The 55,296-nt window shown below is 65.5% G+C and carries 56 protein-coding genes and 1 riboswitch (2 of these 57 running past the window's edge); of the genes, 39 read left to right on the top strand and 17 right to left on the bottom strand.

The window, feature by feature from the left end:
• Positions 1 to 563, bottom strand: the 5' portion of a protein-coding gene (locus tag H8B03_RS13960) for a cytochrome c biogenesis CcdA family protein (RefSeq protein ID WP_193142487.1). It extends 178 nt beyond the left edge of the window; 563 of the gene's 741 nt are visible here — the first part of the coding sequence; the start codon lies at positions 561 to 563; its stop codon lies off the left edge, out of view.
• A gap of 90 nt (positions 564 to 653) precedes the next feature.
• Here H8B03_RS13960 and H8B03_RS13955 point away from each other — a divergent pair, with 90 nt between their 5' ends.
• Positions 654 to 1,025: a hypothetical protein gene (locus tag H8B03_RS13955; RefSeq protein WP_193142486.1), complete on the top strand. Its 372-nt coding sequence runs from the start codon at positions 654 to 656 to the stop codon at positions 1,023 to 1,025.
• Positions 1,022 to 1,525 (top strand): heme-binding protein, encoded by a 504-nt coding sequence (locus H8B03_RS13950; RefSeq protein WP_193142485.1) that lies wholly within the window; start codon positions 1,022 to 1,024, stop codon positions 1,523 to 1,525. The genes H8B03_RS13955 and H8B03_RS13950 overlap by 4 nt, the downstream gene beginning before the upstream one ends.
• Here H8B03_RS13950 and H8B03_RS13945 read toward each other — a convergent pair.
• From H8B03_RS13945 to H8B03_RS13935, 3 genes are all read right to left on the bottom strand, one after another.
• Entirely contained in the window at positions 1,510 to 2,355 is an 846-nt protein-coding gene (locus tag H8B03_RS13945; RefSeq protein WP_193142484.1) for a phosphatase PAP2 family protein, read from the bottom strand. The two genes, H8B03_RS13950 and H8B03_RS13945, sit on opposite strands and share 16 nt — an antisense overlap.
• Positions 2,355 to 3,386 (bottom strand): M42 family metallopeptidase, encoded by a 1,032-nt coding sequence (locus H8B03_RS13940; RefSeq protein WP_193142483.1) that lies wholly within the window; start codon positions 3,384 to 3,386, stop codon positions 2,355 to 2,357. The genes H8B03_RS13945 and H8B03_RS13940 overlap by 1 nt, the downstream gene beginning before the upstream one ends.
• A gap of 63 nt (positions 3,387 to 3,449) precedes the next feature.
• Positions 3,450 to 4,055: a TetR/AcrR family transcriptional regulator gene (locus H8B03_RS13935; RefSeq protein WP_193142482.1), complete on the bottom strand. Its 606-nt coding sequence runs from the start codon at positions 4,053 to 4,055 to the stop codon at positions 3,450 to 3,452.
• A gap of 143 nt (positions 4,056 to 4,198) precedes the next feature.
• Here H8B03_RS13935 and H8B03_RS13930 point away from each other — a divergent pair, with 143 nt between their 5' ends.
• The 12 genes from H8B03_RS13930 (at position 4,199) to H8B03_RS13875 (ending at position 15,166) form a co-directional block, all read left to right on the top strand.
• On the top strand, positions 4,199 to 4,765 hold the full coding sequence (locus H8B03_RS13930; RefSeq protein WP_193142481.1) for a carboxymuconolactone decarboxylase family protein: 567 nt from the start codon (positions 4,199 to 4,201) through the stop codon (positions 4,763 to 4,765).
• A 132-nt stretch (positions 4,766 to 4,897) separates the two neighbouring features.
• Entirely contained in the window at positions 4,898 to 6,193 is a 1,296-nt protein-coding gene (locus H8B03_RS13925) for an adenylosuccinate synthase (RefSeq protein ID WP_193142480.1), read from the top strand.
• Positions 6,194 to 6,253: 60 nt separating this feature from the next.
• A complete protein-coding gene (locus H8B03_RS13920) occupies positions 6,254 to 6,496 on the top strand; it encodes a DUF2842 domain-containing protein (protein ID WP_193142479.1) in 243 nt (80 codons plus the stop codon).
• The gene (locus H8B03_RS13915) at positions 6,493 to 7,179 is read left to right on the top strand and encodes a thiamine diphosphokinase (RefSeq protein WP_193142478.1); all 687 of its coding nucleotides are present in this window, start codon (positions 6,493 to 6,495) and stop codon (positions 7,177 to 7,179) included. The genes H8B03_RS13920 and H8B03_RS13915 overlap by 4 nt, the downstream gene beginning before the upstream one ends.
• A 73-nt stretch (positions 7,180 to 7,252) precedes the next feature.
• Positions 7,253 to 8,032: a ribose-5-phosphate isomerase RpiA gene (rpiA, locus tag H8B03_RS13910; RefSeq protein ID WP_193142477.1), complete on the top strand. Its 780-nt coding sequence runs from the start codon at positions 7,253 to 7,255 to the stop codon at positions 8,030 to 8,032.
• A gap of 24 nt (positions 8,033 to 8,056) precedes the next feature.
• Positions 8,057 to 9,415: a glutathione-disulfide reductase gene (gor, locus tag H8B03_RS13905; protein ID WP_193142476.1), complete on the top strand. Its 1,359-nt coding sequence runs from the start codon at positions 8,057 to 8,059 to the stop codon at positions 9,413 to 9,415.
• Between the two features lie 66 nt (positions 9,416 to 9,481).
• On the top strand, positions 9,482 to 10,630 hold the full coding sequence (gene hflK / locus H8B03_RS13900; protein WP_193142475.1) for an FtsH protease activity modulator HflK: 1,149 nt from the start codon (positions 9,482 to 9,484) through the stop codon (positions 10,628 to 10,630).
• Between the two features lie 11 nt (positions 10,631 to 10,641).
• Positions 10,642 to 11,523, top strand: a complete 882-nt coding sequence (gene hflC, locus H8B03_RS13895; protein WP_193142474.1) for a protease modulator HflC — start codon at positions 10,642 to 10,644, stop codon at positions 11,521 to 11,523.
• Positions 11,520 to 11,714, top strand: coding sequence for a DUF2065 family protein (locus tag H8B03_RS13890; RefSeq protein WP_193142473.1), 195 nt, complete (start codon positions 11,520 to 11,522; stop codon positions 11,712 to 11,714). The genes hflC and H8B03_RS13890 overlap by 4 nt, the downstream gene beginning before the upstream one ends.
• An 80-nt stretch (positions 11,715 to 11,794) precedes the next feature.
• On the top strand, positions 11,795 to 12,679 hold the full coding sequence (locus H8B03_RS13885) for a hypothetical protein (protein ID WP_193142472.1): 885 nt from the start codon (positions 11,795 to 11,797) through the stop codon (positions 12,677 to 12,679).
• A 100-nt stretch (positions 12,680 to 12,779) separates the two neighbouring features.
• The gene (locus H8B03_RS13880; protein WP_193142471.1) at positions 12,780 to 14,279 is read left to right on the top strand and encodes a DegQ family serine endoprotease; all 1,500 of its coding nucleotides are present in this window, start codon (positions 12,780 to 12,782) and stop codon (positions 14,277 to 14,279) included.
• Between the two features lie 188 nt (positions 14,280 to 14,467).
• On the top strand, positions 14,468 to 15,166 hold the full coding sequence (locus tag H8B03_RS13875) for a DUF2270 domain-containing protein (RefSeq protein WP_226925932.1): 699 nt from the start codon (positions 14,468 to 14,470) through the stop codon (positions 15,164 to 15,166).
• A 22-nt stretch (positions 15,167 to 15,188) separates the two neighbouring features.
• Here H8B03_RS13875 and H8B03_RS13870 read toward each other — a convergent pair whose 3' ends face one another.
• On the bottom strand, positions 15,189 to 15,551 hold the full coding sequence (locus H8B03_RS13870; RefSeq protein WP_193142470.1) for an OB-fold nucleic acid binding domain-containing protein: 363 nt from the start codon (positions 15,549 to 15,551) through the stop codon (positions 15,189 to 15,191).
• Positions 15,552 to 15,677: 126 nt separating this feature from the next.
• Between H8B03_RS13870 and H8B03_RS13865 the strand changes: the two genes are divergently transcribed.
• The 3 genes from H8B03_RS13865 to H8B03_RS13855 all read left to right on the top strand — a co-directional run bounded on the left by H8B03_RS13865 (position 15,678) and on the right by H8B03_RS13855 (position 17,190).
• Positions 15,678 to 16,001, top strand: a complete 324-nt coding sequence (locus H8B03_RS13865) for a 2Fe-2S iron-sulfur cluster-binding protein (RefSeq protein ID WP_193142469.1) — start codon at positions 15,678 to 15,680, stop codon at positions 15,999 to 16,001.
• 3 nt (positions 16,002 to 16,004) lie between these two features.
• Positions 16,005 to 16,724 (top strand): VCBS repeat-containing protein, encoded by a 720-nt coding sequence (locus H8B03_RS13860; protein WP_193142468.1) that lies wholly within the window; start codon positions 16,005 to 16,007, stop codon positions 16,722 to 16,724.
• 91 nt (positions 16,725 to 16,815) lie between these two features.
• Complete coding sequence (locus tag H8B03_RS13855) at positions 16,816 to 17,190, top strand: cupin domain-containing protein (RefSeq protein ID WP_193142467.1); 375 nt, start codon at positions 16,816 to 16,818, stop codon at positions 17,188 to 17,190.
• Positions 17,191 to 17,406: 216 nt separating this feature from the next.
• On the opposite strand, the gene H8B03_RS13850 is transcribed toward H8B03_RS13855, so the two are convergent.
• From H8B03_RS13850 to purD, 3 genes are all read right to left on the bottom strand, one after another.
• Complete coding sequence (locus tag H8B03_RS13850; protein WP_193142466.1) at positions 17,407 to 18,642, bottom strand: HlyD family secretion protein; 1,236 nt, start codon at positions 18,640 to 18,642, stop codon at positions 17,407 to 17,409.
• The gene (locus tag H8B03_RS13845) at positions 18,635 to 19,054 is read right to left on the bottom strand and encodes a hypothetical protein (RefSeq protein ID WP_193142465.1); all 420 of its coding nucleotides are present in this window, start codon (positions 19,052 to 19,054) and stop codon (positions 18,635 to 18,637) included. Before H8B03_RS13845 ends, H8B03_RS13850 begins: the two co-directional genes overlap by 8 nt.
• Positions 19,055 to 19,175: 121 nt before the next feature.
• Positions 19,176 to 20,441 (bottom strand): phosphoribosylamine--glycine ligase, encoded by a 1,266-nt coding sequence (purD, locus tag H8B03_RS13840; RefSeq protein WP_193142464.1) that lies wholly within the window; start codon positions 20,439 to 20,441, stop codon positions 19,176 to 19,178.
• A 73-nt stretch (positions 20,442 to 20,514) separates the two neighbouring features.
• Here purD and xseA point away from each other — a divergent pair, with 73 nt between their 5' ends.
• The 17 genes from xseA (at position 20,515) to glmM (ending at position 42,979) form a co-directional block, all read left to right on the top strand.
• Positions 20,515 to 22,107 carry an exodeoxyribonuclease VII large subunit gene (gene xseA / locus H8B03_RS13835; protein ID WP_193142463.1) on the top strand — a complete coding sequence of 531 codons (1,593 nt, stop codon included), beginning with the start codon at positions 20,515 to 20,517 and terminating at the stop codon, positions 22,105 to 22,107.
• Positions 22,108 to 22,206: 99 nt separating this feature from the next.
• Positions 22,207 to 23,904 (top strand): NAD(P)H-dependent oxidoreductase subunit E, encoded by a 1,698-nt coding sequence (locus tag H8B03_RS13830; protein WP_193142462.1) that lies wholly within the window; start codon positions 22,207 to 22,209, stop codon positions 23,902 to 23,904.
• Between the two features lie 305 nt (positions 23,905 to 24,209).
• A complete protein-coding gene (ftsY, locus tag H8B03_RS13825) occupies positions 24,210 to 25,277 on the top strand; it encodes a signal recognition particle-docking protein FtsY (protein ID WP_193142461.1) in 1,068 nt (355 codons plus the stop codon).
• An 87-nt stretch (positions 25,278 to 25,364) separates the two neighbouring features.
• A complete protein-coding gene (locus H8B03_RS13820) occupies positions 25,365 to 26,267 on the top strand; it encodes a DMT family transporter (protein WP_193142460.1) in 903 nt (300 codons plus the stop codon).
• Between the two features lie 61 nt (positions 26,268 to 26,328).
• Entirely contained in the window at positions 26,329 to 26,940 is a 612-nt protein-coding gene (locus tag H8B03_RS13815; RefSeq protein WP_193142459.1) for an inner membrane-spanning protein YciB, read from the top strand.
• A gap of 39 nt (positions 26,941 to 26,979) precedes the next feature.
• Positions 26,980 to 27,057, top strand: a riboswitch (SAM riboswitch).
• A gap of 36 nt (positions 27,058 to 27,093) precedes the next feature.
• The gene (gene metZ / locus H8B03_RS13810; protein ID WP_193142458.1) at positions 27,094 to 28,287 is read left to right on the top strand and encodes an O-succinylhomoserine sulfhydrylase; all 1,194 of its coding nucleotides are present in this window, start codon (positions 27,094 to 27,096) and stop codon (positions 28,285 to 28,287) included.
• Positions 28,288 to 28,376: 89 nt separating this feature from the next.
• Entirely contained in the window at positions 28,377 to 29,477 is a 1,101-nt protein-coding gene (folE2, locus tag H8B03_RS13805; protein WP_193142457.1) for a GTP cyclohydrolase FolE2, read from the top strand.
• A 327-nt stretch (positions 29,478 to 29,804) separates the two neighbouring features.
• Complete coding sequence (locus H8B03_RS13800; protein ID WP_193142456.1) at positions 29,805 to 31,250, top strand: TrkH family potassium uptake protein; 1,446 nt, start codon at positions 29,805 to 29,807, stop codon at positions 31,248 to 31,250.
• Positions 31,251 to 31,340: 90 nt separating this feature from the next.
• On the top strand, positions 31,341 to 32,279 hold the full coding sequence (locus tag H8B03_RS13795; protein WP_193142455.1) for a glycine--tRNA ligase subunit alpha: 939 nt from the start codon (positions 31,341 to 31,343) through the stop codon (positions 32,277 to 32,279).
• A gap of 64 nt (positions 32,280 to 32,343) precedes the next feature.
• Positions 32,344 to 32,814 (top strand): DUF6446 family protein, encoded by a 471-nt coding sequence (locus tag H8B03_RS13790; protein ID WP_193142454.1) that lies wholly within the window; start codon positions 32,344 to 32,346, stop codon positions 32,812 to 32,814.
• Between the two features lie 6 nt (positions 32,815 to 32,820).
• Positions 32,821 to 34,029 carry a sodium/glutamate symporter gene (gene gltS / locus H8B03_RS13785; RefSeq protein ID WP_193142453.1) on the top strand — a complete coding sequence of 403 codons (1,209 nt, stop codon included), beginning with the start codon at positions 32,821 to 32,823 and terminating at the stop codon, positions 34,027 to 34,029.
• 9 nt (positions 34,030 to 34,038) lie between these two features.
• Positions 34,039 to 36,114 (top strand): glycine--tRNA ligase subunit beta, encoded by a 2,076-nt coding sequence (glyS, locus tag H8B03_RS13780; RefSeq protein ID WP_193142452.1) that lies wholly within the window; start codon positions 34,039 to 34,041, stop codon positions 36,112 to 36,114.
• Positions 36,115 to 36,179: 65 nt separating this feature from the next.
• Positions 36,180 to 38,729, top strand: a complete 2,550-nt coding sequence (locus H8B03_RS13775) for a putative PEP-binding protein (protein WP_193142451.1) — start codon at positions 36,180 to 36,182, stop codon at positions 38,727 to 38,729.
• A gap of 160 nt (positions 38,730 to 38,889) precedes the next feature.
• The gene (locus H8B03_RS13770) at positions 38,890 to 39,594 is read left to right on the top strand and encodes a cell wall hydrolase (RefSeq protein WP_319022487.1); all 705 of its coding nucleotides are present in this window, start codon (positions 38,890 to 38,892) and stop codon (positions 39,592 to 39,594) included.
• A 57-nt stretch (positions 39,595 to 39,651) separates the two neighbouring features.
• Positions 39,652 to 40,584 (top strand): dihydroneopterin aldolase, encoded by a 933-nt coding sequence (locus H8B03_RS13765; protein ID WP_193142450.1) that lies wholly within the window; start codon positions 39,652 to 39,654, stop codon positions 40,582 to 40,584.
• 17 nt (positions 40,585 to 40,601) lie between these two features.
• Entirely contained in the window at positions 40,602 to 41,636 is a 1,035-nt protein-coding gene (gene folP / locus H8B03_RS13760; protein ID WP_193142449.1) for a dihydropteroate synthase, read from the top strand.
• Positions 41,633 to 42,979, top strand: coding sequence for a phosphoglucosamine mutase (gene glmM, locus H8B03_RS13755; RefSeq protein WP_193142448.1), 1,347 nt, complete (start codon positions 41,633 to 41,635; stop codon positions 42,977 to 42,979). Before folP ends, glmM begins: the two co-directional genes overlap by 4 nt.
• Before the next feature lie 10 nt (positions 42,980 to 42,989).
• Here the strand turns inward: glmM and H8B03_RS13750 are convergent, their stop codons facing one another.
• Complete coding sequence (locus H8B03_RS13750; protein ID WP_193142447.1) at positions 42,990 to 43,895, bottom strand: DMT family transporter; 906 nt, start codon at positions 43,893 to 43,895, stop codon at positions 42,990 to 42,992.
• A gap of 75 nt (positions 43,896 to 43,970) precedes the next feature.
• Positions 43,971 to 44,993, bottom strand: a complete 1,023-nt coding sequence (ilvC, locus tag H8B03_RS13745) for a ketol-acid reductoisomerase (protein WP_193142446.1) — start codon at positions 44,991 to 44,993, stop codon at positions 43,971 to 43,973.
• 131 nt (positions 44,994 to 45,124) lie between these two features.
• Between ilvC and H8B03_RS13740 the strand changes: the two genes are divergently transcribed.
• The 3 genes from H8B03_RS13740 (at position 45,125) to H8B03_RS13730 (ending at position 47,248) form a co-directional block, all read left to right on the top strand.
• Positions 45,125 to 45,583 (top strand): Lrp/AsnC family transcriptional regulator, encoded by a 459-nt coding sequence (locus H8B03_RS13740; RefSeq protein WP_193142445.1) that lies wholly within the window; start codon positions 45,125 to 45,127, stop codon positions 45,581 to 45,583.
• Positions 45,580 to 46,059: an Lrp/AsnC family transcriptional regulator gene (locus tag H8B03_RS13735; protein ID WP_193142444.1), complete on the top strand. Its 480-nt coding sequence runs from the start codon at positions 45,580 to 45,582 to the stop codon at positions 46,057 to 46,059. Before H8B03_RS13740 ends, H8B03_RS13735 begins: the two co-directional genes overlap by 4 nt.
• Positions 46,060 to 46,123: 64 nt before the next feature.
• Entirely contained in the window at positions 46,124 to 47,248 is a 1,125-nt protein-coding gene (locus H8B03_RS13730; RefSeq protein WP_193142443.1) for an aminotransferase class V-fold PLP-dependent enzyme, read from the top strand.
• A gap of 69 nt (positions 47,249 to 47,317) precedes the next feature.
• Here H8B03_RS13730 and H8B03_RS13725 read toward each other — a convergent pair whose 3' ends face one another.
• From H8B03_RS13725 to H8B03_RS13715, 3 genes are all read right to left on the bottom strand, one after another.
• Positions 47,318 to 48,526, bottom strand: a complete 1,209-nt coding sequence (locus H8B03_RS13725) for a UbiH/UbiF family hydroxylase (RefSeq protein ID WP_193142442.1) — start codon at positions 48,524 to 48,526, stop codon at positions 47,318 to 47,320.
• 78 nt (positions 48,527 to 48,604) lie between these two features.
• Positions 48,605 to 48,802 carry a hypothetical protein gene (locus H8B03_RS13720; RefSeq protein WP_193142441.1) on the bottom strand — a complete coding sequence of 66 codons (198 nt, stop codon included), beginning with the start codon at positions 48,800 to 48,802 and terminating at the stop codon, positions 48,605 to 48,607.
• An 87-nt stretch (positions 48,803 to 48,889) separates the two neighbouring features.
• On the bottom strand, positions 48,890 to 49,540 hold the full coding sequence (locus H8B03_RS13715) for a pyrimidine 5'-nucleotidase (protein ID WP_193142647.1): 651 nt from the start codon (positions 49,538 to 49,540) through the stop codon (positions 48,890 to 48,892).
• A gap of 93 nt (positions 49,541 to 49,633) precedes the next feature.
• Between H8B03_RS13715 and H8B03_RS13710 the strand changes: the two genes are divergently transcribed.
• A complete protein-coding gene (locus H8B03_RS13710) occupies positions 49,634 to 50,287 on the top strand; it encodes a GntR family transcriptional regulator (RefSeq protein ID WP_193142440.1) in 654 nt (217 codons plus the stop codon).
• Between the two features lie 7 nt (positions 50,288 to 50,294).
• On the opposite strand, the gene H8B03_RS13705 is transcribed toward H8B03_RS13710, so the two are convergent.
• Both H8B03_RS13705 and carA read right to left on the bottom strand, forming a co-directional pair.
• Positions 50,295 to 52,205, bottom strand: a complete 1,911-nt coding sequence (locus tag H8B03_RS13705; RefSeq protein ID WP_193142439.1) for a glycosyltransferase — start codon at positions 52,203 to 52,205, stop codon at positions 50,295 to 50,297.
• Positions 52,206 to 52,289: 84 nt separating this feature from the next.
• Complete coding sequence (gene carA, locus H8B03_RS13700; protein ID WP_193142438.1) at positions 52,290 to 53,432, bottom strand: glutamine-hydrolyzing carbamoyl-phosphate synthase small subunit; 1,143 nt, start codon at positions 53,430 to 53,432, stop codon at positions 52,290 to 52,292.
• A gap of 169 nt (positions 53,433 to 53,601) precedes the next feature.
• Here carA and H8B03_RS13695 point away from each other — a divergent pair, with 169 nt between their 5' ends.
• Complete coding sequence (locus H8B03_RS13695; RefSeq protein WP_193142435.1) at positions 53,602 to 54,069, top strand: GatB/YqeY domain-containing protein; 468 nt, start codon at positions 53,602 to 53,604, stop codon at positions 54,067 to 54,069.
• A gap of 53 nt (positions 54,070 to 54,122) precedes the next feature.
• Here H8B03_RS13695 and H8B03_RS13690 read toward each other — a convergent pair whose 3' ends face one another.
• Together H8B03_RS13690 and ctaD are read right to left on the bottom strand one after the other, a co-directional pair.
• Positions 54,123 to 54,689: a DUF2244 domain-containing protein gene (locus H8B03_RS13690; RefSeq protein WP_193142434.1), complete on the bottom strand. Its 567-nt coding sequence runs from the start codon at positions 54,687 to 54,689 to the stop codon at positions 54,123 to 54,125.
• A protein-coding gene (gene ctaD, locus H8B03_RS13685) for a cytochrome c oxidase subunit I (protein ID WP_193142433.1) crosses the window boundary here: on the bottom strand, positions 54,690 to 55,296 show its 3' end. The gene runs 1,052 nt beyond the window's last position; 607 of the gene's 1,659 nt are visible here — the last part of the coding sequence; its start codon lies beyond the right edge, outside the window — the gene reads right to left on this strand; it ends in the stop codon at positions 54,690 to 54,692. It lies immediately after the preceding gene.

Genomic DNA, 55,296 nt, shown 5'->3' with positions numbered 1-55,296 from the left:
GCCGCGACCACGAAGGGCAGGGTCATGCCCAGCCCGAAGATCAGCAGCAGGAACAGCCCGCGTTGGGCGGTGGCTTCCTGGCTGGCCTGGAACACCACGGCGGTCAGCACGCCGCCCACGCAAGGCGTCCAGCCGGCGGCGAAAGCCAGTCCCACCACGAAGGCGCCCATGATCGACATCTGTTCGGTCTGGCCGCCGCCCATGCTGAAACTGCGGTTCAGAAACCCGATGCGGATCACCCCCAGAAAATGCAGGCCCATCAGCAGCACCACCGCCGCGGCGAACAGGCGAAACTCGGTCTGGTAGCCGCGAAAGGTCTGGCTGAGGCTGAAGGCCGCCGCGCCCAGCAGCACGAAAACGGTGATGATTCCGGCCGAGAACATCACCGAGGCCAGCACCGCGCGCCGCCGCAGGCCCGGCGGCAGGGTGCCATCGGCCTGGATTTCGGCCATGCTCGCCCCGGCCATATAGCTGAGATAAAATGGCACGATGGGCAGGATGCAGGGAGAGAAAAACACCAGCAGCCCACCTGCAAGCGCGCCGATCACCGAAACTTCGAACAAGAACATTCCTCCCAGCCGCTTGATGGAGACATATTCTTATAATACGATTCCAGAAATTCAGCCGTCAATTGTGCAGGAGCGCAGCAGGCCATGAAAATCACGCGAAGGCTTCTGGCCGCGCTGACGGGGATCGTGCTGGCGGTGCAGGCAGCGGCCTTTGAACTGGTGATGGTCGAGCAGGCGGGCTGCCAATACTGTGCGCGATGGAATGTGGCGGTCGGGCCGGTCTATCCGAAAACGCCCGAGGGCGCCTTTGCCCCGCTGCGCCGCGTGGATCTGCACCAACCCTTGCCACCGGACCTGAGCCTGCAAGGCAAGGTCGTCTTCACCCCCACCTTCATTCTGGTCGACGAAGGCCGCGAACTGGCTCGGATCGAGGGCTATCCGGGGGAGGAGATGTTCTGGTGGATGCTTGCCAACTTGTTAACAAATAATACGGATTTTAAGGGAGGACCATCATGACCCGTATCGCCCCCATCGCGCTGGCCGCGACCCTTGTCGCCACCTGTGCCACTGCCCAGGACGACGACGCCTTCGTCACCTTCAAGGTGCTGAAACCCGAAGTGGCCTTGCAGGCCGCGCAGGCCGCGCTGGAGCATTGCCGGGCCGGCGGCTACCAGGTGGGCGTCACCGTGGTGGATCGTTTCGGCGTGCCACAGGTGTTTCTGCGCGACCGGTTCGCCGGGGCGCATGTGCAGGACACCTCGTTCCGCAAGGCGTGGACGTCGGTGTCCTTCCGCGCCGGCACCAGCGAGCTCAACGCGACCACGGCGCCGGGGTCGGAGTCCTATGGCATCCGCTTCCTCGACCTGGCCCTGCCGCTGGGTGGCGGACTGGTGGTGCAGGATGGCGACGGCTCCATCGTCGCGGGGATCGGCGTGTCGGGGGCGCCGGGTCCGAGCCTGGACGATGAATGCGCCGAGGCCGGCATCGCCGCGATCGAGGATCAGATCGCCTTCTGATCGCGGGCCTTCGCGCGGCGCAGGCCGCCGCGCGCCACCTGTCCGACGAACGCCAGCAACGACAGCGCGCCGACCAGCGCCATCGCCCCATGCGCCAGCGGATTGGCCGGGGGATGGCCGGTCAGAAGCAGGCAGGCGGCCAGCAGGCTCAGCCCGGTCAGGCCGCCCACCACCACAAGGGTGGTGCCTTGGGGCAGGCGGCGGGCCATCTCCAGCCCCAGCCAGACGCAGACCAGCCCGCCCGCCGCGCCGACCAGCGTGTCGATGGGCCAGTGCATCCCCACCGGCACCCGGCTGAGCGCAACCGCCAGACCACCCGCAAGGGCCAGCGCCCGCGCCCAGGGGGGCGGGCAACAGACCATGACGAACCCCGCCAGCGTCAGGGCGGTCTGGCTGTGACCGGAAGGAAAGCTCTGGTCCGCAGTCAATGCGCCGACGCTGTGGAACTGGTCGGGCGACAACAAGCCAGATGGCCGAAGAACAGGCCAGAAGCCTTTGAAGACATGTGTGAAAGCGGTTCCAAAGACGCTGGCGATCAGCACCGGCCACGCCAGATACCAGCGCCCCGGCAGCAGCACCAGCAGCAGGCAAAGCGCGACGGCGGTGTCGCCGAACTCGGTCAGCACGGCCCAGACCACGGGCGGCGCCAGTGGCATCAATCCGTTCAGCGTGGCAAACCCGGCGTGATAGCCACCGCCCAGAAACAGCGTCGCCGCCGCAAGCAGCAAGGCCAGCGCGGGCCAGAGCAGCCAGCGGCTGAGCGTTGAGCCGGGCAGAGTGGTCTGGACCTTCCGCGCGGCGGCAAGCCCCGGACGGAAGATCCGGCGCATCACACCGACTTCAGATAGGCGGCCAGCAGGTCACGGGCGGCTTCCAGATCGCTTTTGTGGATCATCTCGGTCACCGTGTGGATATAGCGGGTGCCGACCACGATGCCGATGGCGCGGGCCCCGGCGGCGGCCTGCTGGGCGGCGGCGCCGTCCTGACCGCCCGACCGCAGCATGGTGCGCTGCCAGACGATGTCATTGGCCTCGGCCAGTTGTTCGAAGGTCGTCACCAGCCCGCGATCGGCGATGAAAGAGCCGTCGCGCAGGTGGATGCCCACGCCCTTGCCCTGTACCGTGGTGGCATCCTGTTCCGGCACGCCGGGGGTGTCGCAGGCCAGCGTGGTGTCGACGCCGATGCCGATGTCGGGGCGCACGGCGAAGGCGGCGGTGCGGGCACCGCGCAGGCCAACCTCTTCCTGACAGGTGAAGGCGACGTGGATCTCGGCCTCGGCCGCGTGATCGCCCATGGCGCGCACGGCTTCGATGCCCAGCCAGCAGGCGATGCGGTTGTCCAGCGCCTTGGACACGATCTTGTCGCCCATTTCGACGAAGGGTTCTTCCATCACCACCATGTCGCCGATCCTGACGTGATCCGCGGTGGCCTCGCCCAGGCCCAGGTCGACGAAAAATTCGGCCACTTCGGGCACCTTCTTGCGTTCCTCGGGGGTGGCAATGTGGACCGGGCGACCGCCGGGGTTCATCACGCCGGGCAGATCGCCGCCTTCGGTGCAGACGCGCACGCGGCGCGAGAACAGGTTGCGCGGATCGAAGCCGCCGACGGGCTGCAGGTAGCAAAAGCCCTTGTCGGTGATGTGGCTGACCAGAAAGCCGATCTCGTCCATGTGGCACAGCAGCATGATCTTCTGCGGCGCGTCGCCCTTGCCATTCCGGCGGCACAGCAACGAGCCCATGTTGTCTTCGCGCACCTCATCGAACAGCCCGTCGATTTCAGCGCGGATCAGGTCGCGGACGCGATCCTCCTGTCCGGGCACGCCGGGGGTTTCGCAAAGCCGTTTCAGCAGGTCGATGTTCATGGGGATCCTCGGGATTGTGCGTCGGGCTATCGGTGACCGATAGGCATGCGGCTGTCCAGCCTGTCAGGAGGCCAGAACCCGCATCGCCCGGATTTCGCGTGCCAGATCGGCGGCCATGTCGCGGGCTTGTTCGCGGCGGTCCGGGCGCATGGCATAGACGCCGATGCCGGTCAGCGTGGCTTGCAGGCGCCGGGCTGTCTGGCTGGGGTCGAGCGACGCGGGCAGGGCGCCCTCGGCCTGCGCCTGCCGGTAGATCGCGACAAACGAGGCCTCGCTGCGGTCCAGCAGATCCAGAATCGCGGCGCGCAGAGCCGGTTGGGTCAGGCCCGTGTCCATGCCGGTCTTGGCCAGGAAGCACGCCGGTTGCGGGACATCGTCCCGTACCACCGGGTGCGCCGATTCCACGAAACGCGCCAGTCCTTCCAGAACATCGGGGGCCGCATCCAGAATTTTCTGACGGCTTTCGGCGATTTCCTGAGCATACCGTTCCAACGCCATGCGGAACAGCGTCTCCTTGTTGCCGAAGGCGGCATAGATGCTGCCCGGATGCATGCGCAGGGCCGCTTCGATGTCCTTCAACGAGGTCGCATGGAACCCCTGTTTCCAGAACAGGTCGCGTGCGCGGGACAGCGCCTTGTCGCGGTCGTGGGATTTGGAACGAATGGTCATGGCCCAGATATAGCGCGGCGTTTCACGGATGCACAGGGTGCTGTGATCTCACGCTTGAGTGATCGTTCAAAAAGAGACTTGAGCAACCGCTCCATGGGGCTAGATAGGGCACATCGGCGTGCAACACCAGAAAGGAACCCCTGATGACCGATTTTCCGTCCTACGACCTCGACACAGCCCCCCAGGCCGCCAAACCGTTTCTGGAAAAATCGCAAAAGGCCTTTGGTCGTTTGCCGGGTCTGCACAAGGTGATGGCCGGAGCGCCGGGTCTTCTGGACGTGTACCAGCAGGCGCACGCCGCGTTTCAGAACTCCAGCCTCGACAAGGACGAACTGACGGTTGTCTGGCAGGCGATCAACGTCGAACATGGCTGCCACTACTGCGTGCCTGCCCACACCGGCATTGCCAACATGATGGGCGTCGATCCCGCGCTCAGCGAAGCGCTGCGCAACGAAGCACCGTTGGGAAATGACGCGCTGGAAGCCCTGCGGACCTTCACCCTGGCCATGGTGCGCCAGCGCGGCGAGGTGTCCGAGGCGCAGCTTGCCGCCTTCTATGCCGCCGGTTATGGCCCCCAGCAGGTTCTGGAAGTCATCCTGGGCATCAGCCAGAAGGTGATGTCGAATTACGTCAATCACATCGCCCAGACCCCGGTGGACGAGGTGATGCAGAAGTTCGCATGGGAAAAGAAGTCAGATCAGGCCGCCTGATCCGGTTCCTCCCCTGTGACACCAAGAGGCGGCCGCCCAAGGGTCGCCTCTTGGCATTGGGGCTTTCGTCCGCGCCTTGGGCAAGCTAAGACGGCTCGGGTTTGAAGACCGGCACAGGACGAGGAGTTTCCCATGGCCAATGTGGTCGTCGTAGGCGCCCAGTGGGGCGACGAAGGCAAAGGCAAGATTGTCGACTGGCTCAGCGAGCGGGCGGATGTGATCGCGCGCTTCCAGGGCGGGCACAATGCCGGCCATACGCTTGTCATCGATGGCAAGGTCTACAAACTGCATGCGCTGCCCTCGGGTGTGGTGCGTGGCGGCAAGCTGTCGGTGATCGGCAACGGCGTGGTGCTGGACCCCTGGCATCTGGTCAAGGAGATCGCCACCGTGCAGGCGCAGGGCGTGGAAATCACTCCGGAAACCCTGATGATCGCCGAGAACACGCCGCTGATCCTGCCCATCCATGGCGAGCTGGATCGCGCCCGCGAGGAAGCTGCCTCGAAAGGCACCAAGATCGGCACCACCGGCCGTGGCATCGGTCCGGCCTATGAAGACAAGGTTGGCCGCCGGTCGGTCCGCGTGGCGGATCTGGCCGATGATGCCACGCTCGAGGCCCGCGTGGACCGCGCGTTGCAGCACCACGATCCGCTGCGCAAGGGTCTGGGGATCGAGGCCGTGGATCGCGACGGGCTGGTTGCCCAGCTCAAGGAGATCGCGGCGCAGATCCTGCCCTATGCGGCCCCGGTCTGGAAGGTGCTGAACGAAAAGCGCAAGGCCGGCAAACGGATCCTGTTTGAAGGTGCGCAGGGCGCGTTGCTGGACATTGATTTCGGCACCTATCCCTTCGTCACCTCGTCGAATGTGATCGCCGGGCAGGCGGCCACCGGGGTCGGCATCGGGCCGGGCTCCATCGACTATGTGCTGGGGATCGTGAAAGCCTATACCACCCGCGTCGGCGAAGGGCCGTTCCCGACCGAGCTGGACGACGACGATGGCCAGCGGCTGGGCGAACGCGGTCATGAGTTCGGGACCACCACCGGGCGCAAGCGCCGCTGCGGCTGGTTCGACGCCGCGCTTGTGCGCCAGACCTGTGCCACCTCGGGTGTCACCGGCATCTCGCTGACCAAGCTAGATGTGCTGGACGGGTTCGAAACCCTGAAGATCTGCGTCGGCTACGATCTGGACGGCGCGCGGCTGGACTATCTGCCCACCGCCGCCGACCAGCAGGCCCGCTGCAAACCGATCTATGAAGAAATGCCGGGCTGGTCCGAAAGCACCGAAGGAGCGCGCAGCTGGGCCGATCTTCCGGCCAATGCCATCAAGTACGTGCGCCGGGTCGAAGAGCTGATCGACTGCCCGGTTGCGCTTCTGTCGACCTCGCCGGAACGCGAAGACACCATCCTGGTGACGGATCCTTTCGCGGACTGATCCTTGACTTCCCCGCCCCGGCGCACAGTTGCCGGGGCAAAGGATGCGGAGAAATTGCCCATGGCCCTGTCGTACAAAGCCCGCCGTCGCTGGTCGCTGGTGATCCTGCTGGTGGGGATGCCGGCCTATGTTGTCGCGGTGGTCACCGTGCTGAACCTGCTGGACCGGCCGCCCTTCGTGGTCGAATTGCTGGTCTATGTTCTGCTGGGCCTGCTCTGGGCGATCCCGTTCCGCTTCGTATTCCGCGGCATCGGCAAGCCCGACCCTGACGCCGAAACCGGCGAGGAGGGCAAATCGCCGTGACAGCGCCCGAGCCTCTGGTCACCACGCAGACGCCGGTCACGCTGGTGGGCGGCGGCGGGCTGCGCGACAAGGATCTGCACACCTGCCTTACCCGTGGTCCCGTGCTGGTGGCTGCCGATGGCGGTGCCGATGCAATCCTGGGCCGGGGCTTGCGCCCGGACGCGGTGATCGGCGACATGGATTCGCTGACCGCGGCGGGGCGCGCGGAACTGTCCCCGCAGGTGCAGCACCACATCCCCGATCAGGACAGCACCGATTTCGAGAAATGCCTGACCCGCATCGCAGCACCACTGGTGCTGGGCGTGGGGTTCACCGCCCGGCGTCTTGACCACACGCTGGCGGTCTTCAACACGCTGGTCCGCCATCCGACCCGGCGCTGCGTGCTGATCAACAAGTCCGAGGCCATCACCCTGCTGCCGCCCGAGATCGCGCTGCCGCTGGAACCGGGCTGCCGCGTATCCCTGTTTCCCATGGGGGCTGTGACCGGGCAGAGCAGCGGGCTGGAATGGCCGATCGACGGACAGGGGTTCGCGCCGGATGGCGCCATCGGCACCTCGAACCGCGCCACCGGCCCGGTACATCTGACATTGGATGCGCCACGAATGCTGGTCTTCCTGCCGCGTGGACGACTGAATGTGCTGCTGGAAGCGCTGGAGGCCGCGCCTCGGTGGGCCGAAGGCTGAGCTTTTTGCCCTATTGCCCTCGCAGCCGGGTCAAAGGCTGCGTATAGATATGGCCAGTTGCAGGGAGTCACTGATGTCCGAACCTCTTTCTCAGGCTGATGCCGGAAAATTCGCCGCGGCGCGCGGCGCGGTGGATCTTGTCGAAGACGGTATGAAACTGGGGTTGGGCACCGGCTCGACCGCGAACTGGATGGTGCGGGCACTGGCCGCCCGTGTGGCGCGGGAAGGGCTGTCGCTGACCTGCGTGCCGACTTCGACCCGGACCGGCGATCTGGCGCGGGCGCAGGGTCTGAGGGTGGTCACGCTGGACGAAGCCGGATGGCTGGACCTGACCATCGACGGGGCCGATGAATTCGACCCGGCGCTGAACCTGATCAAGGGCGGCGGCGGCGCGCATCTTCAGGAAAAGATCGTGGCGGCGGCCTCGAACCGGATGGTGGTCATCACCGATCCCAGCAAGGACGTGGCGCAACTGGGCGCTTTCCCCCTGCCGGTCGAGATCACGCCGTTCGGCAAGGGCGTCACAAGCAAGCTGATCGACAAGGTGCTGGAAACCGCTGCCGTGGGCGCACGCAGCAGCCGGCTGCGGATGCAGGGTGATGCGCCCTTCGTCACCGACGAGGGCAACCACATCGTCGACCTGGCGCTGGCGCGGATCGACGCCCCGGCGGATCTGGCCGCAGCACTGCTGCAGATCCCCGGCGTGGTGGAAACCGGACTGTTCCTGGGCCTGTGTGACGCGGTTGTGATTGGCCATCCCGACGGGCGCGTGGAAACCCGTCGTGCGGATGGATCGGCGCCAGTTCTTGCCCGGGTCGACCCGGCCGAGGCAGCGGCCCTTCCGGCAGCATGACGACGCAGTTTCAGGAGACGCGGTATGAGTTTTGATTTCGACCTTTTCGTGATCGGTGGCGGGTCCGGCGGTGTGCGCGCGGCCCGCGTGGCGGCGCAGGGCGGGGCCAGGGTTGGTCTGGCCGAGGAAAGCCGTATGGGCGGCACCTGTGTGATCCGGGGCTGCGTGCCGAAGAAGCTGATGGTGTTTGCGTCCTCCTACCGCGCGGTGTTCGACGATGCGCGCGGCTATGGCTGGGACGTTTCCAACGGCGAGTTGGACTGGCCGGGGTTTCGTGGCAAGCTCGAGGCGGAACTGGACCGGCTGGAAGGGGTCTATCAGGGCATCCTGACCCGCAACGACGTGGACTGGCACAACCAGCGCGCCGTGATCCGCGATCCGCATACGGTGGAACTGGCCGATGGCACAACCTATACCGCCAAGCACATACTGGTCGCCACCGGCGGGCGTCCCTTCGTGCCCGAGATGGACGGTGCCGAACATGTCATCACCTCGAACGACATCTTCCATCTTGAGCAGTTGCCCAAGTCGATTCTGATTGTCGGCGGCGGCTTCATTGCATGTGAGTTCGCGTGCATTCTCAATGGTTTGGGCGTCGAAGTTACACAGTTTTATCGTGGCGCGCAGATCCTGCGCGGCTTCGATGACGAGGCGCGCGGGCTGGTGGCCGAAAAGATGATCGAAGGCGGCGTCACGCTGCACACCGGCACCAATGTGGTCGAGATGGAGGATCGCGGCGCCGAAGGCATCTGGGTCAAGGCCACCGACGGCTCGCACCGCACCTATGAGAAAGTCATGTATGCCACCGGCCGCGTGCCCAATACCGAGGGTCTGGGGCTTGAGGAACTGGGCGTCGAGATCGGCCGCCGCGGCGAAGTGGTCGTGGACCAGTATTCGCAGACCGCGGTGCCGTCGATCTATGCTATTGGGGATGTGACCAACCGGATCAACCTGACCCCGGTCGCGATCCGCGAGGGCATGGCCTTCGTGGAAACCGTGTTCAACGGCAACCCCACGGCACCGGATCACGAACTCGTGGCCTCTGCCGTGTTCACCCAGCCGGAACTGGGCACCGTGGGTCTGACCGAGGAGGCCGCCCGCGAACAGGAGCCGATCGAGGTCTACTGCACCTCGTTCAAGGCGATGCAGTCGGCCTTTGCGGGCCGCGACGACCGGGTGCTGATGAAACTGATTGTCAGTCAGGAAACGCGCCGCGTTCTGGGCTGTCACATTGTGGCACCGCAGGCCGGCGAGATGATCCAACTGGCCGCCATTGCGGTGAAAATGGGGGCCACCAAGGAACAGTTCGACGCCACCGTGGCGGTGCATCCGACCATGGCCGAGGAACTGGTCACCATGAAGGACCCCATGCGCACGGCTTGATATTCCCGCTCGTGCGCTCATCTAGAATTCAAGACGTCTTGAGACGAAACAGGAAGAAGGCTTCACATGGCAGGAAACAGCGGAGGTCCCTGGGGAAGCGGCGGAGGCCGTAATTCAGGTAACGGCGGCGGCGGCGATGGCAGCGGCGGCGACAATCGCGGGGGCGGGCGCCGTCCCGGACAGGGCGATCAGCCCCAGATCCCAGAAATCGACGAGATTGTCCGCAAGGGCCAGGAACAGCTCAAGGTTCTGATGGGCGGCCGCGGCGGCAAGGGCGGCGGCTTTGGCGGCGGTCCGAAGATGTCCAAGGGGGCGCTCGGCCTGGGCGCTATCGTGCTGGTGGGCGTTTGGGTGTTCGCCTCGCTCTACACCGTGAAGCCGGAAGAACAATCGGTGGAACTGTTCCTTGGCAAATACAGCCAGACCGGCAATCCGGGTCTGAACTTCGCGCCCTGGCCCCTCGTGACCTACGAGGTTCTGCCGGTGACGCGCGAACAATCCGAGGACATCGGAGACGGCCGCAACACCGGGGATGATGGCGGGCTGATGCTGACCACCGACGAAAACATCGTCGACATCGACTTCCAGGTGGTCTGGAACATCAACGACCCGGCGAAATTCCTGTTCAACCTGCGCGACCCGGTCCAGACCGTGCGCTCGGTGTCTGAATCGGCGATGCGCGAGATCATCGCGCGTTCGGAACTGGCGCCGATCCTGAACCGCGACCGCGGCATGATCGAAGCCAGCGCACAGGAACTGATCCAGTCGACGCTGGAAAGCTATGACAGCGGCATCAACATCGTCCGGGTCAACCTTGCCAAGGCCGACCCGCCGATCGAGGTGATCGACGCCTTCCGCGAAGTGCAGGCCGCCGAGCAGGAACGGGATCGTCTGGAACGTCAGGCCGACGCCTATGCCAACCGGGTTCTTGCCGGGGCACGGGGTGAAGCCGCACAGCTTCTGGAAGAGGCCGAAGGCTATCGCGCGCAGGTCGTCAACGAAGCTCAGGGTGAGGCCAGCCGTTTCCTCGCCGTTCTGAAAGAATACTCTGCCGCGCCGGAAGTGACCCGCAAGCGTCTGTACCTGGAAACCATGGAAAAGGTTCTGGGTGACGTCGACAAGGTCATCCTGAACGACAATGGCTCGGGCACAGGGCAGGGCGTCGTGCCCTACCTGCCGCTGAATGAGCTGCGTCGCAACAGCGCCCAGCAATAAGGAGAATGAGCATGAAGAAAGCAACATTCCTGCTGCCGGCTGCGGTTGTGGTCGGGGCGCTGGTGCTGTCCTCGCTGTTCATCGTCGATGAACGTCAGAAGGCCCTGGTGCTGCAATTCGGCCAGATCAAGGCCGTGAAGGAAGACCCGGGATTGGCGATGAAGATCCCCTTCATCCAGGAGGTCGTGCGCTATGACGACCGCATCCTGTCGCTGGACACGCCGCCCATCGAAGTCACGCCGTCGGATGACCGGCGCCTGATCGTCGATGCCTTCGCGCGCTACCGGATCGCCGATGTGGTTCAGTTCCGTCAGGCCGTTGGTGTTGGTGGGCTACGCGTCGCCGAGGATCGTCTGGCCGGCATCCTCACCACCCAGACCCGTCAGGTTCTGGGTGCGGATGGGGTCACGTCGAACACCATCCTGTCGGCGGATCGGGCCGAACTGATGACCCGGATCCGCGACCAGTCCGCCGCGCGCGCCTCGGCGCTGGGGCTGGATGTGGTCGACGTGCGGCTCGTGCAGACCAACCTTCCGGATCAGAACCTTGACGCCACCTTTGCCCGGATGCGGGCGGAACGGGAACGCGAAGCCGCCGACGAGATCGCGCGCGGCGAGGAAGCGGCCCAGCGGGTGCGGGCGCAAGCCGACCGGACCGTGGTGGAACTGGTATCAGAATCCACGCGGGACGCCGAGATCACCCGCGGTGAAGCCGATGCTGAACGCAACCGCGTCTTTGCGCAGGCCTATGGTGCCGATCAGGACTTCTTCGAGTTCTACCGGTCGCTGACCGCCTATGAGCGGGCGATCAAGGGCGGCAATTCGTCCATGGTCATCACACCGGACAGCGAGTTCTTCGACTATCTGGATGGCTCCATGGGGCGCGATAATTGATCGTCCTGACGGCCATCGGGTTTGTCCTGGTGGCCGAGGGGCTGGTGCTGGCACTGGCCCCGAAGCGACTTGAAGATCTGGCCGCCTTTCTGGCCACGCTTTCCATCGACACGCGCCGGGCCCTCGGGCTTGGCGCGTTGGCGTTCGGGGTGTTGCTGTTGTGGCTGACCGGCGGCACCGGTGGCGGATAGATCGCTGTAGTCGTGGCTAATGTTGATCCGAACCGGGTTGGCCTGCGTAATCGAGATACCTTGCCTTATTGGAGTTCGCGATGCGTTCCGTTCTGGTCTCTGCCCTAGCCCTGCTTCCCCTGCCAGTCTTGGCGCAGGAACGTCCCGATCTGGCGACTTACGAGATCACCACGGGCGCGCTGTATCAATCGAAGGCCGATATCGACGGTGGCGGCTCGGTCAGCGCCAGCGCCGGGGTGGTGAACTTCGGCGCGTCCTTCCTGTTGACCCGCCGCACCGGCGTCGGCGTCGGCGTCGAGATCGGCCGGGGCCGCTATGACTTCGACGATGTGCCCGCCATCGGCAAGAGTTTCGACTATCGCAGCGACAGCATTTCGTTGTCTTATGACTTCCGCCTTGGCGATACGGGCTTCGGCTTCATCGCCCCGACCGTGCGCTGGAACGGCGAGATCGACGGCGACATGGACAAGGCGATGACCTGGGGCATGTTTGCCGGGGCGGCGTGGCGGGTCTCGCCCAACCTGGTGATCGGCCCGGCGCTGGGGATCTTCTCCAAGCTGGACGACGACGTGCAGGTGTTCCCCTTCCTGCTGGTGGAATGGGACATCACCGAGCGTCTGCAACTGGCCACCGGGGAAGGGCTCGGCGCCACCCAGGGGCCGGGTCTGGCACTGACCTACGCCCTGAACGACGCGTGGAGCGTCGGCATCGCTGGCCGGGTCGAGAACGTGGAATTCCGTCTGGACGACGACGCCAGCGTGCCGGACGGTATCGCCCGCGACCAGAGCTTTCCGCTGGTGGCCAGTGTCGGATGGGAACCCAACGACCAGGTCCGCCTTGCCGCCTTTGCCGGGGTGCAGACCAATGGCCGCTTCACGCTCAGCGACAAGGATGGCCGCAAGCAGGTGCAGCGCGACTATGACAACGCGCCGATCTTCGGGGCGATCCTGAACATCACTTTCTGACGCGGTTCACATCTTTCACGCAGGTGTGACAGCAATTGCAACGGCGAGGGAGTTGGCTTTTTCGTCGCGACACCCCCATATTGCGTATCAAACAGACCGCATGTTTCCGAGCGGCCTGCCTGAACGAACGAAAAAGGAGATCACAGTGCGCTTCAGCGATATTTCCCAACCCTCTCAGGTGCGGGCGGCCATCGTGGCGCTTGGGCTTGGCTTTGCGGTTGCCCTTGGACAGGGCCAGCCCGTCGAAGCCCGGGGTGCGCCTGACAGCTTCGCCGATCTGGCAGAACAGGTCAGCGACGCCGTGGTCAACATCACCACACGTACCACCGTTGCCACGGCCAGTGGTGAGAACATGCCGATCATTCCCGATGGCTCGCCGTTCGAGGACTTCTTCCGAGACTTCATGGATCGCAACGGCCAGGGCGACCAGCAGCGCCAGCGGCGCGGTTCGGCGCTGGGATCGGGCTTCGTGGTGTCGGAAGACGGCTATATCGTCACCAACAACCACGTCATCGAATCCGCCGACGAGATCATGATCGAGTTCTTTGGCGGCACCGAGCTTCCGGCGGAAGTCATCGGCACCGATCCGAAAACCGACATCGCGCTGCTCAAGGTCGACAGCGACACCCCGCTGCCCTTCGTCACTTTCGGCGACAGCGAAGCCGCCCGCGTGGGCGACTGGGTCATGGCCATGGGCAACCCGCTGGGGCAGGGGTTCTCGGTCTCTGCCGGCATCGTCTCGGCGCGCGGCCGGGCGCTGTCGGGCAGCTATGACGACTACATCCAGACCGACGCGGCGATCAACCGGGGCAACTCGGGCGGGCCGCTGTTCAACATGGACGGTCAGGTGATCGGCGTGAACACCGCGATCCTGTCGCCCAACGGCGGTTCCATCGGCATCGGCTTTGCCATGTCGTCCTCGGTGGTGAAGAACGTGGTCGACCAACTCAAGCAGTTCGGCGAAACCCGCCGCGGCTGGCTGGGTGTGCGGATCCAGAACGTGACCGAGGAACTGGCCGATGCGCTGGGACTTGAGACCGCCGAAGGCGCGCTGGTCACCGATGTGCCGGAAGGTCCGGCGCTGGATGCCGGGATGAAGTCGGGCGACGTGATTCTCAGCTTCGACGGCACCGATGTGAGCGACACCCGCGAACTGGTGCGCAAGGTCGGCAACACCTCGGTCGGCAAGGCCGTGCGGGTCACCGTGTTCCGCGATGGCAAGACCGAAACGCTGATGGTCACGCTTGGCCGTCGCGAGACCGCCGAAACCGTGCCGGCCGCCGCCGCCGCCAACGAACCGATCCAGGACACCGTCCTGGGCATGGATGTGACGGTTCTGAACGACGAGTTGCGCAGCCAGCTGGGTCTGGAAGAAGACAGCACCGGCCTGGTGGTCACCGATCTGGATGAAGACAGCGACGCCTTCGAGAAGGGTCTGCGCAGCGGTGACGTGATCGCCGAAGCCGGGCAGGAGAAGGTCAGCTCGGTCACCGACCTTCAGGATCGCATCGCCGATGCCCGCGAGGCTGGCCGCAAGTCGCTGCTGCTGCTGGTGCGCCGGGGCGGGGATCCGCGTTTCGTGGCGCTCTCGGTGGACTGACACCGATCATGTGATCAACGGATGGGGCGCCTTCGGGCGCCCTTTTTCGTGGCGGACGCCCGGAACGGAGCAACACGGATCGCTTGCCATTCATGGTCGCGCGCCAAAAATCCGGGCAGTTGGCGAACTTGTCCTAGGCGGGTCGCGGATGGGGTGCAATAGTCGGGAGGCACCAGACGGAAAGCCATATGACACATCCAAATTTCAAGCCCCAGGTCCAGGATCAGGCCGGAGAGTTCACGGCCGCTGAAATGGGGGCCTTGGCGCATCTCTATCGCGGCGAGGTTTACCGCAGCACGATCTGGCGCACCCGGCTGGACCAGACCACCAACTGGTCGGTGGTGACCACGGGGCTGGCCCTGTCGCTGACCTTTGCCGGACCCGAGGCGACGCCGCTGCCGCTGTTGCTGGTGGGTCTGCTGGTGGGCGTTTTCCTGATGTTCGAAGCGCGCCGCTATCGCTATTTCAACGTCTGGCGGGCGCGCTGCCGATTGATGGAAACCGACATGTACGGCCCGATGCTGCGCGGCGAGGGCGTGCTCATGGATGGCAAGTGGAACACGCTGCTGGCCTCGGACTATATCCATCCGACGTTTCATATCTCGTTCCTGCGGGCGATGGGGCGGCGGTTGCGGCGCAACTATGCCTATATCCTGTCGGTGCAGGCGGTGGCCTATTTCGGAAAGCTGCTGATCCATCCGGTTCCGGCCGCCGATTTCGCCGAGTTCATCCAGCGTGCCGCCATCGGCCCGGTCCATGGCGGCTGGGTCTTCCTGCTGGGGGTGGCTTTCCACGGCAGCTGGATCATCGTCGCGGTCTGGACGCAGATGATCGAAAAGCGGGTGCGGGCCGCGGCGGGGCGCAAGCATCTGATCTCGATCGCCTGACCGGCTGGCGCCGGGGCGCGGGTCACGAGGTCATAAGCGTGTCCAGCAGGGCCGAGATATCTTCGACCTGTTCGGCGACCACATGGGTGACAGAGTTCTCGCGCTGGATGCGCCCGGTCACCCGCAGCAGCCGCCCGGCGATCACGGCGCGGCGGTGCACGTCGAACAGCGATTTCCAGACCACCACGTTGACCACACCGGTCTCATCCTCAAGCGTCAGGAAGATTACCCCCTTGGCGGTGCCGGGCCGCTGGCGCACCAGCACCAGCCCGGCCACGGTTACCCGCGCACCATTGGGCGGGCGATCCAGCCAGGCGGCCGGCAGGGCCAGCGGCGGGCGGGGCCACTGGATGTCAGACGGGGCTGGGGTCAGGCTGCGGGGCATGTGAACAAAGATAGAACAATGCGACGATTTCACAAGGGCGCGTGCGGCTCTGGAAAATCCCGTCGCGCTGGCCTATGTCCCGCCTCAGCGAGAGTTTGCAAGTGAGCCAGGCAGAAGGGGCAGAACATGCCGAAGATCACCTATATCGAGCACAATGGAACCGAGCATGTCGTCGATGTGCCCGTGGGGCTGACCGTGATGGAAGGCGCGCGCGACAACAACGTGCCCGGGATCGAGGCCGATTGCGGCGGCGCCTGCGCCTGTTCCACCTGCCATGTCTACCTGCATCCCGACTGGATCGAGAAGGTGCCCGCCGCCGATCCGATGGAAGAGGACATGCTGGATTTCGCCTATGAGCCCGAGCCGGGGCGGTCGCGCCTGACCTGCCAGATCAAGGTGACCGACGATCTGGACGGGCTGGTTGTACAGATGCCCGAAAAGCAGATCTGAGCCATGTGTATCGGGCGGGCGGCGGTGCCGGGGCTGCTGGCAGGGGTGCTGGCGATGTTTCTGGCGCTGCCGGTCGCGGCCGAGATCACCGGCGCCCGCTACGCCGATCCCACCACCCGCTATCCGCATGCGGTGCTGGGCGATGGCATCGAACATGGCGCGCTGGTGCTGGAACGTGCCGACGCGCCGCCCCTGCGGCTGGTGTTGCCCGACACGCGGGTGTTCGAGGACACAGCGCCACGTCTGGCGGACGTGGATGGCGACGGGCAGGCCGAGGTTGTGGTGGTCGAAAGCGACCAGCGGCGCGGGGCGCGTCTGGCGATCTATGATGCCACCGGCCTGCGCTATGCCACCCCCTTCATCGGCACGCGGTTCCGCTGGCTGGCGCCGGCGGGGATCGCGGATCTGGACGGCGACGGCAGGATCGAGATCGCCTATGTGGACCGCCCGCATCTGGCCAAGACCCTGCGCGTCTGGCGCATCGAGGATGGGGCGCTGGTGCCGGTGGCAGACCTGCCGGGCGTGACCAACCACCGGATCGGAGAGCGTGACATCTCGGGCGGGGTGCGGGACTGCGGGCAGGGCGCCGAACTGGTGCTGGCCACGGGCAACTGGGGCGATCTGGTGGCGGTGCAGTTGCGAGAGGGTCAGTTGAGTGCCCGCCGCCTGGGCAAGCCCACCGATGCGGCGGGCTTTGACGCGGCCCTGGCCTGTGCCGACTGATCGGCTGGCCTGATCTCAGACTCTTCGGGAAACTCCGGTCCCATGCTAGGCTTCGCCCGGTCCGATGATTTTCGGTAAGGGAGGAGCCGCCATGCGTTACACGATACTGGATGAAGATGCCGAAGGGGTTTCCCACTTTCAGGAGGCCGATTTCCTGCTGGAAGAGACCCATTTCGCGCCGCCCGCAGCACCGATGCTGCTGTCCGAGAAGATCCCCGCAAGCGCGCTGGTGGCCCTGACCCTGCCCGCAGGCTGGGTGGGGGTTCCGCACAATTCGCCGCTGGAACAAGTGGCCTTCATCCTGCGCGGCCTGTTCCGGGTCGAGGCCGGGGACGGCGAGGTCCGTGATTTCGGGCCGGGTGACATCTTCTGGATGAAGGATGTGACGGGCGGTGGCCATGCCTCGCGCGCGATGAACGGCGAAGCGGTCGAGATGATGGTGGTGCAGTTCCCGACCGACGGATAGGGGGCGCTCCCGCCCCCGTTGCGACACCGTGCGGTGTCTGACGGGGTTGGGCCGTGCCGCGCCCTGACGGGCGCGGCGGTTGCGCGCACCGGTCCGCTGTGGGCCTGCAAGAATGCCAAGGGATACTGCTGAGAGGCGTTTGAGCGGCAGGTCTGCCCCTCAAGGCGCCGCGTCCATGGTCAGGGCCCGCCGGACCCGGCAAGCGCCCCGGTTGCCCTAGTGGCCGCCCGAGAACACCAGTGTCCGGACCGGCAGCAACAACACCTGTGCCCGCAAGATGATTGCGTGCAGCAGGCCGACCGTGTCCACCCCGTGCATCCCGAGCCGTGTCAAGAATGGCAGATCGGCGCTTTCCAGTTGCGCGTGAAAACTGGTGTAGGCGTTGGCGACACAGGAACTGCCGGGCGGAACCGCATTGGTCTGCCCTTCAAACAACGGTTGCAGGGTGGCGGTCAGCGACCCCGGTGCCGGCGCATTGCCCGGATCGAGCAGCCGGTCCGAGGGCCGGAACTGCCCCGAGGCGATCACCGGCTGCACCGAAGTCACCACCATCGGGATGATCTTGAACGGTTGCGTGGCGCAGGCGATCTCGGCCAGCATGCCGGGCTTGACGACCTGGCCTGTCAACTGTCCGAAACCTGCCAGAAACACACCCCGATCGAACTCATGCGGGATCAGGATGCCGGCCGGGCGCAGGACGGAGGAGATATAGTCGCCGACCTGCAGCCCGAATTGCTCGACCGTGCCGTCGACCCCGGCCACGACCAGAGTCTTGTCCAACTCGGCCTGTGCTTGCGCCAATTGCGCATTGGCGGTAGCCAGTTGCGCCGGGAGCAATTCGTTGATCTGGGTTTCGATGGCCGCCCGCTGGGCTTGCGCGGCGTCCACGGCGCCTAGCCGGGATTCGACCGAGTTCTGCAGCCGGTCGATCTCGCGCCCGGCCACCACATCGGGGTTGCGCGCCTGCAGGTTCAACTGGCGGGCCAGTTCATCTTCGGACTGTTCGAGCGCGCCGATGGCCTGATCGATGGTGCCTTCGGCGGCCGTGAGCTGATTTTGGGCCACCAGCGCGGCGGCCTCGATCTCGGCAATGCGACGGGTGGCGGTGTCCAGGGCGGTCTGCTGCGAGGAATCCTCGATCTTGAAGATCGGATCACCGGTCTTCACCTCCTGTTTCGAGATCACGTAGACAGCTTCGACCCGTCCGGCGATCTGCGGCAGGATGGTGACCGTGCGATAGTAGGACGATACAGCCGTGGTCGACGGGTGGAAGTAGAACACCGTTGTGATCAGGCCGATGGTCAGCATGAAGCACCCGGTCAGCCCCCAGCGCAATTCGTACCAGACTGTGAACAGGTTGATTTCCTGGCCGATCCGCTTGCCCTGTATCAGGCGGCGATACAGGTAGTCCGGCAGGATCGTGAAGAACGAGCAGAACATCAGTTCAAACATGATCGGTCTCCGCCGCCGGTTTGGCCGCATCCTCGCCGGTCACGGTTTCGGGCAGGCCCTGACGGCCGGTTGCCTTTTCCAGAGAGGCCGCGATGCTGCGTAACGGGGTCATGAAATCGGGGATGTCGAGAAAGACCAGCAGCAAGGCGCCCACCCAGAAGATGTTGTTGTGGGTGAACAGCGCCAGCAGGGTCATCACGCCGATCAACTGGAACTGGGCCGAGTTGGAGCTATGCGCCATCCGGTCGGGCAGGGAGTGCAGGTACAGATACAACACCCCCAGCAGCAGGATGGCGACCACCAGGAAGATCCCGACGTTCACCAGCATCTGGTCGGTCTGGCCCGGGGCGGTGATGAAGCGGGGCAGATGCTCTGGTGCGAGGGGGTGGATGGGCAAAGCGGGGTCGGCCATGGCGGGATATCCTTGTAGATGCGAAGGAGCCCGGGGCCGGGCCATTGCCTGGGGTCTACCAACCCGGATGACGCTGGGGCAAGGGTTTTCGCCCCTGGGGGAGCCAGGGGGGAATCGCCCGTCAGTTCAGCGCGCGCCAGCCGATGTCGCGGCGGCAGATGCCCTCGGGCCAGTTGGTGCCATCGACCAGCGCATAGGCGCGGTCGCGGGCCTCGGCCAGGGTTGCGCCGCGCGCCGTGGCATTCAGCACCCTTCCGCCGTTGGCGGTAATCTTGCCGTCGACTTCCTTGGTGCCGGCGTGGAACATCATGTGAAAACTGTCGGCGGGCAGGGCGTCGAGGCCCTTGATCTCGCTGCCCTTGGCATAGCTGCCGGGATAGCCCTGTGCAGCGAGCACCACGGTCATGGCATGATCATCGGCCCAGGTGACCTGGGTGTCGGCCAGACGGCCTTCGGCGCAGGCGTGCAGCAGGTCGAAGGCCTGCGCGCCCAGCCGCAGCATCAGGGCCTGGCATTCCGGATCGCCGAAGCGGACGTTGTATTCCACCAGGCGCGGTGCGCCGTCCTGGATCATCAGCCCGACGTAGAGCACGCCCTGGTAGGGGGTGCCGCGCGCCACCATCTCGCGCAGGGTCGGATAGACGATCTCGGTCATGGTGCGTTCGGCGATCTTGTCAGTCAGCACCGGTGCGGGGGAATAGGCGCCCATGCCGCCAGTGTTGGGGCCGGTGTCGCCTTCGCCGATGCGCTTGTGATCCTGCGCGGTGCCCACGGGCAGGGCGACCTCGCCGTCGCAGAGCACGAAGAACGAGGCTTCCTCGCCCTCCATGAATTCCTCGATCACCACCTCGGTCCCGGCGCCGCCAAAGACGCCGCCGAACATGTCGTCGATGGCGTCCAGGGCTTCGGCTTCGGTCATGGCGACGATTACGCCCTTGCCCGCCGCCAGACCGTCGGCCTTGACCACGATCGGCGCGCCTTGTGCGCGGATATAGTCCTTGGCCGGGGCGGCTTCGGTGAAGCGCGCCCAGGCGGCGGTGGGGGCACCGGCGGCGTCGCAGATTTCCTTGGTGAAGGATTTCGACGCTTCCAGCTTGGCCGCGTCCGCCGATGGGCCGAAACACAGGATGCCGGTGGCGCGCAATTCGTCCGCCACCCCGGCGGCCAGCGGTGCCTCGGGGCCGATGATGACGAAGTCGATGGCGTTCTCGACGCAGAATTGGGCGACCGCCGGGCCATCATTGATGTCGAGGTCGGCCAGTTCGGCGATATCCGCCATTCCGGCGTTGCCGGGGGCCGTGATCAGGCGGTCGCATTTGGGGTTTTGCTGCGCCGCCCATGCCAGCGCATGCTCACGGCCCCCGCCGCCCAGGATCAGAATGTTCATCGCCGCCCTCCTTGGCCTTTTCGGCCTTGGGTTCTAGGGTGCGGGTCCGAGATGCGCAAGCAAAGGCCCGTCAATGTCCGACCTGTTCGAAGATCCAAGCCCCGTACCGGGGGACAATGCCCCCGAATTCACCGTTTCCGAGATTTCCGGCGCGGTGAAAAAGACCATCGAGGGGGGATTCGCCCGCGTCCGGGTGCGCGGCGAGCTGGGCCGTGTGTCGCGCCCGCGCTCGGGCCATGTCTATCTGGACCTGAAGGACGACCGGTCGGTGCTGGCAGGTGTGATCTGGAAAGGCCAGGCGGCCAAGCTGGCAACCCAGCCCGAAGAGGGGCTTGAGGTGATCGCCACCGGGCGGCTGACCACCTTTCCCGGCCAGTCGAAATACCAGATGGTGATCGACAGCATCACACCTGCCGGTGCGGGTGCCCTGATGGCCATGCTGGAAAAGCGCAAGAAGATGCTGGAGGCCGAGGGGCTGTTCGCGCCCGAGCGCAAGCGGCCGCTGCCCTATCTGCCCCAGATCATCGGCGTGGTGACCTCTCCCTCGGGCGCGGTAATCCGCGACATCCTGCACCGGCTGCGCGACCGGTTTCCGTCCAAGGTGCTGATCTGGCCGGTGGCGGTGCAGGGCGAGCGTTGTGCGCCAGAGGTGGCGCGCGCCATCGAGGGCTTCAACCGGATGACCCCCGGCGGTGCGCTGCCCCGGCCCGATGTGCTGATCGTGGCGCGCGGCGGCGGCTCGATCGAGGATCTGTGGGGCTTCAACGAGGAGGTCGTGGCGCGGGCGGCGGCGGCGTCCGAGATCCCGCTGATTTCGGCGGTGGGGCATGAGACCGACACCACGCTGATCGATTTCGTGTCGGACCGGCGCGCTCCGACCCCGACGGCGGCGGCGGAAATCGCGGTGCCGGTGCGGGCCGAGCTTCTGGCCTTTACCGAAGGCATGGGCGCGCGGCTGGCCGGGGCGCACGCGCGCAGCGCCGCACAGCGCGGCCAGCGGTTGCGGGATCTGTCGCGGGCGTTGCCGCGCCCGCAGGATCTGACCCGCCATGCAGAGCAACGGTTCGACGCGGTTTCGCAACGCCTGCCGGTGGCCTTGCGCAGCCGTGTGCATCAGGAACGCGCGCGTCTGAACAGCGCCAAGGGCAGCCTGCATCCGGGCCGCCTGAACGACCGGTTGGAGGCTCAGCGTCAGCGGCTGGCAGTGGCAGGCAAGCGGTTGGACCGGGCGGCCGAGACCTTCCAGTCGCGCCGCAAGCTGGATCTGGCGGGGATCTCGGGCCGGCTCAGCCTGCGCTCGATCCGGCAAAAGCAGGCGGCGGCACCCGGCGATCTGTCACGGTTGCAGGGGCGGCTGCGGCAGGCCTGGAAGGCGCGCATGGGTGAACGGCGGCAGGGGCTTGCGGCGCTGGAACGGTTGCGCGGCTCGCTGGGCTACGAATCCACGCTGGCGCGCGGCTTTGCGGTGGTGCGCGCCGGCGATACGCTGGTGACAAGTGCCGCATCCGGGGCCACCCAGAGCGCCCTGCAGATCCAGTTTCGCGATGGGGTGCTGGAGGCGGTGCCGGCGACCGACGGGGGCGCCGGGCCCGAGGCAAAACCCGCACCCAGTGGCAAACGCCGCAAGATCAAGGATATGCCGCCAGATCAGGGTTCGCTATTCTAGGTGCGAATGGCCCTGGCGGGCCGGAAAGCGTCGCTTCTGAAATGCAGGGAACGGTGCCTGCTGCGTAGCAAGAAACAATGGGTCGGAGGACGGTAGACTATGGCAGGGGACACCACAAAGGCGCTTGGCAAGGGCATCTGGAAATCGGCGCCCGGCAAGGGCCGCACGACGCCCAAGGGGCGGCAACTGAACGATGCCGCCTGGGACGAGGTGCGGGCGCTGCTGGGCGACCGTCCGCGCCGACGGGATCTGCTGATCGAGTTTCTGCACCTGATCCAGGATCGCTATGGCCATCTTGCGGCGGCGCATCTGCGGGGGCTGGCCGAAGAAATGCGCCTGTCACAGGCCGAGGTCTGGGAAGTGGCCAGCTTCTATGCCCATTTCGATCTGGTGAAGGAAGGCGAGACGCCGCCGCCATCCCTGACCATCCGGGTCTGCGATTCCCTGTCATGCGAGATGGCCGGGGCGCAGGCGCTGAAATCGGCGCTGGAGGCCGGCACCGATCCGGCGCAGGTGCGGGTGCTGCGCGCCCCCTGCATGGGCCGGTGCGACACTGCCCCGGTGGTGGAACTGGGCCATTATCACGTCGATCATGCCACGCCTGAAACGGTACTGGCGGCCGTGGCCGAAGGGCGCAGCCACCCGGTGATCCCCGACTACGAAGAACTGGCGGCCTATCGGGCCGAAGGCGGCTATGCGGAACTGGAAGCCCTGCGCGCCGCAGGCGATCCCGAAGAGGTGCAGGACCGCATCCTGCAATCAGGGCTGCGCGGTCTGGGTGGCGCGGGCTTCCCGTCGGGGCGCAAATGGTCCTTCGTGCGGGCCGCGGACGGGCCGCGCTATCTGGCGGTCAATGCCGACGAGGGCGAGCCGGGCACCTTCAAGGATCGCCACTATCTGGAACGCCGGCCGCATCTGTTCCTGGAAGGCATGCTGATCGCCGCCTGGGCGGTCGAGGCCGAGACCTGTTTCATCTATTTGCGCGACGAATACCCCGCCGTGCTGGAGATCCTGCACCGCGAAATCGCCGCCCTGGAATCCGCCGGGCTGATCGCGCCCGGGTTCGTCGATCTGCGGCGCGGCGCGGGCGCCTATATCTGCGGCGAAGAAAGCGCGATGATCGAATCGATCGAGGGCAAGCGCGGCTTGCCCCGGCACCGGCCACCCTATGTGGCGCAGGTCGGGATCTTCGGGCGGCCGACGCTGGTGCACAATGTCGAAAGCCTGTTCTGGGTGGCGCGCATCTGCCGCGAGGGGCCTCAGGTGCTGAATGCCCATGAGAAGAATGGGCGCACCGGGCTGCGCAGCTATTCGGTCTCTGGCCGGGTGGCGCGGTCGGGGGTTTATCTGCTGCCCGCGGGGTCCACCATAACGGATGTGATCGCGGCGGCGGGGGGCATGGCCGAGGGGCATGTCTTCAAGGCCTACCAGCCGGGCGGGCCGTCTTCCGGCATTCTGCCCGCCAGCCTGCATGATGTGCCGCTGGATTTCGACACGCTGCACCGGCACGAGACCTTCATCGGCTCGGCGGCGGTGGTGGTTCTGTCGGACAAGGACCGGGTGCGCGATGCGGCGCTGAACATGCTGCGGTTCTTCGAGGATGAAAGCTGCGGCCAGTGTACGCCCTGTCGGGCAGGCTGCGAGAAAGCCGTGCAATTGATGCAGGCGGAACGATGGGACCGGGGTTTGCTGGAAGACCTGTGTACGGTGATGGCCGATGCCTCGATCTGCGGGCTGGGGCAGGCAGCCCCGAATCCGATCCGACTGACCATGAAGCACTTTCCTGACGAGATCTGATCCTGTTACGCGGCGCGCCCTGACGGGCGCACGACATGCTGGCCGGACCGGAGGTCCGGCGGCTGCCGCCCCGTGCCCGGCGTCGGGAGGGCGGCAGGGGGGAGACTGTGCTGAGAGGCGTCTGAGGGCGCGATGCGCGTCTTCAGAGCGCCCTTTCAAGGATGGAAGCTTGCCGCGCCCGCCTCAAGGGTGCGGGCTGAGCCCCGGCTGCGCCGCCCTTGATCCGGGCGCGGCAAGCGGGCGTGCTCTTCCATCCGGGGACACAGGCGGGTAGGGAAAGGCAGGTGTATTGAAAGGCTGAGCCGATGTCCTTCTTCTCGAAACTCAAGGATCGCATGTTCAAATCCTCCTCCAGGCTGGAGGAAGGGATCGACGCGATCGTGGAGGAGGAGGCGGAGGCAGCACCGCCCGCGCCCGAGGTGGCTCCGGCGGCAGCGGCACCGGCACCCGAGGCCCCGAAACCCGAGGCCAAACCCGCCGCCGCACAGCCGGGTTTGCTGGGGCGGCTGATGGGGCGCGCCGACACGACGGGGGCGCCGCGCCGGGCGCTGGACGATGACATGCTGGAGCAGATCGAGGATCTGCTGATCACCGCCGACATGGGGGTCGAGACCGCCAGCCGGGTGACGGCGGCGCTGGCGCAGGGCCGCATGGGCAGCAAGCTGTCGAGCCGTGAGCTCAAGCAGCTTCTGGCGCAAGAGGTGGCCCGGATCATGGAACCGGTGGCGCGCCCGATGCCGATCTACAACAAGCGCCCGCAGGTGGTGCTGGTGGTGGGCGTCAATGGCGCCGGCAAGACCACCACCATCGGCAAGCTGGCCAGCCAGTTTCGCGCGGCCGGGAAATCGGTGGTGATTGCGGCGGGCGACACCTTTCGGGCCGCAGCGGTCGAGCAGTTGCAGGTCTGGGGCGAGCGCGCGGGCGTGCCGGTGATGACCGCGCCCGAAGGTTCAGATCCCGCCAGCCTGGCCTTCGAGGCGATGACCCGCGCCGAACGCGATGGTGCCGATCTGCTGATGATCGACACCGCCGGGCGTTTGCAGAACCGCGCCGACCTCATGGAAGAACTGGCCAAGATCGTCCGGGTGATCCGCAAGAAGGATCCCGACGCGCCGCACAACACGCTGCTGGTGCTGGATGCCACCACCGGACAGAACGCCCTGAACCAGGTGCAGGAGTTCCAGAAGCTGGCCGATGTGTCGGGTCTGGTGATGACCAAGCTGGACGGCACCGCGCGCGGTGGGGTGCTGGTGGCGCTTGCCGACCGCTTTGGCCTGCCAATCCATGCCATCGGCGTGGGTGAGCAGATCGACGATCTGGCCCCGTTCGACCCGGAAGAATTCGCCGTTGCCCTGACCGGCCTGTCGGAATGATGCGGCCCGCGCACTCCTGCCATGTGGCCGCGCCGCAATGACGCGGGCATGATTGTGCAGCCGCGCCGAAGCAGGTAGCGACGGCGCATGAGCGAATGGCTGATCTCTCTGGAAGGCACCGAGGCCGGGCAGCAGGTGGCGCTGTTGCTGGCGCTGTCGGCGGCACTGTTGCACGCGGTTTTCGGGGCCTTGCAGAAGGGGCGTCACGATCCCTGGCTCAGCCGCGGGGCGATCGATTTCTGCTATGGTGCCATGGCCGCGCCCATCGCCCTGTTCGTGACGCCCTGGCCCGAGCCGCACATGTGGATCATCTTCCTGAGCGTCTTCTTCATCCACGCGGGCTACAAGATGCTGCAGGCGCTGGCCTATGAGCGCGGCGCCTATACGGTGGTCTATCCGGTGGTGCGGGGCACCGGGCCGCTGTTCACCGTGGTGGGGGCCTGGCTGATCTTCAACGAAAGCTACACCCCGATGCAGTGGATGGGGGTGGCTGTGCTGGTCTCGGGGATCTTCGGGTTGGCGATCTACAACCTGATCCACGTACAGCTTGACCGGCACACGCTGGTGCCGGCGTTGTGGCTGGCGGTGGCGACGGGGGGCTTCGTGGCGCTGTATACGACCTATGACGCCTATGGCATCCGGGCGACGGCGAATCCCTTCACCTTCCTGGCGTGGTTTTTCTTCCTCGATGGGCTGCTGATGCCGGTGTTGGCGCTGCGGCGCTGGCGGCGCATGGACGTGCGTCCGGCGCTGAAACCGCTGATGCTGCGCGGGCTGATCGGCGCTTTCATCGCCTATGGCAGCTTCGGCTCGGTCATGCTGGCAACGCGCATCGGCAAGGTCGGGCAGGCGGCGGTGTTGCGGGAAACCTCGCCGGTGTTTGCCGCCCTGATCGGCTGGCTGGTGCTTAAGGAAACCGTGGGGCCGCGCCGCATCGCGCTGATGTCGCTGATCGCCATCGGCGCGGTCATCGTCGAGCTGGGGGCTTGACCCCGGCGCGTGGGCATCCGATGTGACAGGCGACCCCGCGTGATCAGAGCAAGGAAGACCCATGGCCGGCCGCAAGATCAATCCCTACCTGAAACTGGCGCTGGAACTGGGCCCCGTGGTGCTGTTCTTCGTCGGCTACGTGCGGCTGAAGGAGCAGGTCTTTACCTTCGGCGGCACCGAATACTCGGGCTTCATCCTGGTCACCGCGCTGTTCATCCCGATCCTGCTGGCGGCAACCGCCACCCTGTGGGCGCTGACCGGGCATCTGTCGAAGATGCAGGTGGTCACGGCGGTTCTGGTGGTGGTCTTCGGCGGCATGTCCGTGGCCTTCAACGACGAGCGCTTCTTCAAGATGAAGCCCACGCTGATCTATGCGCTGTTCGCGGGCGTGCTGGGCTTCGGCCTGCTGCGCGGCCAGTCCTACCTGCGCTATGTGATGGAGGAACTGGTGCCGCTGGAGCACGACGGCTGGATGCTGCTGACCCGGCGCGTGGCGCTGTTCTTTGCCCTGCTGATGGTCGCCAACGAGGTGATCTGGCGCAGCTTTTCCACCGATGTCTGGGTGAATTTCAAGACCTTCGGCCTGCCGCTGGCCACGATGGCCTTCTTCATGGCGCAGACCCGCCTGTTTGCCACCTATGGCATCGAAGACGACAGCAATCCCGAGGCCTGAAACGCCATCCCCCTTGACGCAAGGCGCGGGGATTTGTATCGCGCCACCTGTGGCGCTTTGTTGCCGGATTGCGGGCCACGTTAAATATACCGCTAAAGAGGTCAGGCTTCGGCCGTCTTTTCTCCCGGTACATTGGTGAAAGGAGTTGGCCCGATGGCCAAGAACACGAATCCGTCCTGGAACACCCGCACCAAGCTGGTGCACAGCGGAACCCGCCGCAGCCAGTACAACGAGGTCTCCGAGTCGATCTTCCTGACCCAAGGCTTCGTCTATGACACTGCCGAACAGGCCGAAGCGCGGTTCATCGAAAGCGGCCCGGACGAGTTTATCTATGCCCGCTATGGCAATCCCACCGTGCGCATGTTCGAAGAACGGATTGCCGCACTGGAAGGGGCCGAGGATGCCTTCGCCACGGCATCGGGCATGGCGGCAGTCAACGGCGCGCTGGCGTCGATGCTGAAGGCCGGGGATCACGTGGTGTCGGCGCGGGCGCTGTTTGGATCGTGCCTGTACATCCTGGAAGAGATCCTGACCCGTTACGGTGTCGAGGTGACTTTCGTCGATGGCACCGATCTGGATGCCTGGAAAGCCGCGATGCGCCCGGACACCAAGGCGGTGTTCCTTGAGGCGATCTCCAACCCGACGCTGGAAGTGGCCGACATTCGCGGGATTTCGGACATCGCCCATGCGGTGGGAGCCCAGGTTCTGGTGGACAATGTGTTCGCCACGCCGGTGTTCCAGCGCTCGCTGGAACTGGGGGCGGACGTGGTGATCTATTCGGCCACCAAGCATATTGACGGGCAGGGCCGGGTGCTGGGCGGGGTGATCCTTGGTACGCAAGAGTTCATCCGCAAGACCGTGGAGCCCTACATGAAGCACACCGGCGGCTCGATGTCGCCGTTCACGGCCTGGGTGCTGCTGAAGGGGCTGGAGACGCTGGACCTGCGTTGTCGGGCACAGGCCGATGCCGCCACGATGCTGGCCAACAGCCTGCATGGACATGCCAAACTGCGCCGGGTGCTTTATCCGACGCTGGCCGATCATCCCCAGAAGGACGTGGCCGCGGCGCAGATGGAAGGCGGCGGCACGGTGTTGTCGATCGACGTTGCAGGCGGTCAGGATGCGGCGTTCAAGCTTCTGAACGCACTGGAGATTTTCACCATCTCGAACAACCTTGGCGATGCCAAGTCGATCGTCACCCATCCCGCCACCACCACCCATCAGCGGCTGCCGGATGACCAGAAGGCCGAACTGGGCATCACGCCGGGGCTGATCCGCATCAGCTGCGGTCTGGAGGATGCGGGCGATCTTCTTCAGGATCTTCTGAACGGACTGGAAGTGATCTGAGTCACGCCTGCTCACGTATGCTTGTGTGAGGCTGATTTTGTCCGGGGGATCGGGCATGATCGGCCAAGCGCCAGCCGAGGAGCCCAAGGATGAATATTCATACGCCGATGCAGGATCGTGAGCCGACAAGGGAAGACGCCGCCGAGGCGCTGGCGCTGTTGCGGCGCTGGGCGCGGCAGAGCGGTGTGCAGGAGGTCGACACCCTGCACCCTGGCATCGGGGCGCTGACCGGGCGCAATGCGGGGGCCTATCCCGATCTGGCCCGCGACTACCCGGCGGATTTTCAGGTGACACCGGCCTACAAGGCGGCTTTGCCGGACCTGCAGAACGGTCCGGCCAGCCTGATCAAGGGCGCGCGGCAGCAGATCCAGCACGTGGGCATTTCCAACTTCCGCCTGCCGATCCGCTTTCACACGCGCGACAACGGCGATCTGACGCTGGAAACCTCGGTCACCGGCACGGTCAGCCTTGAGGCCGAGAAGAAGGGCATCAACATGTCGCGCATCATGCGCACCTTCTATCGCCACGCTGAAGAGACCTTCAGCTTCGAGGTGATCGAGGCAACGCTGGATGCCTACAAGACCGATCTGGACAGTTTCGACGCGCGCATCCAGATGCGGTTTTCGTTCCCGGTGAAGGTCGACAGCCTGCGTTCGGGCCTGTCGGGGTACCAGTATTACGACATCGCGCTGGAACTGGTTGAACAGGCGGGCGTGCGCAAGAAGATCGTGCATCTGGACTTTGTCTATTCCTCGACCTGCCCGTGTTCGCTGGAACTGAGCGAACATGCCCGGCGCGAGCGGGGACAACTGGCGACGCCGCATTCCCAGCGCTCGGTGGCGCGGGTGTCGGTGGAACTGGCCGAGGATGCGCCCTGCCTGTGGTTCGAGGATCTGATCGATCTGTGCCGCCGGGCGGTGCCGACCGAGACACAGGTGATGGTCAAGCGCGAGGATGAACAGGCTTTCGCCGAGCTGAACGCCGCCAACCCGATCTTCGTGGAAGATGCCGCGCGCCTGTTTTGTGCCGAGCTTCTGGGCGATGCCCGCGTGGGCGATTTCCGGGTTGTGGCCAGCCATCAGGAAAGCCTGCACAGCCACGATGCGGTCAGCGTGCTGACCGAGGGCCCGACCTTCGCCGCCGAAAGCCTCGACCCCCGCCTGTTCAATTCCCTGTACCACGTAGGGTGAGCGGCGTCCCGCAAACGGTCCGGGGGACCGTTTGAGCCGCGAACGGGCGGAGCCCCGGAAGAGCGGCGTCCCGCAAACGGTCCGGGGGACCGTTTGAGCCGCGAACGGGCGGAGCCCCGGAAGGGCGGCGTCCCGCATGCACGCGGGGCGCGGCAACGACCGCGGTGTAGGGCCGTGGCCCTCTGCGCCGGTGGTCCCGTAACCCTCAACCCTTGCGCCGAACACGGGGGCTGAAACCGGGGCAGAGGCGGCGCTGGCCCGCGCGCTGTTCGCCAAGGCATTGCGCCACTGCTTGACAGGAACCGGCGCGCGCCGCAGGACTGACGGATGATTGATATTCGCCCTGTTTCCTATGTGGTGGGTTTGCTGGTTGCGGTTCTGGGCGCCACGATGCTGGTGCCCATGGCCTTCGACCTGTCGCGCGGCGACGAGAACTGGCTGCCGATGCTGGTCAGCGCCGTGGCCTCGATGGCGGTGGGGATGTTCGTGGCGATGACCAGCGCCAATGGCGCGGGCGGGCGGCTGAACCTGCAACAGATCTTCCTGCTGACAACCACGGTCTGGCTGATCCTGCCGATTTTCGGCGCCCTGCCGTTCTATCTGGGTGCCCCCGAGGCGCGCTATGTGGATGCGTTCTTCGAGGCGATGTCGGGGCTGACCACCACTGGCGCGACCGTCCTGTCGGGGCTGGATACCATGTCGCAGGGGATTCTGCTGTGGCGCGGATTGCTGCAGTGGTTCGGCGGGGTCGGCATCATCGTCGTGGCCATGGTCTTTCTGCCCGCCCTGGGCGTCGGGGGCATGCAGATCTTCAAATCCGAAGGCTTCGAGACCGATGGCAAGATCCTGCCACGGGCCAGCCAGATCGCCTCGCAGATCTCGGTGATCTACCTTGTTCTGACGGTGTCCTGCGCGCTGTGCTACGCCGGGTTCGGCATGTCCGGGTTCGATGCGGCGGTGCACGCCATGACCACTGTGGCCACCGGCGGATTTGCCAACTACGACAGTTCCTTCGCCGCCTTCGGTCCCGCCGTTCAATATGTGGCCGTGGGGTTCATGATGCTGGCCGCGCTGCCCTTCGTCCGCTACGTGCAATTCGTGGCCGGTGCGCCCGAGCAGTTGTGGCGCGATCGACAGGTGCGCGGGTTCTTCATGGTCGCATGCGTGCTCGTGGTTTGCCTGTCGCTGTGGCAGTGGCAGCGGGCCGGCGTGGGCGAGGCCCCGTTTCGCGAGGCGTTGTTCAACACCGTTTCGATCCTGACCGGCACCGGCTATGCCAGCGCCGATTACATGCTGTGGGGCAGCTTTCCGGTGGTGTTCTTTTTCATCATCGGGCTGATCGGCGGCTGCGCGGGCTCGACCGCCTGTTCGATCAAGATCTTCCGGTTCCAGTTGCTTTTTGCCTCGCTCAACTCGCAGATCCGGCGCATCCATTCGCCCAACGCGCTGGTGATCCCGCGCTATGACGGCAAGCCGGTGAGCGAGGAGGTCCTGTCCTCGGTCATGGTTTTCTTCGCCGCCTTCATCCTGAGCATCGGTTTTCTGTCGGTCGGGCTGGGGATGACCGGGCTGGATCTGATCACGGCGGTGTCGGGCGCGGCCACGGCGGTGGCCAATATCGGCCCCGGTCTGGGGCACACCATCGGACCGGCAGGCAACTTCGCCTCGCTCAACGATCTGGCGAAATGGATGCTGTCGGCGGGGATGCTGCTGGGGCGGCTGGAACTGCTGGCGGTCTTTGCCCTGATGACCCCGCAATTCTGGCGCGCCTGACGGCTTTGCCGGGCACCGGGGGCGGGGCTTGATTGACCCTGTCGGGCCTCTTGCCTATGGAGAGGCGCGACCCGTTGCGAAAGGTGCCCCATGGATCCGAAATCCCGCCCCCGCAGTTTTCAGGACATCATCCTGCGGCTTCAGAATTACTGGGCCGAGAAGGGCTGCGCCATTCTGCAACCCTATGACATGGAAGTGGGCGCGGGCACGTTCCACCCCGCCACCACGCTGCGCTCTCTGGGCTCTCAATCCTGGGCGGCGGCCTATGTGCAGCCGTCGCGGCGGCCTACCGACGGGCGCTATGGCGAAAACCCCAACCGCCTGCAGCATTACTACCAGTACCAGGTGCTGATCAAACCCAGCCCGCCGGACCTTCAGGCGCTGTACCTCGGCTCTCTGGAAGCCATCGGCATCGACATGGAGCTGCACGACATCCGCTTCGTCGAGGATGACTGGGAAAGCCCCACGCTGGGTGCCTGGGGCCTGGGCTGGGAGGTCTGGTGCGACGGCATGGAAGTGTCGCAATTCACCTATTTCCAGCAGGTCGGCGGCCATGACTGCAAGCCGGTCTCGGGCGAGCTGACCTATGGGCTGGAACGTCTGGCGATGTATGTGCTGGGCGTCGATCATGTCATGGACATGCCCTTCAACGATCCCGACGCGCCCATCGCGCTGAAATACGGCGATGTGTTCCGCCAGACCGAGCAGGAATATTCGCGCTGGAACTTCGATCAGGCCAACACCGAGGTGCTTTTGAAGCAGTTCGAAGAGGCCGAGGCCGAATGTCAGGCCATCCTGAGCCAGCCCGCCGAGGATCCCAAGACCGGGCGGCGCATCGTCATGGCGCATCCGGCCTATGACCAATGCATCAAGGCCAGCCACATGTTCAACCTTCTGGATGCGCGCGGGGTGATCTCGGTCACCGAACGGCAGGCCTATATCGGCCGGGTCCGGACGTTGGCGAAGCTGTGCGCCGATGCCTTCGTGCAGACCGAGGCGGGTGGCTTCGTGGCGGGGGACGCGGCGTGACCCCGCAGCCCAATCGTTCCCGGCAGCCGCGCAGTCCGGCGGCGCGCCCGGTCAGAGGTGCCGCATGAATGGCAAGATCGTCGGAGGGGTCATCTTGGCGTTCGCAGTGATCGCGGGGGTGTCGCTCTACTACCTGCAGGTTTATCATTTCTACGACGAAGTCGCGACCGAGACCGTCGAGATCCGCCTGACCCCGATACAGGAAGGCGCGCCCGAGCCGATCCCCGCCGCAGGGATCGAGGCCATCGACGCGACCAGTTCACCGATCCGGTTTCGGGCCTGTTTCACCACGCCGCTCAGTCAGGCATTGTTGACCGAGACCTTCCGGCTTTACGACGGGGCCGAGCCGCTGAACGCACCCGCCTGGTTCGAATGCTTCGACGCCACCGAGATTGGCGCGGCGCTGCAAGAAGGGCGGGCCATCGCCTTTCTGTCCGAAGAAGGCGTCTCGCAGGGCGTGGACCGGGTGGTTGCGGTGTTTGACGATGGCCGCGCCTTTGCGTGGCACCAGCTGAACGCGGAATTCCGGGACTAGGCGCGCATGGACAGCTCCCCCCTGGTCATTCCCGAGTTTGTCGCCACCACGCTTGGCCTGCTGGTGTTCCTTGTGGGCGTGCAGGTCACGCGCAAGGTCCGGTTTTTGCGCGACTTCAACATTCCCGAACCGGTGTCGGGTGGGCTGGTCGCGGCGGCGATCACCTGGGCGATCTTCCTGGTGCTGGATCGCAGCGTCGAGTTCGAACTGGCCTCGCGCAACTATTTCCTCGTGGTGTTCTTCTCGGGCATCGGGCTGAACGCGCGGCTGTCGGATCTTGTGTCGGGCGGCAAGCCTTTGGCGATCCTGCTGGGGCTGACGCTGGTGTTCATCGGCGTGCAGAACGTGGTGGGCATCGGTGCGGCGCTGGCCTTCGGGATGCCCGCGCAACTGGGGGTGCTCATGGGCTCGGCCGCGCTGATCGGGGGCCATGGCACGGCCATCGCCTGGTCGCCCATGGTCGCGGACCAAAGCGGCTTTGCCGGGGCTGCGGAACTGGGCATCGCGGTGGCCACCATCGGGCTGGTGTTGGCGGCGCTGATCGGCGGGCCGATTGCCAAGTTCCTGATCGAACGGGGCAAGCTGACCCCGGACCGCCCGGAACAGAGCCATACCGTCGGCCTGGCCTTCAATGAGGTCGGCGAGGCCCGCATCACCCATGTGGATGTGATGCGCGTGCTGTTCGTGCTGCATCTGACCATCATCCTGGGCTATGTGCTGAGCCAGGCCATTGCCGCCACCGGGCTGAACCTGCCGCTGTTCGTGCCTTGCCTGCTGATGGGGATCGTTGTCGGCAATCTGCTGGGGTTGACCCCCCTCGGGCCACGGGTGTCGCGGACCCCGACCCTGGCGCTGATGTCGGATTTCTCGCTGGGCATCTTCCTGTCGATGTCGCTGATGTCGCTGCAATTGTGGACACTGGCTGGAATGGGCACGCTGATGGCGGTAACCATGGGGCTGCAGACCCTGGTAACAGTCCTGTTTGTCCTGCTGGCGGTGTTCCCGCTGATGGGATCGGGCTATCGCGGCGCGGTGCTGGCCGCCGGGTTTGCCGGGTTCGGGCTGGGCGCCACGCCCACCGCCATTGCCAATATGAACGCCGTGACAAAACGTTATGGCCCGTCGCCCATCGCCTTCGTCATCCTTCCGCTTGTCTCTGCCTTTTTCGTCGATCTGGCGAATGCGGCGGTGATCCAGACCCTTCTGAGTTTCTAGGACCCTTCCATGCCTGACCTTCTGATCGAGCTGTTTTCCGAAGAAATCCCCGCGCGGATGCAGGGCAAGGCCGGGGCGGACCTGAGGCGCATGGTCACCGACGGGCTGGTCGAGGCCGGGCTGACCTATGCCGGGGCGCAGGCCTTCACCACGCCGCGCCGGCTGGCGCTGACCGTGCAGGGGCTGAGCGCCGAAAGCCCCACCACCCGCGAAGAGCGCAAGGGCCCGCGCGTCGGCGCGCCGGACAAGGCCATCGACGGCTTTTGCCGCGGCGCAGGCGTCGCCCGCGAGGATCTTGAGGTGCGCGACGAGAAGAAGGGCCAGGCCTATTTCGCGATGATCGTGAAGGAAGGCCGCCCGGCGGCCGAGATCGTGGCCGAAGTGTTGGAAACGACCGTCCGCAACTTCCCCTGGCCCAAGTCCATGCGCTGGGGCAGTGGAGAGTTGCGCTGGGTCCGCCCGCTGCAGTCTATCCTGTGTCTGCTGAGCGATGAGGCTGGGGCCGAGGTGGTGCCGCTGGAGGTGGATGGGATCGTTTCAGGTGACGTGACCCATGGCCACCGTTTCATGGCACCCGATGCCTTCACTGTGACCTCGTTCGACGATTACGCCGCCAAGCTGAAGCGCGCCCATGTGATACTGGATGCCGAGGAACGCGCGGCGCAGATCTGGCATGATGCCACCAACGCGGCCTTTGCGCGGGGGCTGGAAGTGGTCGAGGACAAGGGCCTGCTGGCCGAGGTCGCCGGGCTGGTCGAATGCCCGGTGGTTCTGCTGGGCGAGATCGACGAAGCCTTCCGGGGCCTGCCCGCCGAGGTGCTGCAAACCTCGATGAAGGAACACCAGAAGTTCTTCTCGGTAGGCAAGGACGGCCAGATCACCCATTTCATCACCGTCGCAAATCGGGTGACGGCGGACGATGGCGCAACCATCCTTGCGGGCAACCAGAAGGTGCTGTTTGCGCGCCTGTCGGATGCCAAGTTTTTCTGGGAAAACGATCTGCGCGAAGCCCGCGCCGGCATGGGCACCTGGCTGGCGGCGCTGGACAATGTGACCTTCCACAACAAGCTGGGCAGCCAGAAGGCCCGCATCGACCGCATCGCCGCGCTGGCCCGCGAGATCGCGCCGCTGGTCGGCGCCGATCCCGAGGCTGCCGAGAAGGCCGCACAGGTGGCCAAGGCCGATCTGTCGTCGGAAATGGTCTATGAATTCCCGGAACTTCAGGGGGTTATGGGGCGATATTACAGCGAAGCCGCGGGCCTGATCGCCGATGTGGCGGCGGTGGCGCAGGAGCACTACGCCCCGCTTGGTCCCTCCGACGATGTGCCCACCGCGCCGATTTCGGTCGGCGTGGCACTGGCCGACAAGATCGACACGCTGACCGGGTTCTGGGCCATCGACGAGAAACCCACCGGGTCGAAAGACCCCTTTGCTCTGCGGCGTGCCGCGCTGGGGATAATCCGGCTGGTGCTGGAAAATGGGGTTCGGACAGGTCTGTCGTCGGTGTTTGCGGCCGGCCTGTCGGCGCAACCGGGCGATGTCGAAACCGATGTGGTTGCGGCGGATCTGCTCTCCTTCACCCACGACCGCCTGAAGGTCTATCTGCGTGACCGGGGCATTCCGCATGACGTGATCGACGCCTGTCTGGCGATGCCGGGCAATGACGATCTGGCGCTGCTGGTCAAGCGGGCCGAGGCGTTGGCGGCGGTGCTGAAGACCGACGATGGCGAGAACCTGATCCAGGGGTTCAAGCGCGCCAACAACATCCTGACCCAGGCAGAAGAGGCCGACGGGGTGGAATATTCCTATGGGGCAGAGGTCAAGCTGGCCGAAACCGAGGAAGAGAAGGCGCTGTTCGCGGCGCTGGAATCGCAGGGGGCTGCGATCTCCTCGGCCATCGAAGCCGAGGATTTCGCCGGCGCCATGGGCGCCATGGGCACCCTGCGCGGGCCGATCGACGCCTTCTTCGAGGCCGTGCAGGTGAATGCCGACAACCAGGTCGTGCGCCGCAACCGTCTGAACCTGTTGCACATGATCCGCCAGACCTGCGGGCAGGTGGCCGATCTGACACGTCTGGCGGGGTAATCCCCGCCGGGCCGCTTCCCATGACGCTGACGGAAGGCTAGGCTCTGCGCCAGGAGTACCCCCCGATGCAGAAGCTTGTCACCTTCAAGGAATTCACCACCATCACCCGCAGCGCGTCCATCGACACGCGCCAGCACGGGTGGCGGGCGGGGCGGTTGCAGACGCTGGTCCAACTGGACCTGCCGGTGCCGCGCACCGTGGCCCTGTCGTTTGAGACGGTGCATGGCATTGCCGCGGGGCGGATGCCGGATGTAGAGCGGATCCTGACCGCCTTTGGCGATGCGCCGCTGGTGTCGGTGCGCCCGTCCTCGCAAGAGGCACGCTGGGGCGGGCCGGGGGCGGTTCTGAACATCGGCATGAACGACGCCCGCTATGAAGACATGGTGAAAACCCTGGGCGAGGCCGCGGCCAGCGCCCTGTACCTGCGGTTCATCCAGACCTACGCGGTGCAAGTCTCGCATCTGGATGACGACCTGTTCGACAGCCCTGACAGCCCGTCGCGCACGGCGGTCGAGACGGCCTTGCGGGAATACGAGATCGAGACCGAGGTCTATTTCCCCCAGGATCCCGCAGAACAACTGATCGGCGTGCTGCGCTCGATGGCGCGGGCCTGGGAAAGCACCTCGGCACGGCTGTTGCGGCAGGCGCGCGGCGCACCCGCCGAGGCGGGGCTGGGCCTTGTGGTGCAGGAAATGGCGCTTGGGGTCGGGGCGGATGAAAGCGGCTCGGGGGTGATGCAATTCATCGACCCGGTCACCGGCCAGTCGCAGATCACCGGCCGCTACCTGAGCCAGAGCCAGGGCCGCGATGCGCTGGTCGATCGGGAACGGGCGCTGTACCTGACCCGCGATCCGCGCGGCCCCTCGCTGGAGGAGCTGTGTCCGGATATCTTTGACCGACTGGTGCTGTACGGCGAACGCTGCCGGACCGCGCTGCGCGACGAGGCGCAGGTGGAATTCACCATCCATGAAGGCGATCTTGCGATCCTGGATGCGATCCCGGTGACCCGCAGCGCCCAGGCGGCGGTGCGCGTGGTGGTCGGTCTGGCCGAAGACAACATCATCTCGCGCCACGAGGCGCTGAGCCGCATTCCACCGCGTACCCTGAACGAGGTTCTGCATCCGCGCATCGACCCCGAAACGCCGCGCACCCGGATCGTGCAGGGCATTGCCGCCAGCCCCGGTGCTGCGGCGGGCAAGCTGGTGTTTTCCTCGACCATGGCGCAAACGATGGCGGCGCAGGACGAAGCCTGCATCCTTGCCAAGCGCGAAACCACGCCCGAAGATGTGCGCGGGATGCACGCCGCGCGCGGTATCCTGACCGAACGCGGCGGCACCACCAGCCATGCCGCGGTGATTGCGCGCGGTCTTGGCGTGCCCTGCGTGGTCGGCGCGTCCAGCGTCACCATCGATCGCCGGGCCCGCACCATGACCACAGCCGATGGCACCGTGTACAAGGAAGGTGAGATCGTCACCCTGGACGGCACTGCCGGCGAGGTGCTGAAAGGCGCTGTTCCGATGGTGGCGGCGGGCCGCGACGATGCCTTCGAGTCCTTCCTTGGTTGGGCCGACGAGGTGCGCGACATCGACGTGCGGGTCAATGCCGACACGCCCGAGGATGCCGCCCTGGCCCGCCGGTTCGGCGCCGATGGCATCGGCCTGTGCCGCACCGAGCATATGTTCTTCGCCGAAGATCGTCTGACCGCCATGCGCGAGATGATTTTTGCCGATCTGCCCGAGGATCGTGCCGACGCGCTGGCGCAACTGCTGCCGATGCAGCGCGCCGATTTCACCCAGATCTTCCGGATCATGGCGGGCAAACCGGTCTGTATCCGCCTGTTCGACCCGCCCCTGCACGAGTTTCTGCCGCACGACCGCCAGGGCATCATCGAACTGGCCGAGGCGCTGAACCGCCCGGTGACCGACGTGCAGCGCCGCATCGACGCGTTGACCGAGTTCAACCCGATGCTGGGCCTGCGCGGGGTGCGCCTTGGCCTGACCCTGCCGGAAATCTACGACATGCAGGCGCGCGCGATCTTCGAGGCGGCGCTGGATGCCTCGGATGACGGCGCGCCGGTGGTGCCGGAAATCATGATCCCGCTTGTTTCGGCCTGCCGCGAGGTGGAAATCGTCAAGGCGCGGGTCGAGGCGATCTCGGCCGCCGTGCAGACCGAACGCCGGGGCAAGCTGACCTATCGGCTGGGCGTCATGGTGGAAACCCCGCGCGCGGCCCTCAGGGCAGGCGATATCGCGGCCCATTGCGAATTCCTCAGCTTCGGCACCAACGATCTGACGCAGATGACCTATGGCCTGTCGCGCGACGACGCGGGGCGTTTCATGGGCGCCTATGTCCGCCAGGGGGTGTTTGCCGAGGACCCGTTCCTCAGCCTCGACACCGATGGCGTCGGCGAATTGTTGCAGATCGGGGCGGCGCGGGGACGGTCGGCGCGCCCGGATCTGACGCTGTCGATCTGCGGTGAACACGGCGGCAACAGCGAATCTATCGCCTTCTGCCGGGGCGAGGGATTCGATTATGTGTCATGTTCGCCATACCGGGTGCCTCTGGCACGGCTTGCGGCGGCCCAGTCTGCGCTAAAATCCGCTTACGCAGCCTAGCGACCTAAGTGCCTGCAAAACCGGCATCTTCGCACCTGCAGCATTTCAAATTGTAGTTCTATGACAACGGCTTTGACCTTCCGCGTGGTCAAGGATTTGCCAACAGGGGGTCAACTTCGGTAGCACCCTCTTGGTTCCAACAAAATTTGGGAAAAAAGCCGTGAATATTCGTGCTGCCGCTGCCTTGTTGTTTTCGATCTGTGTGTCCCCTGCCGCTTACGCGGGTGCAACAGTCAGTACTTCCAACGATCCGTCGGTCAGTGTCAACGGCCAGTTGAGCGCTCTGTTCGGTCAGGAAAAATCTGAGATCTCGCGCCTTGAGGAAGGCGACCTGCTGCGCCTCGTGGTGCCGCAGCCGTCCAACGCGCCGGTGCAAAGCGCGACGCCGTCCAAGCGCGAGAAGGTGCAGGTCAGCTACACCAAGGCGTGGCTGGCGGCCCAGCCTGCGCCGAAAGCCAGCGAAGATCTGCAATGCCTGTCCGAGGCGCTGTACTTCGAAGCGCGCGGCGAAAGCGTGAAGGGCCAGTTCGCGGTGGCCGAAGTCATCATGAACCGTGTTTCCTCGCCCAAGTACCCCAACTCGGTCTGCGGCGTCATCAATCAGGGCACCGGGCGCAAGTACCAGTGCCAGTTCACCTACACCTGCGATGGCCATCCCGAAGTGATCCGCGAGAAACGCGCCTATACCAACGTCAGCAAGGTCGCGGACGCGGTGCTGCGCGGCGTTGTCGAAGATCTGACCCAGGGTGCGACGCATTATCATACCAAGCAGGTGCGCCCGTCCTGGTCGCGCAAGTTCCCGCGTACCGCCACCATCGGCGTGCACCATTTCTATCGTCAGCCCTCGCGGGTGGCGACGCGCTGATTTCTGGTCTAAACCGGCCTTCTCCCGCCGCCGCGCCGTAGCAGAGAAGGACCGACCGTGACCGACCAGCCCACTGGCTTGAACCAGCGCCCCGTTGCGCCCGTGGATGTCCAGATGACCGCGCAAAGCGGGACGGCGGACAAGCTTCTGCTGCACGACCATATCCTTGAGGTCGAGATCGGCGCGTTCCAGCAGGAACGCGGCCACACCCAGCGGGTGCGTTTCAACATCGTGGCTGACCTGAAGCAGACCGCGCCGGGGGCCGCCCATGACGATGTGGACGGCATTCTCAGCTATGACGTGTTGCCCGAAGCGATCGAGGATGAACTGGCTGCTGGCCGGTTGAACCTGATGGAAACCCTGGCCGAAGGCGTCGCCGCGCGGGTTCTGGCGCACAAGCAGGTGGCGCACGTCTGGCTGCGGGTGGAAAAGCTGGATCGTCTCAGCGGTGCCCTGGGGGTCGAGATCGTGCGCGCAGCACCTCTGGCCCCGGTGGCCGAGGCGCATGCCGTCCCCACCATGATTCTTGTGGATGACACGGTTCTGGCCGATCCCCGGCTGGTGGACCGGCTGGCCGAACTGGCCGGCGACGCGCCGACGGTGCTGTGCGTCAATCCGGTTTCCCAGGAACTGCCCGACTTCGACGGTCTGATTGCCCCGGTGGCGCGCCGCATCACGCTGCTGGCCTATGAGCAGGCGGCCTGGCGTTTGGCGTCGCTTGATCCGCGTTTTGTCGTGGTCGATTCGCGGACCGAGATGGACTGGGCGTTGCGCCACGACAACATCTCGGTCTGGGCGCCGTCGAAGATCGTCATTGATGCCCGGGACAACGCGCCGTCGTCGCTGACGATGCCGGTGCTGGCCGCGTGGCTGGCGCGACGGTTGGAGGCTGCGGAGGTTCTTTGGCTGACCACGGACCGCGAAACATCCCTGGACTTGGGGCAGGATCTTCCGCCCTTGCGGCCTGTGCCCCTGTCGTCCGGGACGTGATGGGATAGACTGCGGCCATGACCGCGTATTACCGCCCGCTTGTACAAACCGATGCCGCCCGTCCGCAAGACGCCCTGCCGCTGGCCGGAGGCTGGGGCTGGTTCACCCATGTTGAGGTGCTGCACCGGGACGCCCCGCCGCGCATTGCCAACGCCGATATCTTGCCACCGGATGTCCGGGATCGTCTGTGCACGCCCCGTGCCCCGCTGGCCGGGCTGACTCTGACCGACTCGCCGCGTCTCATGGGCATCGTGAATGTGACGCCCGACAGTTTTTCGGACGGCGGGCAGTTTCTGGCCGCCGAAACCGCCATCGCCCACGGACGCCAGTTGCGGGACCAGGGCGCGGACATCCTGGATATCGGCGGCGAATCGACCCGCCCTGGTGCTGTGGAGGTCTCGGTTGCGGATGAAATCGCCCGCACCGCGCCGGTGGTTTCGGCGCTGGCGGCGGATACATCAGTGCCGGTGTCCATCGACACCCGCAAGGCCGCTGTCGCCGCGCAGGCGCTGGCCGAAGGGGCGGCGCTCATCAACGACGTCTCGGCCATGGGCTTCGATCCCGAAATGGCAGCGACCATGGCCCGGGCCGCCGTGCCGGTCTGCCTGATGCACGCGCAGGGTTTGCCCGACACCATGCAACGCGATCCGCGCTATGGCGATGCGCTGCTGGATGTCTATGACGCGCTGGAGGCCGCCATTTTGCGTGCCGAGGCCGCAGGCATCCCGCGCGCCCGCATCCTCGCCGATCCCGGTATCGGGTTTGGCAAGACCACCGCCCACAACCTGGATCTTCTGCGCGGGCTGTCGCTGTTCCATGGGCTGGGCTGCGCGCTGCTGATCGGCGTGTCGCGCAAACGCTTCATCGGCGAGATCGGCGCGGCGCCCGAGGCGGCCGACCGCGTCCATGGCTCCATTGCCGTGGCCCTTGCCGCCGTGGCACAAGGGGCGCAAATCATCCGGGTCCACGATGTGGCGGCCACCAGACAGGCGCTCAGCCTGCACCGCGCCGTTACCGGCCCCCGCGAGACGAGGCAAGGAGCAATGCCATGAGCCAGCGCAAGCTTTTCGGAACCGACGGCGTGCGGGGGCGGGCCAACAGCCACCCGATGACCGCCGACCTCGTGCTGCGTCTGGGCGCCGCCGTGGGCCGCTATTTCCGTCGCGACGGATCGAACGGACACCGTGTGGTGATCGGCAAGGACACGCGGTTGTCGGGTTACATGCTGGAAACCGCGCTGACGGCGGGGCTGACCTCGACCGGCATGAACGTGCTGCTTCTGGGGCCGGTGCCGACCCCGGCGGTGGGGTTCCTGACGGCTTCGATGCGGGCCGATCTGGGGGTGATGATCTCGGCCAGCCACAACCCGTCCACCGACAATGGCATCAAGTTCTTCGGCCCCGATGGGTTCAAGCTGTCCGATGAGGCCGAGGTCGAGATCGAGGCGCTGGTCGAGGGGGAAATCGAACCCGCCCGTCCCGAGAACATCGGCCGGGCGCGGCGCATCGACGAAGGCCGGATGCGCTATGTCGAATACACCAAGACCACCTTTCCCCGCTCGTTGCGGCTGAACGGGCTGAAGATCGTGGTGGATTGCGCCAATGGCGCCGCCTATCGGGCCGCGCCTGAAATCCTGTGGGAGCTGGGCGCCGAGGTCGAGGCCATCGGCGTCACACCGGACGGGTTCAACATCAACAAGGGCGTCGGTTCTACCGCGCCGCAGGCCGCGGCGGCACGGGTTCTGGAAACCGGGGCCGATCTGGGCATCTGTCTGGATGGCGATGCCGATCGCATCATCCTGATCGACGAAACCGGGCAGATCACTGATGGCGACCAGCTGATGGGGCTTCTGGCCAGCCGCTGGGCCGACGAGGGCCGGCTGGCGGGCAACGCTCTGGTGGCGACGGTGATGTCGAACCTCGGGCTGGAACGGTTCCTGCAGGGCCGGGGGATTGGCCTGCAACGCACCAAGGTCGGCGACCGCTACGTGGTCGAGGAAATGCGCCGGGGCGGCTACAATCTGGGCGGCGAGCAGTCGGGCCATATCGTGATGACCGACTATGCCACCACCGGCGACGGGCTGATGGCCGGGTTGCAGGTCCTGGCGGCGATGGTGCAAAGCGGTCAACCGGCCTCCAGCCTGACCCGCGTTTTCGATCCGTGCCCGCAATTGCTCAAGAACGTCCGCTATGCGACCGGGGCCGATCCGCTGGACAGCGAACAGGTCAAGGCCGCGATCCGCGCGGCTGAAAGCGATCTGGAAGGGCAGGGCCGGCTGCTGATCCGCAAGTCCGGCACCGAACCGCTGATCCGCGTCATGGCCGAAGCCGAGGACGAGGGCCTGATGACCCGCATCGTCGATGGTCTGGTCGGAGAAATTCAGGCTGCGGTCTGATCCGGTCCGATCAGCGGCGTGACCGCACACGGGTCAGGGCAATCCCCGCCAGGATCAGCGCCAGTGCCAGGACCAGGTTCAGCGAGATCGGTTCGTCCAGCAGCAATGCGCCGAAGATCACCGACCAGACCGGCACCTGATAGGCGGTCAGGCTCATGAAGCCGGGCCCGGCGCTGCGCAGGATCAGCACGCGGATCAGGTTGGCGATGCCGGTGGGCAGCACGCCGACCCAAAGCAGCGCCAGCAGGGGCAGGCCGCCGGGAACCGTGGGCCACCCGTCGAAAACCAGGGCCAGAGTCACCAGGACGATGGCGGCAATGCCGGTCATCAGCCGGGCCAGGCGGATCGGGTCGATGGGTGGGCAGCGGCGCGTCAGGATCGAGGCGCCAGCATAGCACAGCGCGGATCCGATGCAGGCGATGCGGCCGCCCATGGCCTCGCCGCCGCCAGCCAGCAAGTTACGCGGCCCGATCAGCAGGACAACACCCAGAAACCCGGCCACAACCCCGAAGGTGCGCCAGCGGGTCATGGTCTCGCCGGGCACGAAGACATGGGCCAGCGGCAGCACGAACAGGGCGACGGCAGCCATGGAAACGCCCGCGAAGGACGAGGGCACGGTTTGCAACCCCCAGGTCAGCAGCGCCATGGGCAATGCCGAACCCAGCATCGCGATGGCCAGGACAAAGCGCCAGGGTAAGGGGGTTGGGGGTCGGTGTTTGCCGGCCGCGGCCATCCCGGCCTCGATTGCCAGCAATGTCGCAGCACCGATCACCAGCCGTCCGGCGGCCAGCCACAGCGGCGACATGCCTTCCAGCGCCACGCTCATGCCCATGAAGGCGGTGCCCCAGATGATCCCGAGGCTGATCGTTCCGGCCCAGTGGATCGGGCGCGGATCGGAAGGGGCGGGGCTGGACATCAGGGTTCCGAAAGGGGGGCGGCGCCTGCCGCGAAAAAGGGCCCGGCGCGCCTGCAAGCGCGCCGGGCGGATCGCTTAGTTCTTTTCCTTGTCGACCATCTTGCCGGCCGAGATCCACGGCATCATGCCGCGCAGCTTGGCGCCGGTTTCCTCGATCAGATGCTCGTCGTTGGCCCGACGCGACGCCTTGATGGTCGGCTGACCGACGGCGTTTTCCAGCATGAAGTCACGCACGAACTTGCCCTGCTGGATGTCGGTCAGAACCGCTTTCATCCGGGCCTTGGTTTCGTCGTAGTTCAGGATGCGCGGGCCGGTGACGTACTGGCCGTACTCGGCGGTGTTCGAAATCGAGTAATCCATGTTGGCGATGCCGCCTTCATAGATCAGGTCAACGATCAGCTTCACTTCGTGCAGGCATTCGAAATAGGCCATTTCCGGCGCATAGCCGGCTTCGACCAGGGTTTCGAAGCCGCAGCGGATCAGTTCGACCAGACCGCCGCACAGAACCGCCTGCTCGCCGAACAGGTCGGTTTCGCATTCTTCGCGGAAGTTGGTCTCGATGATGCCCGAGCGGCCGCCGCCGATGGCCGAGCAATAGGACAGGCCGATCTCCAGCGCCTTGCCGGTGGAATCGGTGTCCACGGCCACAAGGCAGGGCACGCCGCCGCCCTTGACGTATTCGCCGCGCACGGTGTGACCGGGGCCCTTGGGCGCCATCATGATCACATCGATGCCTTCTTTCGGCTCGATCAGGCCGAAGTGCACGTTCAGGCCGTGGGCAAAGGCAATGGCCGCGCCGGGCTTGATGTTGTCGTGGACATATTTCTTGTAGGTCTCGGCCTGCAGTTCGTCGGGCATGGTGAACATGATCACGTCACACCAGGCCGCCGCTTCGGCGATGCCCATCACTTGCAGGCCTTCGGCTTCGGCTTTCTTGGCCGAGGCCGAGCCTTCGCGCAGGGCAACGACAAGGTTCTTGGCGCCGCTGTCGCGCAGGTTCAGCGCGTGGGCATGGCCTTGCGAGCCATAGCCGAGGATGGCGACTTTCTTGTCCTTGATCAGGTTCACATCGCAGTCACGGTCATAGTAGACGCGCATAGGTATCTCCTTCCCGATTGAATATGGGCGCAGCATAGGGGCTGATATCCGCAGGAACAGGAAGGAAAGGTTCGGAATATTGCCCCGCATCGAAATTGATATTCGTCAAAACCGGTGATACGCGGACAATCATGCAAATCGATGACATGGATCGCAGGCTGCTGCGTTATTATCAGGCCGACCCGACATTGTCGGCCGCCGCCCTGGCCGAAACCGCCGGGCTGACCCGCGCGGCCTGCTGGCGGCGGCTGGAAAAACTGCGCGCGGCGGGCGTGATCCGGGGCGTGCGCGCGGTGATCGACTGGGGCAAGCTGGGCTATGCGGTCGAGGTCTCGCTGCGGGTGGCGGTGGACAAGACCCAGCCCGGCGCCTTCGACGCGGTGGTGGCGCGGGCCCGCGAGATCCCCGAAGTGATCGAGATCCAGACCTTTCTGGGCCGGGTGGATATGCGCCTGTCGGTGCGGGCGCGCGACATGGCACACTACCAGCAGATCTACCACGACCGTATCCTGACCCTGCCGCATATCGCCGATATCGAAGGGCTGATGCGGGTGGCCACCATCAAGGATGACGAAAGTCTGCCGCTGTGATCGACCTGGACGATCTGGACCGCGCCCTGCTGCGGGCGTTGGCGGAAGATGCCAGCCAAAGCGCCGGGGCGCTGGGGCGGCACCTCGGCCTGTCCCAACCGGCCACCTGGCGGCGCATCCGGCGGCTGGAACAGGCGGGCATCCTTGCCGGGCGGCGGCTGGATCTGGACAAGACGCGGCTGGGCTTCGGCGTCACGGTGTTCCTGGGCATCAAGCTGGCCGCACGCGGCCGCACCAGCCTTGAGGATTTCGAACGCGCCATCAGCGCCATCCCCGAAGTGCAGGCCGTGCACCATGTGCTGGGCCGCTTCGATTATCGCGTGCGGGTCGTGGCGCGCGATCTGGCGGATTTCGAACGGGTACTGCGGCGGCGGATCATGACCCTGCCGTCGGTGGGCGATATCGAATCCAACGTGGTGCTGAGCGAAGAGATTCGCCCCGGTCCGCTGGAGGCCGCAGCACCGCCCGACGACTGAATCCCCTTTGCACCGGCCCCCCTCCCGCGTTAGCCCTTGAAGCAACACGCAACAGGAGGCTGCCATGGCACTGCTCAACACGATCGATCCCGAGGGTCTGGACGAATTCTCGGTGGTGTTCACCGATCGCTCGCTTAACCACATGTCCGCCACCTTCCAGCAGGTGATGCGCGACATCAGCACGATGCTGAAAGAGGTCTATCATGCCGAGGCCGTTGCGCTGGTGCCCGGCGGCGGCACCTACGGGATGGAGGCGGTCGCCCGCCAATTCGCCCGCGGTGCCCGCACGCTGGTGGTGCGCAACGGCTGGTTTTCCTATCGCTGGAGCCAGATTTTCGAAGCCGGGGCCTTTGCCGCCGACAGCACCGTGTTGAAGGCGCGCCAGACCGGAAACGGACCTGCGGCCCCCTTTGCCCCGGCGCCGATCGAGGACGTGGTGGCCCGCATTCACGCCGAAAAGCCCGATGTGGTGTTTGCCCCGCATGTAGAAACCTCTGCGGGCGTCATCCTGCCTGATACCTATGTGACGCAAATGGCCGCCGCCGCCCATGAAGTGGGCGCGCTGATGGTGCTGGATTGCATCGCGTCGGGCTGTGTCTGGATCGATATGGCCGCCACCGGGGTGGATGTGCTGATATCGGCCCCTCAGAAAGGCTGGTCGGCCTCGCCCTCGGCCGGGCTGGTGATGATGGGACCGCGCGCTTTGGCCCGGTTGGAACAGACCCAGTCGGACAGTTTCACGCTGGACCTGAAGAAGTGGCACCAGATCATGCAGGCCTATGAAAACGGCGGCCATGCCTATCACGCCACCATGCCCACCGATGCCCTGCGCGCCTTCCGCGACACCATGGCTGAAACGCGGGACTATGGGTTCGACCGGCTGCGCACGGCGCAATGGGCGCTTGGCGACGGGGTGCGGACGATTCTGGCGGACAAGGGCGTGACCTCGGTCGCCGCCGAAGGTTTCGGCGCGCCGGGCGTGGTGGTGAGCTATACCAGCGATCCGGCGATCCAGAACGGATCGAAATTCGCCGCCGAAGGTCTGCAGATCGCCGCCGGGGTGCCGCTGGCCTGCGACGAGCCCGAGGGGTTCATGACCTTCCGGCTCGGCCTGTTCGGGCTGGACAAGCTTTATGACGTGGAGGCCACGCTGGGGCGGTTGAAACCGGTTCTCGACAAGGTTCTGTGAGCGCGATCCTGGCCGGGGGCGGGAGCCTCCGGCGGGAGTATCTGCGCCAAGAAAAAGGGCGTCGGCGCGCTATCCCTTGGCGCCGAGGCCCAGTTGCATCAGGCGTTTGCGGACCGGGGCCAGACCGTAAAGCGCGGCCAGACCGCTGCGGCGCAGGTCGCGCAGGGGTTGCGGGCTGAGCATCGAGGCGCGGTTCAGCAGGTCGACGCCGGTGATGCGGGCCAGCACCTCGGGGCGGCGGGCGCGGGCGTATCGGGCGAGGCTGTCGGGGCAGCCCAGCTCCTGCGGGGCGGCGTCGATCAGGTCGAGCAGCGTGGCAAGGTCGGCCAGCGACATGTTCAGCCCCTGCGCACCAATAGGCGGCACCACATGCGCGGCCTCGGCCATCAGCGCGATGCGCGGGGCGTCGAACCGGTCGGCGATCTGGCTGATGATCGGCCAGAGCGTGCGCTGGCTGGTGAGCGTCAGTGGGCCGTAAAGCCCGCCCGAACGCGCGGTGGCGGCGGCGGAAAACGCGTCCTCGTCCAGCGCCAGCAAACGGTGGGCTTCGGGTCCGTGCTCCATCCAGACCACGGCAGAGCAGGGCAGACCCTTGTGATCGGGCAACGGCACCAGGGTGAAGGGCCCGCCCGAGCGGTGGATCTCGGTCGAGACGTTGTCGTGCGGGGCGTCATGGGTGACGGCGAAGGCCAGCGCCTTTTGCGCATAGCGGGTGGTGCGCACGCCGATGCCGGCCTGTTGGCGTACGGTGGAGTTGCGGCCATCGGCGGCCACCACCAGACGGGCGCGGGCGCGGCTGCCGTCGGACAGTTGCACGATGGCCTCGGCGCTGCGGGGCAGCACATCGCGGACCCCGACGCCGGTGCGATGGGTGACGGTGGGCTGATCGGCCACGGCCGCAAGGAACTCGCGCCGCAGAAGCCAGTTCGACAGGTTCCAGCCGAAGGGGCGGCTGCTGATGTCGGCGGCGTCGAAATCGCGGGTCAGGCGCGGTTCGGTGGTCACCCCGCCGGCATCGACGATGCGCATGATCTGCAGGTCGGCGGCATGAGGTGCCAGACGGTCCCAGACACCGATGCGATCAAACAGATCGCGGGACGGTTGCAGGAATGCGGTGCTGCGCAGATCGGCGCCTTGCACGTCGCGCTCGGTCACCGGGACGGCGGGATCGACGCAGAGGGTGCGCAGGCCGAGGTGGCCAAAGGCCGTGGCCGCCGCAAGACCGGCGATGCCGCCGCCGGCGACCACGATGTCAAAGTCCTGGATTGCGCTGCTCATGGTGTTCCCCGCCTGGTTCCGTTGCACAAGATAACGGTTTCTGCGGCGGGGGCGAGAGCGGCGTCTGGCCGCGCAGGCTCAGCCGCGCGAGATCAGCACCAGAACCAGCGCCATGACGCCGACCAGGGTCAGGGCCGGAACGATCAGACCGGCAAAACCAAACAGCGCGATGGACCCGCCCCAGGTGGCAAGGGCCAGAACGGCGACAAGCAGGGCAACGAATTCGGTTCCGGTCCAGCGTTGGCTGTGGATCGGGTGATCGGGTGTGGCGGTCATGGAAGGATCCTCGTGGCAGGGGGCGTGATGCCGCCAGATGCCACAAGAAATGCTGCAGGTGCAAACATGTTCGCCGTCACAGCGACCCTAGTCGCGGATCTGCAACAGGAAGCCCGTCAGATCGTCGGTGTGATAGTGGATGTGATCGGCCTCCGTGGCCTCGTGTTCAGGCGCCACATGCACCGTGCCAAGCCCCAGCCTGTGCGGCACGGCAAGGTTTCGCGGATCGTCTTCGAACATCACTGCCTGCTCCGGCGCAATCCGGGCGCGGGCGAAGACGGTTTCAAAGGCTTCGCGGGCCGGCTTGGGATGATAGGCGGCGTGTTCGATGCCGTAGATGGACTCGAACAGGCCCGACAGGCCACGGGCCGCCAGAACCCGTTCGGCGTAGGGGGCAGAGCCATTGGTATAGACCAGCTTGCGCCCCGGCAGCGCCGCGATGGCAGCGCGCAGGTCAGGGTCGGGCGACAGCGGCGCCATGTCGATGTCATGCACATCCACAAGATACGGCACCGGGTCGAGGTCATGTTCGGCCATCAGCCCGGCAAGGGTGGTGCCATACAGATCCCAGTAGTGCTTGCGCAGGCGGTCGGCTTCGGCGCGGGGCACGTCCAGCGCGGTCATCACGTAGTCGGTCATCCGCACCTCGATCTGATCGAACAGCCGGGCCTGCGGCGGGTAAAGCGTGTTGTCGAGATCGAAGATCCAGACGCGGCGGGTGTTCAGGGCGCGGGGCATGATGCGGGTTTGGCGCAGTTCTGCCGTGGCCGCAAGCATCGGCTTGCCCTTTTGCCGGGGAAAACGGTAGTTTGGGCCGCGAGGAGGACCGCAATGTCCGTCAGCAAACACCCCAACAAGGATGCCTACGAGTTGATCCTGGATGCGATCGACGTGGGCGTCTTCCGGCCCGGCGACCGTCTGGTCGAAAGCGAACTGGCCGAGCGGTTCGGCGTGTCGCGGACCCCCATCCGGGAGGCCCTGCAGCGGCTGGAAACCCAGTCCCTGCTGGCGCGCGACGGGCGCAGCCTGATCGTGGCCTCATTGGATCACAACCAGTTGGCCGAGCTCTATGTGGTGCGGGCCGAACTGGAAGGGCTGGCCGCGCGCCTGGCCGCCCAGCATTCGACGCTGGAGGAGATCCGGGTATTGCGCGACATGGTGGCCAGCGATCTGGAGCTGATCGACGATCCCAGCGCCCTGTCACGGGCCAACAAGCGGTTTCATCGGCAGATTCATCTGGCCTCGCACAACCGCTACCTGGTGCAGCAACTGGACCTCGTGCATCGGACCATGGCGCTTCTGGCCTCGACCTCGCTGGCGGTGGAGGGGCGCGGGGAGACCGCGCTTGCCGAACATGCCGCCATTGTCGATGCGATCGCGGGGCGCGACGGGGACGGGGCCGAGGCGGCCCTGAAGGTTCATATCTCGAAAGCCTTCGAGACCCGGCTGAAGCACGATTCGGCCAATATGGACGCGGTGTCCTGATCCCTCCTCAGGCGGGCAGACCGGTGCCGGGGGCCGGTGTCTCGTCCAGCCCATGTTCGGTCTTGTCCCAGAAGAACGGCCGGTAGGCCATCTCGACCAGCGCCTTCAGAGCGGCCAGAGATTGCAGCATGAAATAGGGGTTCAGCGCCAGTATCCACGGCGTCAGGGCGCGGTGATGGCTGCGACGCAGCGCAAGGACGGCCAGCGCCAGATTTATCCCCTCGCACAAGATCAGCACGGCGGTGATGGCGATCAGCGCCCCGGTCGACAGCAGGTCCTGCAAAGGATGCGGCAGACCCAGGGCGATCAGCCACCAACTCCACAGCGCGGGGGCCAGCAGGGCCTGCACCAGCGCGCTGAGCAGGATCACCTGAACCGCGAAGAAGCCGCGCGGGCCAAGGTCGCGCCAAAGTTGCCGTGGCCGGCGCATATGCGTGGCATAGGTCATGGCATAGCCCTTCATCCAGCGCGAACGCTGGCGGATCCACGGCCAGATGCGGCAGTTGGCCTCTTCCATGGTGGTGCTGACGATCAATTCGGTCCGATAGCCGTGACGATACAGTCGAATGCCCAGATCCGCGTCCTCGGTGACGTTGAACGCATCCCAGGCGCCGATTTTTTCCAGCACCTCGCGGCGGAAGAACAGGGTGGTGCCGCCCAGGGGGATCGGCAGGCCCATGCGTGAAATGCCAGGCAGCACCATGGTGAACCACACCGCGTAGTCGATGGTGAAACAGCGCGACAACCAGTTCTGTCGGGCATTGTAGAACGACAGCCGACCCTGCAGGCAGGCGATGTCGGGCGGGGCCTCGTTGAAACGGGTGACCACATGGGCAATCTGGTCCGGGTCGGGTGCGTCCTCGGCATCATAGACCCCGACAATGCTGCCCCGGCAGTGATCCAGCGCGTGGTTCATGGCCCGAGGCTTGGTCTTCACCATCCCTTCGGGCACGGTCAGCACCCGGATGTGCACCGGCAGAACCGTGCGTTTCAGGCAATCGCGGGTGACGGTATCGTCGGATTCCACGATCAGGCAGATGTCCAGAAGGGCGGCGGGATACTTGATCCGTTGCAGGCGGCGCAGCAAACGCTCGGCAATGCGATCCTCGCGGTAGAGCGGCACCAGAAGCGACACCACCGGCCGCTTCAACCGCGTTGGCGGGTGCAGGCGGATGATCTTGGCGCCCTCGTGTGCGGCTGGTCTGCGAAACGCTGCAACCCCCGCCATGGTCTTGAGCGCGGTCAACGAGATCAACGCCAGCAGGGCCAGACAGGTCAGCAGCCAGAAGGCCAGAACCGGCGCGGCGACAAATCCCGCGACAACGCCAAGGGAAAGGCCGATGGCGGCGAGGCGGAACGGACGGCAGGTCCAGGCGCGGCAGCTGTGCAACGCGGTCAGCCGGGCTTCGTTGCGATGGCGGATTTCCAGTGGCAGGCAGCGGTTGAGACTGCGCCGCAATCCGGTTTCCGAAGTCAGCGCCAGCATGACCGGGCCGAACAGGGCCTCCAGCGCCGGGCGCTCGGCCTCGAACCGTTCGGGATAGACGGCGGCGATGACCGTCGCCGCGCCAATGCGGCGCCAGGGCACCATGCGATGCTGCAGGCAGGCCTCCAGCCCCATCGCCTGGATCAGCGTGGGATCGGGGGCATGGGCTTCCAGATCGATGCGGCGTGCGCCCCATTGGTCTTCCAGCGCCGCAAGCAAATCGTGTTCCGCCAGTCCGTTTTCCACCTGAAGCAGCGCGCCCAGATGCGCGGCCATGGTGCGCTGACGCAGCAACAGGCTGGCCAGTTGCGGTTTGGTGATCAGGTGTTTCGCACACAGGATTTCCCCCAAACGTGTGCGGGGGGGCGACACAGCCGTTGTGGACGGGCGGGTGCCCGTGCCTGCGACAACAGAAAGAAGCTGGCCTTCCATGGCGGGTTCCTTGTGTAGGACCCGCCAAGGGTGTCGCCAGCTTGGTTAAATCGCCCTTAATTCAAAAGCGACTCACCCGTGCGCTCAGGCCATAGCGGCGCGAAACCGCTCAAACAGGTAGAAACTGTCCTGCGGGCCGGGGCTGGCTTCGGGGTGATGCTGCACCGAGAATACCGGGCGATCGGCCATGCGGATGCCGCAGTTTGAGCCATCGAACAGCGAGACATGAGTCTCGATCACGCCTTCGGGCAGAGTTTGGCTGTCGACGGTGAACCCATGGTTCATCGAGGTAATCTCGACCTTGCCGGTGTCCAGATCCTTGACCGGGTGGTTGGCGCCGTGATGGCCGTGGTTCATCTTGACCGTCTGCGCCCCCAGGGCCAGCGCCAGCATCTGGTGGCCAAGGCAAATGCCAAAGACCGGCAGATCGGTGGTGTCCAGGATCTCGCGGATCATCGGCACGGCATAGGTGCCGGTGGCGGCCGGATCGCCGGGGCCGTTCGACAGGAACACGCCTTGCGGGTCGTGGGCCAGAACCTCCTCGGCGGTGGCGGTGGCGGGCAGCACGGTCACATCGCAGCCCGCAGAGGCCAGACAGCGCAGGATGTTGCGCTTGGCACCATAGTCGATGGCCACGACCTTGGGGGCTTCTCCCTCGCGCTTGCCATAGCCATCGGGCCAGGCCCAGCGGGTCTCATCCCAATTGTAAGACTGGGCGCAGGTCACATCCTTGGCCAGATCCTTGCCCACCAGCCCGTCGAAACCGCGCGCGGCAGCCACCAGTGCCTCGATGTCGAAATTTCCGTCGGGATTGTGTTCCAGCGCCACATGGGGCGCGCCCTGCTGGCGGATGGCGCGGGTCAGGCGGCGGGTGTCGACCCCGCCCATGCCGATCCGGCCCTGCTTGGCCAGCCACGGTCCCAGCTCCTGCTGGGTGCGCCAGTTCGAGGCCAGTGTCGGATCCCATTTCACCACCATGCCCTCGGCCACCGGTTGGGCGGTTTCGTCATCCTCGGCGTTGGTGCCGACGTTGCCGATATGCGGGAAGGTGAAGGTCACGATCTGGCCCGCGTAGGAGGGGTCGGTCATGATTTCCTGATAGCCGGTCATTGCCGTGTTGAAGCACAGTTCGGCGGTGGTTCGCCCGGTTGCTCCGAACCCGATTCCGTAGAACAGGGTGCCATCAGCCAGGGCGAGGCAGGCGGTAGGCGCGGGCGTTGCGGACATGGCGCATCTCCGTGGGAAGCAAAGGGAAAAATCGTACGATCCCTAAGGGGGGGCGCAGGGCGGGTCAAGGGTTCGTGAACACGACCACCCGCGCGAGTCATCGAACCCTTGTCACATTCCTGTCACCGACCTACAACGCGGGTTGGAGTTTTATGGGGATGAAGCACCGATGGACCTTAAAACCAAGGTTTCGAGCCAACTCAAACAGGCGATGAAGGACAAGGACACCCGCCGGTTGTCCACCCTGCGCCTGATCAATGCCGCCATCAAGGATCTGGAGATCGCCAAGCGCAATTGCGAAGAGGGCGATGACGCTGCCCTGGGTAATGACGAAGTGCTTGGCATTCTGACCAAGATGGTCAAACAGCGCCGCGAAAGCGAACGCGCCTATGAAGAGGGCGGTCGTCTTGAACTGGCCGAGCAGGAGCGCGAGGAAGCCGAAATCATTTCGGAATTCCTGCCCAAGCCGCTGAGCGACGCGGAAAAGGAGCAGGCCATCCAGGAAGCCATCGCCGACAGCGGCGCGGGTTCGTTGCGCGACATGGGCAAGGTGATGAGCCTGCTGAAACAGCGCCACGCCGGGCGGCTGGATTTTGCCACCGTCGGGCCGGAAGTGCGCGAGCGTCTGGCCTCGTAGCACCCTTGGCACCGTGACGATCTGATGGGAAAGGGCCTTTCGGGGCCCTTTTTCTATGTGCGCGGCCGATGACCCGGCGCAGCGCTGGCCGCAATGCGGGGCAGAAGGTCGGCGAGAATCAGGTAAAGATCCGCGCGTTCGTCGCTGGACAGGAACGCGCCCAGTTCAACCTCGCGCCCGGCCCCTTTCAGGGTCAGGTATTTCTCTACCGGTCCGGTCTTGTCGTGCAGATGCACCGACACCCAATAGGGATTCGCCTGCCAGGATTGATCCGACGCCCGGCGGGCGCGGCGGGTAAGGGTCACGAGATCGGACCACAGGGTCAACTCTTCCAGGATCTCGCCATCGCGATAGTTCTTCTGCAGCAACGCCCACATCAGCCCCAGTGCCAACATCACGAAGGGCAACAGCCCCCACAGCACCGGCGTACCGATCACCGCCAGAAGCGGCAGCAGCACCAGTCCGAAGGTGATGGCGATGAACAGCACGAATCCCTTCTTGGGCAGGGATCGGTGCGGCCACAGGTGCAGCACCGCCAGCGGCGTCTGCCCCCGGTCATGAAAAGAGGCCCCGGAAATCTCCGGGGCCTCCTTCGTCTCATTGACCCATTCGATGGGCATTCAGTGCGCGTGGCCCTTGTCCCAGTCGCTCTGCTTGGGGAGCGTCTCGAACGTGTGCTCCGGCGGCGGCGAGGGCAGGGTCCATTCCAGCGTGTCCGCGTATTCGTTCCAGTAGTTGTTCTCGGTCACCTTCTGGCCGCGCGTCAGCGTGTACCAGACGATGTAGATGAACAGAACGAACGAGGCGAAGGAGATGAACGCGCCGATCGAGGAGACCGTGTTCCAGAAGGCAAAGGCTTCGGGATAGTCGATGTAGCGGCGCGGCATACCCTGACGGCCCAGGAAGTGCTGCGGGAAGAAGGTCAGGTTGGAACCGATGAACATCATCCAGAAGTGGATGCGGCCCAGTCCCTCGGGATACTGCCGTCCCGACATCTTGCCGATGTAGAAGTAGATCCCGGCGAAGATCGCGAAGACCGCCCCCAGCGACATCACATAGTGGAAGTGTGCCACCACATAGTAGGTGTCATGATAGGCCCGGTCCACAGCCGCCTGGCTGAGCACGATGCCGGTCACACCACCCACGGTGAACAGGAACAGGAAGCCGAAGGCCCAGAGCATGGGCACCTTGAATTCCACCGAACCGCCCCACATGGTCGCGATCCAG

Source organism: Meridianimarinicoccus sp. MJW13 (assembly GCF_014901205.1).
Classification (GTDB): domain Bacteria; phylum Pseudomonadota; class Alphaproteobacteria; order Rhodobacterales; family Rhodobacteraceae; genus Meridianimarinicoccus.
Note: the sequence above shows the minus strand (reverse complement) of the source record. Positions and strands in the feature narration are given on the sequence as shown.

Bases quoted from the DNA above. Each gene is read 5' to 3' on its own strand.
- H8B03_RS13775 (WP_193142451.1), top strand. From the start codon at position 36,180: ATGCAGAAGCTTGTCACCTTCAAGGAATTCACCACCATCACCCGCAGC.
- hflK (WP_193142475.1), top strand. From the start codon at position 9,482: ATGGCAGGAAACAGCGGAGGTCCCTGGGGAAGCGGCGGAGGCCGTAAT.
- H8B03_RS13845 (WP_193142465.1), bottom strand. From the start codon at position 19,054: ATGGCCGACCCCGCTTTGCCCATCCACCCCCTCGCACCAGAGCATCTG.
- H8B03_RS13705 (WP_193142439.1), bottom strand. From the start codon at position 52,205: ATGGAAGGCCAGCTTCTTTCTGTTGTCGCAGGCACGGGCACCCGCCCG.
- H8B03_RS13860 (WP_193142468.1), top strand. From the start codon at position 16,005: ATGTGTATCGGGCGGGCGGCGGTGCCGGGGCTGCTGGCAGGGGTGCTG.
- H8B03_RS13865 (WP_193142469.1), top strand. From the start codon at position 15,678: ATGCCGAAGATCACCTATATCGAGCACAATGGAACCGAGCATGTCGTC.
- H8B03_RS13935 (WP_193142482.1), bottom strand. From the start codon at position 4,055: ATGACCATTCGTTCCAAATCCCACGACCGCGACAAGGCGCTGTCCCGC.
- H8B03_RS13945 (WP_193142484.1), bottom strand. From the start codon at position 2,355: ATGCGCCGGATCTTCCGTCCGGGGCTTGCCGCCGCGCGGAAGGTCCAG.
- H8B03_RS13695 (WP_193142435.1), top strand. From the start codon at position 53,602: ATGGACCTTAAAACCAAGGTTTCGAGCCAACTCAAACAGGCGATGAAG.
- gltS (WP_193142453.1), top strand. From the start codon at position 32,821: ATGGACAGCTCCCCCCTGGTCATTCCCGAGTTTGTCGCCACCACGCTT.
- H8B03_RS13790 (WP_193142454.1), top strand. From the start codon at position 32,344: ATGAATGGCAAGATCGTCGGAGGGGTCATCTTGGCGTTCGCAGTGATC.
- H8B03_RS13720 (WP_193142441.1), bottom strand. From the start codon at position 48,802: ATGACCGCCACACCCGATCACCCGATCCACAGCCAACGCTGGACCGGA.
- xseA (WP_193142463.1), top strand. From the start codon at position 20,515: ATGTCCGACCTGTTCGAAGATCCAAGCCCCGTACCGGGGGACAATGCC.
- purD (WP_193142464.1), bottom strand. From the start codon at position 20,441: ATGAACATTCTGATCCTGGGCGGCGGGGGCCGTGAGCATGCGCTGGCA.
- H8B03_RS13925 (WP_193142480.1), top strand. From the start codon at position 4,898: ATGGCCAATGTGGTCGTCGTAGGCGCCCAGTGGGGCGACGAAGGCAAA.
- H8B03_RS13885 (WP_193142472.1), top strand. From the start codon at position 11,795: ATGCGTTCCGTTCTGGTCTCTGCCCTAGCCCTGCTTCCCCTGCCAGTC.
- gor (WP_193142476.1), top strand. From the start codon at position 8,057: ATGAGTTTTGATTTCGACCTTTTCGTGATCGGTGGCGGGTCCGGCGGT.
- H8B03_RS13725 (WP_193142442.1), bottom strand. From the start codon at position 48,526: ATGAGCAGCGCAATCCAGGACTTTGACATCGTGGTCGCCGGCGGCGGC.
- rpiA (WP_193142477.1), top strand. From the start codon at position 7,253: ATGTCCGAACCTCTTTCTCAGGCTGATGCCGGAAAATTCGCCGCGGCG.
- H8B03_RS13920 (WP_193142479.1), top strand. From the start codon at position 6,254: ATGGCCCTGTCGTACAAAGCCCGCCGTCGCTGGTCGCTGGTGATCCTG.
- H8B03_RS13855 (WP_193142467.1), top strand. From the start codon at position 16,816: ATGCGTTACACGATACTGGATGAAGATGCCGAAGGGGTTTCCCACTTT.
- H8B03_RS13940 (WP_193142483.1), bottom strand. From the start codon at position 3,386: ATGAACATCGACCTGCTGAAACGGCTTTGCGAAACCCCCGGCGTGCCC.
- ftsY (WP_193142461.1), top strand. From the start codon at position 24,210: ATGTCCTTCTTCTCGAAACTCAAGGATCGCATGTTCAAATCCTCCTCC.
- glyS (WP_193142452.1), top strand. From the start codon at position 34,039: ATGCCTGACCTTCTGATCGAGCTGTTTTCCGAAGAAATCCCCGCGCGG.
- carA (WP_193142438.1), bottom strand. From the start codon at position 53,432: ATGTCCGCAACGCCCGCGCCTACCGCCTGCCTCGCCCTGGCTGATGGC.
- glmM (WP_193142448.1), top strand. From the start codon at position 41,633: ATGAGCCAGCGCAAGCTTTTCGGAACCGACGGCGTGCGGGGGCGGGCC.
- folP (WP_193142449.1), top strand. From the start codon at position 40,602: ATGACCGCGTATTACCGCCCGCTTGTACAAACCGATGCCGCCCGTCCG.
- H8B03_RS13690 (WP_193142434.1), bottom strand. From the start codon at position 54,689: ATGCCCATCGAATGGGTCAATGAGACGAAGGAGGCCCCGGAGATTTCC.
- H8B03_RS13730 (WP_193142443.1), top strand. From the start codon at position 46,124: ATGGCACTGCTCAACACGATCGATCCCGAGGGTCTGGACGAATTCTCG.
- hflC (WP_193142474.1), top strand. From the start codon at position 10,642: ATGAAGAAAGCAACATTCCTGCTGCCGGCTGCGGTTGTGGTCGGGGCG.
- H8B03_RS13955 (WP_193142486.1), top strand. From the start codon at position 654: ATGAAAATCACGCGAAGGCTTCTGGCCGCGCTGACGGGGATCGTGCTG.
- H8B03_RS13800 (WP_193142456.1), top strand. From the start codon at position 29,805: ATGATTGATATTCGCCCTGTTTCCTATGTGGTGGGTTTGCTGGTTGCG.
- H8B03_RS13710 (WP_193142440.1), top strand. From the start codon at position 49,634: ATGTCCGTCAGCAAACACCCCAACAAGGATGCCTACGAGTTGATCCTG.
- H8B03_RS13950 (WP_193142485.1), top strand. From the start codon at position 1,022: ATGACCCGTATCGCCCCCATCGCGCTGGCCGCGACCCTTGTCGCCACC.
- H8B03_RS13715 (WP_193142647.1), bottom strand. From the start codon at position 49,540: ATGCCCCGCGCCCTGAACACCCGCCGCGTCTGGATCTTCGATCTCGAC.
- H8B03_RS13815 (WP_193142459.1), top strand. From the start codon at position 26,329: ATGGCCGGCCGCAAGATCAATCCCTACCTGAAACTGGCGCTGGAACTG.
- H8B03_RS13850 (WP_193142466.1), bottom strand. From the start codon at position 18,642: ATGTTTGAACTGATGTTCTGCTCGTTCTTCACGATCCTGCCGGACTAC.
- H8B03_RS13880 (WP_193142471.1), top strand. From the start codon at position 12,780: ATGTTTCCGAGCGGCCTGCCTGAACGAACGAAAAAGGAGATCACAGTG.
- H8B03_RS13820 (WP_193142460.1), top strand. From the start codon at position 25,365: ATGAGCGAATGGCTGATCTCTCTGGAAGGCACCGAGGCCGGGCAGCAG.
- folE2 (WP_193142457.1), top strand. From the start codon at position 28,377: ATGAATATTCATACGCCGATGCAGGATCGTGAGCCGACAAGGGAAGAC.
- H8B03_RS13795 (WP_193142455.1), top strand. From the start codon at position 31,341: ATGGATCCGAAATCCCGCCCCCGCAGTTTTCAGGACATCATCCTGCGG.
- H8B03_RS13750 (WP_193142447.1), bottom strand. From the start codon at position 43,895: ATGTCCAGCCCCGCCCCTTCCGATCCGCGCCCGATCCACTGGGCCGGA.
- H8B03_RS13830 (WP_193142462.1), top strand. From the start codon at position 22,207: ATGGCAGGGGACACCACAAAGGCGCTTGGCAAGGGCATCTGGAAATCG.
- metZ (WP_193142458.1), top strand. From the start codon at position 27,094: ATGGCCAAGAACACGAATCCGTCCTGGAACACCCGCACCAAGCTGGTG.
- ilvC (WP_193142446.1), bottom strand. From the start codon at position 44,993: ATGCGCGTCTACTATGACCGTGACTGCGATGTGAACCTGATCAAGGAC.
- H8B03_RS13870 (WP_193142470.1), bottom strand. From the start codon at position 15,551: ATGCCCCGCAGCCTGACCCCAGCCCCGTCTGACATCCAGTGGCCCCGC.
- H8B03_RS13740 (WP_193142445.1), top strand. From the start codon at position 45,125: ATGCAAATCGATGACATGGATCGCAGGCTGCTGCGTTATTATCAGGCC.
- H8B03_RS13930 (WP_193142481.1), top strand. From the start codon at position 4,199: ATGACCGATTTTCCGTCCTACGACCTCGACACAGCCCCCCAGGCCGCC.
- H8B03_RS13875 (WP_226925932.1), top strand. From the start codon at position 14,468: ATGACACATCCAAATTTCAAGCCCCAGGTCCAGGATCAGGCCGGAGAG.